General features: G+C 46.4%; 54 protein-coding genes and 1 pseudogene (1 of these 55 running past the window's edge). 29 read left to right on the top strand and 26 right to left on the bottom strand.

Going from position 1 to position 57,671, the window contains the following annotated elements; all coding sequences use genetic code 11:
* The 5 genes from ACWB0I_RS01685 to ACWB0I_RS01665 all read left to right on the top strand — a co-directional run.
* Positions 1-150 carry the end of a TonB-dependent receptor gene (locus ACWB0I_RS01685; RefSeq protein WP_479386297.1) on the top strand. 2,757 nt of this gene lie to the left of the window's left edge, so 150 of the gene's 2,907 nt are visible here — the last part of the coding sequence; the start codon falls outside the window, past its left edge; its stop codon occupies positions 148-150.
* Positions 151-361: 211 nt separating this feature from the next.
* Entirely contained in the window at positions 362-2,473 is a 2,112-nt protein-coding gene (locus ACWB0I_RS01680; protein WP_479386296.1) for a T9SS type A sorting domain-containing protein, read from the top strand.
* 18 nt (positions 2,474-2,491) lie between these two features.
* Positions 2,492-3,478 carry a PorV/PorQ family protein gene (locus ACWB0I_RS01675; protein ID WP_479386295.1) on the top strand — a complete coding sequence of 329 codons (987 nt, stop codon included), beginning with the start codon at positions 2,492-2,494 and terminating at the stop codon, positions 3,476-3,478.
* Between the two features lie 12 nt (positions 3,479-3,490).
* Complete coding sequence (locus tag ACWB0I_RS01670; protein WP_479386294.1) at positions 3,491-4,243, top strand: hypothetical protein; 753 nt, start codon at positions 3,491-3,493, stop codon at positions 4,241-4,243.
* Positions 4,244-4,261: 18 nt separating this feature from the next.
* Complete coding sequence (locus ACWB0I_RS01665; RefSeq protein WP_479386293.1) at positions 4,262-4,903, top strand: hypothetical protein; 642 nt, start codon at positions 4,262-4,264, stop codon at positions 4,901-4,903.
* A gap of 495 nt (positions 4,904-5,398) precedes the next feature.
* Here ACWB0I_RS01665 and ACWB0I_RS01660 read toward each other — a convergent pair whose 3' ends face one another.
* From ACWB0I_RS01660 to ACWB0I_RS01650, 3 genes are all read right to left on the bottom strand, one after another.
* Positions 5,399-6,184: an SDR family NAD(P)-dependent oxidoreductase gene (locus ACWB0I_RS01660; RefSeq protein WP_479386292.1), complete on the bottom strand. Its 786-nt coding sequence runs from the start codon at positions 6,182-6,184 to the stop codon at positions 5,399-5,401.
* A gap of 36 nt (positions 6,185-6,220) precedes the next feature.
* Positions 6,221-7,219 carry an MBL fold metallo-hydrolase gene (locus ACWB0I_RS01655; protein ID WP_479386291.1) on the bottom strand — a complete coding sequence of 333 codons (999 nt, stop codon included), beginning with the start codon at positions 7,217-7,219 and terminating at the stop codon, positions 6,221-6,223.
* A gap of 179 nt (positions 7,220-7,398) precedes the next feature.
* A complete protein-coding gene (locus ACWB0I_RS01650) occupies positions 7,399-7,971 on the bottom strand; it encodes a TetR/AcrR family transcriptional regulator (protein ID WP_479386290.1) in 573 nt (190 codons plus the stop codon).
* 569 nt (positions 7,972-8,540) lie between these two features.
* Between ACWB0I_RS01650 and ACWB0I_RS01645 the strand changes: the two genes are divergently transcribed.
* From ACWB0I_RS01645 to ACWB0I_RS01625, 5 genes are read left to right on the top strand one after another with little or no spacing between them, the layout of a single operon-like run.
* Positions 8,541-9,134, top strand: a complete 594-nt coding sequence (locus ACWB0I_RS01645) for a TetR/AcrR family transcriptional regulator (protein WP_479386289.1) — start codon at positions 8,541-8,543, stop codon at positions 9,132-9,134.
* Positions 9,135-9,142: 8 nt separating this feature from the next.
* Positions 9,143-10,600 (top strand): TolC family protein, encoded by a 1,458-nt coding sequence (locus tag ACWB0I_RS01640; RefSeq protein ID WP_479386288.1) that lies wholly within the window; start codon positions 9,143-9,145, stop codon positions 10,598-10,600.
* A gap of 15 nt (positions 10,601-10,615) precedes the next feature.
* On the top strand, positions 10,616-11,605 hold the full coding sequence (locus tag ACWB0I_RS01635; protein ID WP_479386287.1) for an HlyD family secretion protein: 990 nt from the start codon (positions 10,616-10,618) through the stop codon (positions 11,603-11,605).
* 16 nt (positions 11,606-11,621) lie between these two features.
* Positions 11,622-12,815, top strand: a complete 1,194-nt coding sequence (locus ACWB0I_RS01630) for an ABC transporter permease (protein ID WP_479386286.1) — start codon at positions 11,622-11,624, stop codon at positions 12,813-12,815.
* The gene (locus tag ACWB0I_RS01625; protein ID WP_479386285.1) at positions 12,812-13,999 is read left to right on the top strand and encodes an ABC transporter permease; all 1,188 of its coding nucleotides are present in this window, start codon (positions 12,812-12,814) and stop codon (positions 13,997-13,999) included. The genes ACWB0I_RS01630 and ACWB0I_RS01625 overlap by 4 nt, the downstream gene beginning before the upstream one ends.
* Before the next feature lie 159 nt (positions 14,000-14,158).
* Here the strand turns inward: ACWB0I_RS01625 and mutY are convergent, their stop codons facing one another.
* From mutY to ACWB0I_RS01590, 7 genes are all read right to left on the bottom strand, one after another.
* Positions 14,159-15,253 carry an A/G-specific adenine glycosylase gene (mutY, locus tag ACWB0I_RS01620; RefSeq protein WP_479386284.1) on the bottom strand — a complete coding sequence of 365 codons (1,095 nt, stop codon included), beginning with the start codon at positions 15,251-15,253 and terminating at the stop codon, positions 14,159-14,161.
* A gap of 621 nt (positions 15,254-15,874) precedes the next feature.
* Entirely contained in the window at positions 15,875-16,822 is a 948-nt protein-coding gene (locus tag ACWB0I_RS01615; protein WP_479386283.1) for an Ig-like domain-containing protein, read from the bottom strand.
* Between the two features lie 92 nt (positions 16,823-16,914).
* Positions 16,915-17,253: an AtuA-related protein gene (locus tag ACWB0I_RS01610; RefSeq protein WP_479386282.1), complete on the bottom strand. Its 339-nt coding sequence runs from the start codon at positions 17,251-17,253 to the stop codon at positions 16,915-16,917.
* A gap of 2 nt (positions 17,254-17,255) precedes the next feature.
* Positions 17,256-17,930, bottom strand: a complete 675-nt coding sequence (locus tag ACWB0I_RS01605; protein WP_479386281.1) for a DUF6090 family protein — start codon at positions 17,928-17,930, stop codon at positions 17,256-17,258.
* A gap of 25 nt (positions 17,931-17,955) precedes the next feature.
* The gene (locus ACWB0I_RS01600; protein WP_479386280.1) at positions 17,956-19,320 is read right to left on the bottom strand and encodes an acyclic terpene utilization AtuA family protein; all 1,365 of its coding nucleotides are present in this window, start codon (positions 19,318-19,320) and stop codon (positions 17,956-17,958) included.
* Between the two features lie 190 nt (positions 19,321-19,510).
* The gene (locus ACWB0I_RS01595; RefSeq protein ID WP_479386279.1) at positions 19,511-20,107 is read right to left on the bottom strand and encodes a hypothetical protein; all 597 of its coding nucleotides are present in this window, start codon (positions 20,105-20,107) and stop codon (positions 19,511-19,513) included.
* Positions 20,108-20,207: 100 nt separating this feature from the next.
* Positions 20,208-21,563 (bottom strand): T9SS type A sorting domain-containing protein, encoded by a 1,356-nt coding sequence (locus ACWB0I_RS01590; protein WP_479386278.1) that lies wholly within the window; start codon positions 21,561-21,563, stop codon positions 20,208-20,210.
* Between the two features lie 319 nt (positions 21,564-21,882).
* Here ACWB0I_RS01590 and ACWB0I_RS01585 point away from each other — a divergent pair, with 319 nt between their 5' ends.
* The 5 genes and pseudogenes from ACWB0I_RS01585 to ACWB0I_RS01565 all read left to right on the top strand — a co-directional run bounded on the left by ACWB0I_RS01585 (position 21,883) and on the right by ACWB0I_RS01565 (position 28,002).
* The gene (locus ACWB0I_RS01585; RefSeq protein WP_479386277.1) at positions 21,883-22,665 is read left to right on the top strand and encodes a redoxin domain-containing protein; all 783 of its coding nucleotides are present in this window, start codon (positions 21,883-21,885) and stop codon (positions 22,663-22,665) included.
* 12 nt (positions 22,666-22,677) lie between these two features.
* Positions 22,678-24,066 (top strand): Ig-like domain-containing protein, encoded by a 1,389-nt coding sequence (locus ACWB0I_RS01580; protein WP_479386276.1) that lies wholly within the window; start codon positions 22,678-22,680, stop codon positions 24,064-24,066.
* Between the two features lie 12 nt (positions 24,067-24,078).
* Positions 24,079-24,309 (top strand): annotated as a pseudogene (locus tag ACWB0I_RS01575) (redoxin domain-containing protein); the annotation flags it as partial.
* A 9-nt stretch (positions 24,310-24,318) separates the two neighbouring features.
* Positions 24,319-24,678, top strand: coding sequence for a T9SS type A sorting domain-containing protein (locus ACWB0I_RS01570; RefSeq protein WP_479386299.1), 360 nt, complete (start codon positions 24,319-24,321; stop codon positions 24,676-24,678).
* A gap of 237 nt (positions 24,679-24,915) precedes the next feature.
* Complete coding sequence (locus ACWB0I_RS01565; protein ID WP_479386275.1) at positions 24,916-28,002, top strand: FlgD immunoglobulin-like domain containing protein; 3,087 nt, start codon at positions 24,916-24,918, stop codon at positions 28,000-28,002.
* 333 nt (positions 28,003-28,335) lie between these two features.
* Here the strand turns inward: ACWB0I_RS01565 and amrS are convergent, their stop codons facing one another.
* A complete protein-coding gene (gene amrS, locus ACWB0I_RS01560) occupies positions 28,336-29,361 on the bottom strand; it encodes an AmmeMemoRadiSam system radical SAM enzyme (protein WP_479386274.1) in 1,026 nt (341 codons plus the stop codon).
* Between the two features lie 158 nt (positions 29,362-29,519).
* Between amrS and ACWB0I_RS01555 the strand changes: the two genes are divergently transcribed.
* Together ACWB0I_RS01555 and ACWB0I_RS01550 are read left to right on the top strand one after the other, a co-directional pair.
* Positions 29,520-29,744, top strand: coding sequence for a hypothetical protein (locus ACWB0I_RS01555; RefSeq protein WP_479386273.1), 225 nt, complete (start codon positions 29,520-29,522; stop codon positions 29,742-29,744).
* Complete coding sequence (locus ACWB0I_RS01550) at positions 29,745-30,941, top strand: ATP-binding response regulator (protein WP_479386272.1); 1,197 nt, start codon at positions 29,745-29,747, stop codon at positions 30,939-30,941.
* Here the strand turns inward: ACWB0I_RS01550 and ACWB0I_RS01545 are convergent.
* The 9 genes from ACWB0I_RS01545 to ACWB0I_RS01505 all read right to left on the bottom strand — a co-directional run bounded on the left by ACWB0I_RS01545 (position 30,938) and on the right by ACWB0I_RS01505 (position 38,799).
* Complete coding sequence (locus tag ACWB0I_RS01545; protein WP_479386271.1) at positions 30,938-31,837, bottom strand: PfkB family carbohydrate kinase; 900 nt, start codon at positions 31,835-31,837, stop codon at positions 30,938-30,940. The two genes, ACWB0I_RS01550 and ACWB0I_RS01545, sit on opposite strands and share 4 nt — an antisense overlap.
* Before the next feature lie 10 nt (positions 31,838-31,847).
* Entirely contained in the window at positions 31,848-33,482 is a 1,635-nt protein-coding gene (gene argS / locus ACWB0I_RS01540; protein WP_479386270.1) for an arginine--tRNA ligase, read from the bottom strand.
* Positions 33,479-33,832 (bottom strand): ribosome silencing factor, encoded by a 354-nt coding sequence (gene rsfS, locus ACWB0I_RS01535; RefSeq protein ID WP_479386269.1) that lies wholly within the window; start codon positions 33,830-33,832, stop codon positions 33,479-33,481. The genes argS and rsfS overlap by 4 nt, the downstream gene beginning before the upstream one ends.
* Positions 33,829-34,470, bottom strand: a complete 642-nt coding sequence (locus ACWB0I_RS01530) for a LytR C-terminal domain-containing protein (protein WP_479386268.1) — start codon at positions 34,468-34,470, stop codon at positions 33,829-33,831. The genes rsfS and ACWB0I_RS01530 overlap by 4 nt, the downstream gene beginning before the upstream one ends.
* Positions 34,471-34,696: 226 nt before the next feature.
* Entirely contained in the window at positions 34,697-35,164 is a 468-nt protein-coding gene (locus ACWB0I_RS01525; RefSeq protein ID WP_479386267.1) for a hypothetical protein, read from the bottom strand.
* 134 nt (positions 35,165-35,298) lie between these two features.
* Positions 35,299-36,141 carry a pantoate--beta-alanine ligase gene (gene panC, locus ACWB0I_RS01520; protein WP_479386266.1) on the bottom strand — a complete coding sequence of 281 codons (843 nt, stop codon included), beginning with the start codon at positions 36,139-36,141 and terminating at the stop codon, positions 35,299-35,301.
* Positions 36,128-36,943 carry a 3-methyl-2-oxobutanoate hydroxymethyltransferase gene (gene panB / locus ACWB0I_RS01515; RefSeq protein ID WP_479386265.1) on the bottom strand — a complete coding sequence of 272 codons (816 nt, stop codon included), beginning with the start codon at positions 36,941-36,943 and terminating at the stop codon, positions 36,128-36,130. Before panB ends, panC begins: the two co-directional genes overlap by 14 nt.
* 117 nt (positions 36,944-37,060) lie before the next feature.
* Positions 37,061-38,176, bottom strand: a complete 1,116-nt coding sequence (mnmA, locus tag ACWB0I_RS01510; protein WP_479386264.1) for a tRNA 2-thiouridine(34) synthase MnmA — start codon at positions 38,174-38,176, stop codon at positions 37,061-37,063.
* A gap of 197 nt (positions 38,177-38,373) precedes the next feature.
* Positions 38,374-38,799 (bottom strand): ATP-binding protein, encoded by a 426-nt coding sequence (locus tag ACWB0I_RS01505; protein ID WP_479386263.1) that lies wholly within the window; start codon positions 38,797-38,799, stop codon positions 38,374-38,376.
* A 123-nt stretch (positions 38,800-38,922) separates the two neighbouring features.
* Here ACWB0I_RS01505 and ACWB0I_RS01500 point away from each other — a divergent pair, with 123 nt between their 5' ends.
* Positions 38,923-39,321, top strand: coding sequence for a VanZ family protein (locus ACWB0I_RS01500; protein ID WP_479386262.1), 399 nt, complete (start codon positions 38,923-38,925; stop codon positions 39,319-39,321).
* A 752-nt stretch (positions 39,322-40,073) separates the two neighbouring features.
* On the opposite strand, the gene ACWB0I_RS01495 is transcribed toward ACWB0I_RS01500, so the two are convergent.
* A complete protein-coding gene (locus ACWB0I_RS01495) occupies positions 40,074-41,006 on the bottom strand; it encodes an endonuclease/exonuclease/phosphatase family protein (protein ID WP_479386261.1) in 933 nt (310 codons plus the stop codon).
* Between the two features lie 257 nt (positions 41,007-41,263).
* Here ACWB0I_RS01495 and ACWB0I_RS01490 point away from each other — a divergent pair, with 257 nt between their 5' ends.
* On the top strand, positions 41,264-41,434 hold the full coding sequence (locus tag ACWB0I_RS01490) for a hypothetical protein (protein WP_479386260.1): 171 nt from the start codon (positions 41,264-41,266) through the stop codon (positions 41,432-41,434).
* 4 nt (positions 41,435-41,438) lie between these two features.
* Here ACWB0I_RS01490 and ACWB0I_RS01485 read toward each other — a convergent pair whose 3' ends face one another.
* Positions 41,439-41,738, bottom strand: coding sequence for a hypothetical protein (locus ACWB0I_RS01485; protein WP_479386259.1), 300 nt, complete (start codon positions 41,736-41,738; stop codon positions 41,439-41,441).
* 273 nt (positions 41,739-42,011) lie between these two features.
* On the opposite strand from ACWB0I_RS01485, the gene ACWB0I_RS01480 reads away from it, so the two are divergent.
* The 7 genes from ACWB0I_RS01480 to ACWB0I_RS01450 all read left to right on the top strand — a co-directional run bounded on the left by ACWB0I_RS01480 (position 42,012) and on the right by ACWB0I_RS01450 (position 50,832).
* Positions 42,012-42,944 (top strand): S66 peptidase family protein, encoded by a 933-nt coding sequence (locus ACWB0I_RS01480; protein WP_479386258.1) that lies wholly within the window; start codon positions 42,012-42,014, stop codon positions 42,942-42,944.
* A 254-nt stretch (positions 42,945-43,198) separates the two neighbouring features.
* Entirely contained in the window at positions 43,199-44,233 is a 1,035-nt protein-coding gene (locus tag ACWB0I_RS01475) for a rod shape-determining protein (RefSeq protein WP_479386257.1), read from the top strand.
* 33 nt (positions 44,234-44,266) lie between these two features.
* Positions 44,267-45,076, top strand: coding sequence for a rod shape-determining protein MreC (gene mreC, locus ACWB0I_RS01470; RefSeq protein ID WP_479386256.1), 810 nt, complete (start codon positions 44,267-44,269; stop codon positions 45,074-45,076).
* Complete coding sequence (mreD, locus tag ACWB0I_RS01465) at positions 45,060-45,551, top strand: rod shape-determining protein MreD (RefSeq protein WP_479386255.1); 492 nt, start codon at positions 45,060-45,062, stop codon at positions 45,549-45,551. The genes mreC and mreD overlap by 17 nt, the downstream gene beginning before the upstream one ends.
* Positions 45,548-47,413, top strand: coding sequence for a penicillin-binding protein 2 (gene mrdA, locus ACWB0I_RS01460; protein WP_479386254.1), 1,866 nt, complete (start codon positions 45,548-45,550; stop codon positions 47,411-47,413). The genes mreD and mrdA overlap by 4 nt, the downstream gene beginning before the upstream one ends.
* Position 47,414: 1 nt before the next feature.
* Positions 47,415-48,638 carry a rod shape-determining protein RodA gene (gene rodA, locus ACWB0I_RS01455; RefSeq protein ID WP_479386253.1) on the top strand — a complete coding sequence of 408 codons (1,224 nt, stop codon included), beginning with the start codon at positions 47,415-47,417 and terminating at the stop codon, positions 48,636-48,638.
* Between the two features lie 364 nt (positions 48,639-49,002).
* The gene (locus ACWB0I_RS01450; RefSeq protein WP_479386252.1) at positions 49,003-50,832 is read left to right on the top strand and encodes a tetratricopeptide repeat protein; all 1,830 of its coding nucleotides are present in this window, start codon (positions 49,003-49,005) and stop codon (positions 50,830-50,832) included.
* 455 nt (positions 50,833-51,287) lie between these two features.
* Here ACWB0I_RS01450 and ACWB0I_RS01445 read toward each other — a convergent pair whose 3' ends face one another.
* From ACWB0I_RS01445 to ACWB0I_RS01430, 4 genes are read right to left on the bottom strand one after another with little or no spacing between them, the layout of a single operon-like run.
* Positions 51,288-51,521, bottom strand: a complete 234-nt coding sequence (locus ACWB0I_RS01445) for an Rdx family protein (protein ID WP_479386251.1) — start codon at positions 51,519-51,521, stop codon at positions 51,288-51,290.
* 8 nt (positions 51,522-51,529) lie between these two features.
* Positions 51,530-52,693: a chorismate synthase gene (aroC, locus tag ACWB0I_RS01440; RefSeq protein ID WP_479386250.1), complete on the bottom strand. Its 1,164-nt coding sequence runs from the start codon at positions 52,691-52,693 to the stop codon at positions 51,530-51,532.
* Positions 52,690-53,697 carry a DHH family phosphoesterase gene (locus tag ACWB0I_RS01435; protein WP_479386249.1) on the bottom strand — a complete coding sequence of 336 codons (1,008 nt, stop codon included), beginning with the start codon at positions 53,695-53,697 and terminating at the stop codon, positions 52,690-52,692. Before ACWB0I_RS01435 ends, aroC begins: the two co-directional genes overlap by 4 nt.
* A 20-nt stretch (positions 53,698-53,717) precedes the next feature.
* Positions 53,718-54,743 carry an isocitrate/isopropylmalate dehydrogenase family protein gene (locus tag ACWB0I_RS01430; RefSeq protein ID WP_479386248.1) on the bottom strand — a complete coding sequence of 342 codons (1,026 nt, stop codon included), beginning with the start codon at positions 54,741-54,743 and terminating at the stop codon, positions 53,718-53,720.
* A gap of 346 nt (positions 54,744-55,089) precedes the next feature.
* Here ACWB0I_RS01430 and metF point away from each other — a divergent pair, with 346 nt between their 5' ends.
* Genes metF through ACWB0I_RS01415 form a run of 3 tightly spaced genes read left to right on the top strand, consistent with a single transcriptional unit; the run spans position 55,090 to position 57,398 of the window.
* Entirely contained in the window at positions 55,090-56,043 is a 954-nt protein-coding gene (metF, locus tag ACWB0I_RS01425; RefSeq protein ID WP_479386247.1) for a methylenetetrahydrofolate reductase [NAD(P)H], read from the top strand.
* Between the two features lie 48 nt (positions 56,044-56,091).
* The gene (locus tag ACWB0I_RS01420) at positions 56,092-56,667 is read left to right on the top strand and encodes a lysophospholipid acyltransferase family protein (RefSeq protein ID WP_479386246.1); all 576 of its coding nucleotides are present in this window, start codon (positions 56,092-56,094) and stop codon (positions 56,665-56,667) included.
* A complete protein-coding gene (locus ACWB0I_RS01415; protein WP_479386245.1) occupies positions 56,664-57,398 on the top strand; it encodes a ZIP family metal transporter in 735 nt (244 codons plus the stop codon). Before ACWB0I_RS01420 ends, ACWB0I_RS01415 begins: the two co-directional genes overlap by 4 nt.
* The last annotated feature ends 273 nt before the right edge of the window (positions 57,399-57,671 follow it).

The following is a 57,671-nucleotide window of genomic DNA, read 5'->3' as shown; positions in this document are numbered from 1 at the left end:
CGCAATTGGGTGGAATACGGCATTACGCGCGATACGCCGCCTTCGGAGGACCCCAACGATCCGCAGGCGCGCATTTACAAGTTTCGCTACTACCAGACGTACCGTAATATGCCCACGGCGCTGTACTTAAGTCTGGGGGTGAGTTTTTGACATGAACGTATGGAGCGCTGTCATTTCGACGAGTCCCGAAAGTCGGGACAAGGAGAAATCTTCTTCTAACATGCAAAAGAAAGATTTCCCACCCCGATAAATCGGGATGAGAAATGACAGGTAATGGATGGCGCCCGGAATGACAGGGAGAGGGCGGGCGGCTGAGACGAAGAAGGCAAAACATTAAACCATTAATCAGGGTGAAAACACCATGAGGCTATGCTTAAACATTAAACTGATTTATGCCATTGTCGCCGTTCTTATGCTTGCAGCGTACGGCACGGCACAGGTAGAAGCCAACGCCATCTTTTTAAAGCGCGGCATGTTGTGGGAAACGGTTAACGTGGCCAAGATGGGACCCGTTTTTCAAAGCTGGCAGCACAAGGGCTATGGCATGGATTTTCCGGGCTTTGATCCGGAGTACGTTCCGCAACTGGTTGGCGGCCCCAACACGCACCATGCCGGCGGCGGCTTCTGGATGTCTGCCGTACGACCATCGGCGCCGGACACCGTGTGGGCCGTGCAGGACTGGGCCATGTTTGCCACATCCGTAGGCCTTTCTGAAACCAACAGTCCTTACTTGCTGAAAACGCATCGTTTGCGCTGGCCCAACGGCGAAAACTACGGCATGCAGGTCGATCCCTTTGAGGCCGAAGAAGTGGTGGAAACCGAATGGGAATTTAATCCTTCGTATCGTTTTCCTTACACCCCCGGCCGCTTTTTGCCGGTGCGCGTCAAACGCACCGTTCGCGCCTGGAGCAGTTCGGCGGTCGATGAAAAATACCTTATCATTGAATATGTGATCACCAATATTGCACGCGAAGCGCATATTTTTAACGAGCAAAATTGCACGCCGGAGGCCTATCGCATTCTCAAGGCAGATTCTGTTTTACAGGACGCCTATCTGCTGTTTACCTACGCCTTTTCCATCAACTACCGCGGCTGGTCCATTTTATTCCCGCAACTGGGCGACGGCGCACGCAACAATCGCTTTTTGTACGATCCCCGGCGGCTGATGCTTTACGGCTGGGCCGATGATTACACGGCGGCCGAAGGAAATCAAAAATTCGATCCGTATGTCTATGAAAGCGGCGGACCGCCGGGCGGTAAGGAGTGGCTGGCGCCCGCCTTTGCCGGCATCAAATTTTTACACATTTCGCGCAACGATCTTGGCCTGGAAAATTTTATCAATCCCAGCAGTGTGGGCTGGTCGGTCAGCGAACCGGCAAACTCCTATCCCTTTACCGGCCTGGAAACGCCAGAGCAGCGCTACGAAGCCATGAAAGACCTGAGCAAGACCTACAATCCGATCGTTTTTCCCCAGGGCCTTTCCGACTCGCGCTGGGGAAATGCCCGAATGTGGAGCATGGTTTCGCTGGGGCCGTGGACACTGGAACCGGGCGATTCCATTAAAATTGTCATGGCCCAAGTTGTGGGCAGCATTGATTTAAGCCGCATTACCGATCCGCAATTAAGCGAGCAGGAAATTGCCCAACAGGGACTGCTGGATCTGCAAAGAACAGCCGACCGGGCGCAGTTTAATTACGACCACGGTTACAACGTACCGGATCCGCCCCAACCGCCGGTTTCTTTTACCTTAACGCGTTTGCAGGAACAGACCGTGGGCAATGTGCTCACCTGGAGCAACGAGTCAGAAAGCATTCCCGATGCGGATTACGCCGGCGCCGAAGCCTTCGATCTTGCGGGCTATCGCATTTACCGCTCCGAGTACATGCCCTTCGGCCCCTGGAAATTACTGGCCGATATTCCCCGGGAGTCTCCAGCTCATTTCGACGAACAGACGCAAATCTATCAATATGTAGATACTCTGGTCAATGTGGGTTTTAGCTACTACTACGCCATTACCAGCTACGATACGGGGCATGTGGTTTGGCCTGTTGATCTTTCGGCCCGATTTGAAGAGACCGGTAGCAACCGTGTGCCGCCGCTGGAAAGTTCAAAATATCCCAACCACACCACCGAACCGTTTGCCGCTGCCTTTGCCCCGCAAAACGAAACGCTGGATGAGATTCTGGTGGTGCCCAATCCCTTTGTAACGCGTTCCGGATTTACCACGCCCGGCGCACAGGATCTGATCTCTTTTGTCAATATTCCCAGTCCCTGCACCATTCGCATTTACACCGTGCGGGGCGATCTGGTCAAAACCATCGAACACCGGGCAGATACGGGCATCGCCCAGTGGGATCAGATAACCGATTATGGCCAGTACGCCGAAAGCGGCATCTATCTTTTTCAGGTTACATCGCATGCCGGTCCAACCAAAAACAAAACGTACACCGGCAAGTTTTCAATTGTCCGTTAAAACATGGAATTAAATGCAATGATCAAACGGTTAATGAAATTGAACGGCGTTTTTCTGATCGCGGCCCTGTTGTTTACGGGCCTCTGGCCTGCAAGCGCCCGGGCCCAGTTCCGCAAGGCCGGAACCACCGGCTACGTCTTTCTGGAAATTCCGGCCACCGCCCGCAGCAGCGGCATGGGAGAAACATCCGTGGCGCTGACCGATGAAGCGGCGGCATCGTTATTGACCAATCCCTCTTTGCTGGCCTTTTCGGCCAGGGGCTTTCACCTCTACGCCTCATCGGCCAATTACCTGGCCGACATTCGACATCAAAGCGCTGCCATTGGCTTTTCGCAGGGCACGGCCGGCTTTTTAGGGATTAGCTTAAATTACATGGATTTCGGCCAAATGACGCACACCGTTAACGCCGATCCCGAAAATCCCGGTGGCAGCTACCTGATCCTGGGAAGCTACACCGCCGATGCGTACGCCCTTGGTTTGACCTTTAGCCGCAAATTAACGCAATCGTTCGCTTTTGGCATTAAAGGCAAATACGTCCGCGAGCGCATCGACGCTTACAACTCGGACAATGTACTTTTAGACATGGGCATGGTTTATCAGACGCGCTTCCGCACCTTTCGTCTGGGCGGCTATATTCAGAATTTTGGCGTGGACGCCCGCTACATTGGCGATTCGTTTAAAATGCCCATGATCTTTCGCCTGGGTTGCGCCATGGAAGTGTGGGGCAATCCAGGCTCTGCCGATCGACTGACGCTGGCGGTGGACGCCCTGCATCCCAGCGACTACAGCGAGCGTTTGCACGTGGGAGCGGAATGGCTGCTGCGCGGCGCCTTGCTTTTAAGAGGCGGGTACAAATTTAATTACGACGAAGAAGGCTTCACCGCCGGCGCCGGTTTCCGTCAAAAATGGAAACAGTACGATTTTACGCTGGACGTGGGTTACACGGATTTTGGACGGCTCGGCTCGGTTTTAAGATTCGGCCTGGCAATTTCAGCAAATAAGTAAGCGAGGTAAAAAATGATTCGTCCAGAACGTCTGAAACTATTTAAGATCGCTCTCTTCTTTTATCTGTTTGCTCTGTGGGGCGGAACCCAGCCCCTGGCTGCCGGCTTCCGTCTGCACTCCATTACGCCGCTGGCCTTTTTTAATGTGGGTTTTAATTTGAAAGAAGGGCAGGAACTAAAATCCATTGCGGGCCCGGGCGCCGGCGCCCACATTCGTTTTGCCGCGGGCGATCACTGGAATGTGACGCTGAGCGGCGGCTACCTCGATTTAAACATCGATCAGCCCGATCCCATCCCCCACTGGAACTGGGCCTTCTGGGATCGTTTTTACGGAAACTACATCCGCGATTTGCAACGAGACAGCAATTACGTGGCCGAGCTCACTTACCGGCAAAAGCTGTCTTTAATCCCCGCTGTGTTGCGCATCGGTTACCATCAGCCTGTCGGCAAACGTTTTGCCCTTGATGTGCAACTGGGCGGCGGACTCTATCTCTTTAAAAGAACGCTGGCGGTGCATGAAAAATGGACCAAACATTTTCCGGAAAAGAACTATTCGTTTACCTACGCCTTTGACAACCACGCTCCGCCCCATTCCGGAAATGTTCCGGTGGCCGTTCTGGGATTGGAAGCAATCTATCATTTAAAAAAATACCTCCATTTTAATTTTGGGCTGAATTACCACCACTTTTTCCAGAGCGAGAATAAAACTTACTTTCCCTTTGAACAACTTTTACAATTACAAATTGGTTTGCAATTTGTGCATTAAAAACAGGAATGGTTGGTCATGATGAAAAGCGCTGTAAAAAATATCGGATTTTATCATTTGCTTCTGGTCGTCTTTCTTTTATTATGTGGACAGGCATTGGCTCAAAACCACTTTGGCGTGGGCGTGGGCAGCGCTTACCTTCAACCGGTCGGCTCCCTGCAAAACTGGTTTAAAGGCACAGCAAAAGCCCCACAGATTTCGTTCATCTTTAATCGTACGGCTGATGCCCAATGGCAGTTATTTGCCACCGCCGCCCACTTCGATCAGCCCAATCAAGAAAAGCTGTTCTACAAAGATCTGCAACTGGAGTTAAAACTTTACGGGGCAGGCGTGGCTTACGTTTCTTACCTGAGCGCTCCGCGCTGGCGCTTGCAACCGTTCTGGACGGGCGCCGTTACCCTCTTCCGCTGGGAAGCGACGCGGGGCGCCTATCAAACCGAAGACCGGCTGGTTCCGCAGCGCTTTCAACAGGCCTGGAGTTTTTCCGCCGCGGGCGGACTGGGCATGGCTTTCCACCTTAGCGGCTCGTTGAAATGTAGGGCCAGCGCCGCTTATCAATTAGTAGTGGCCGAACTGTGGCCGGCCCTGGCCTTGCATCTGGAAAATGTCAGTGGTTTACAAATGGCCATTTTTACCTTAAATGCCCAGTGGTATTTTTAACAGCCTTTTTTTCTGGCCATAGATTAAAAAGATCAATAATTGAGCTAGCTCTAAAAAGGGCCATTTGTCATTTCGAATCCTGCCTCAGCGTGGGAGAAATCCATTTCACCTGCAGAGACGTAAGAGCAACGTAACTCAAGCTTCAGCTTGAGACCCTGGCTTCCGACTTTGACTGACGCTTCACTATTAGGCCCGAGAAAGTTTTCTTCGCTCTGCCTCGACCAGTCCGGGCATCGTTCGAAATGACAATCGTTGTAAGCCCGTATTGACGGCCATTCTGTCCCGATTCATCGGGAGGAAGAATCCATCACACTGACAGTCTGAATTTTCCCCCATCGGCTTTGCTGAAAAAGGGTATGGACAGTACAGTCCAGTACTCAGCAGATATTGCCCGGAAACGAAAATGAGCTCTTCGGTGCTCTCTTTAAAAAGCGTTTTCCACACTCCATTTGTAACCGACCTGCTGTCTGGCCTATTTCTTCAGCATGAGTGTAATCATTTCTCTTCCTGTAAATTTTTGATCTGCCGCAAAACCAGCCTATTGGGTAAAAAATGAATCAATTTTAATCCAATATTGGCCACAAAATCGAGTGCAGATTTTTTTACCAGTTGACCCGCCAGCATGGCCTGGTAACCATCTTCCGCGACCTCTCTGGCTGAAAATTTCACGTTTTTAAACAATTCCGTCCTTTCCAATCTGGCAGTCTTTTCAAACTCTGTTCTGGTGGCGCCGGGACACAGAGCGGTCACCGTAATGTTTGTATTCATTAATTCCCCGGCCAGACCCTGAGAAAAAGACAGCACATAAGCCTTTGTAGCGTAATAAACCGTCTGCAATGGTCCGCCAGGCACCATGGCTGCGCTGGAAGAGACATTTAAAATCTTCCCCGTATTTCGCCTGACCATATCGTTCAGGAACAAATAGGTCAGACGCGTAAGGGCCAAAATATTTACCTGAATCATGGATTCTATGTTTTCCCAGGCCATCTCTTCAAACCGGCCAAGGCCGCCAAACCCGGCATTGTTGATGAGATAATCAACAACAATACCTTTCTCCCGAACTATCTGATAAATTTCTTGCGCTGCATTAGGCTGACTCAAATCTTTAACAATGATTTCAACTGCGATTCCATGTTTTTCAACCAGCTCTTTTTTCAGCGCTGTCAGACGATCTTTTCGTCTGGCTACCAATGCCAGGTTTCCACCACGTTCTGCGTGAATCCTTGCCAACTCCAGTCCAATTCCCGAAGAGGCTCCTGTAATCAATGCCGTTTTCTGCATCGCTTATTCTCCTTTTCACATTAATACGTTAAAGCGCTATTTCTTTTGTTTGCTAAATTCCCACCAGGCTTCTTGCGGAATTTGATCCGGCAGCACCACATCCTGCCCTACCCGGGGTGTGGCCAGTTTGACGCCATTTTTTTGAGCAGCAATTACTATTTTTCGCATGGGTTCATCCCAGGGATGCAAAGCCAGATTAAAGGTACCCCAGTGAATGGGCTGTAAAATTTTTCCCCTTAAATCGAGATGGGCCTGAACGGTCTGTTCCGGCAACATGTGAATATCTGGCCAGTGGCGCGCATTGTAAGCGCCGCATTCCAGGAAGGTCAGATCAAATGGGCCGTATTGCCGACCAATAAGTTTGAATCCCTCAAAATAGCCGGAATCCCCGCCATAAAAAATTTTGTGTGCCGGCCCTACAACCACAAAAGAACCCCACAGCGTCTTATTGCGATCGAACAGACCACGTCCTGAAAAATGCTGAGTGGGTGTAAAAACGACTGACAATTGATCATCCAGAGCCCATTCATCCCACCAGTCCATCTCCCTGATTTTTTGCGCAGGCACCCCCCACTCCACCAAAAGAGCCTTAACGCCCAGGGGAACAAGGACCTTTTTTGTCTTATTGTGCAGCTTTTCAATGGAAAAACGATTTAAGTGATCATAATGATTGTGTGAGATCAATAATAAATCTATCTCAGGAAGGTCCTCAATAGCAAGGGGCACATCTCCATTGTAACGGGTAGGGCCAAAGAATGACACTCTTTTCTGGAATACCGGGTCCGTCGTAATGCGGTAGCCATCCAGATTGATCAGCAGACTGGAATGCCCTAACCAGGTGCTGCTCAGATGATTTTTTGCTGAACTCAGAAAATGCGTCAGGTCCACCTTTTGAACAGGGGGCGGTTCTTCTGGTGAACGCTGATCCCTGTTAAACAAAAATTCCCAGAGGATTTTCAAACCCTGACCAAAAGAAGGGGGGCTTACAGGTTGGTCATTCCTAAAACGTCCATTGTTTTTTATCGAGGTCTTCATTGGTCGCTCCACAGTTTGAAATGATGTTTCATCGGAAAAGGCTTTTTGAGTATTAAGCACAAAATTGAAAATCATAACATTCAAAAGCGTGCTGAGAAGGACAGAATTCATAAACTCTTTAAAGCGCATAAACGCTCCTTAAATGAATATTCATTTATTTTAAATCGAAAAATTTTTTGTCACAACTTAATGGCATCCCAGGCCATAGAAAAAGCCTGATCGATACTCTCTTCGCTCATCTGCCAGTCTGGACAAAGCCGCACATTCGACAAAGTGTAGATGGGATAAAAAAGAAATACCGCCAGTAAATTTGGATCCACATCCTTAATGATCTTTTGTTCAATGCCTTTTTGAACCAGTTCCATCAGGGGGCCAAAGGCCGCTTCAACCTCTTTGGAATTCACCTGACTCATGTAGGGTGAATTGGAAAACTGTTCGATAAATCGAAAATAATCCGGATGGGCCTTTGAAAAGTCGAACATTTCAAACCACATCTGACGAAAGGTGTCGCGCAGGGGCTTACTGGCATCCAGGCCGCACAGCATAGCCTGGCTCAGTTCCTTTTTAATACGCGTGTAGGTTGAAACCAGCAGATCGTCTTTGTTTTTGAAATAGATGTAAATGGTGGCCGGAGAAACCCTGGCTTCTCGGGCGATTTTGGCCACCGAACTGGAAACCAGACCAATTTCATTGACCAGTCTGATGGTTGCCCGGAAAATAGCTTCCTGTTTTGCTTCGTCTTTAATACGCATGACTCTAAAATAAATGATTGTTCATTAAATATCAACTTTTTTTATGATTACCAATCATGGCATTCCCACGTAAACAGGATTTCCGGCAAAACACAGGCCTGAAGCCTGCGTCTACCTGAATTTCTCCCTCGACCGATATTCGGAAAGGGAGGTTAGAGGTGAGAGCTAAACCCAAAAATCCCTTTCAGCAACAGAAACGCAAAGGCAACGTAACTCAAACTTCAGCTTGAGACGTTTGTAAGGGCGAAGCATTTTTTGCAAAGTTTTACCCAGGAGCCATTTTAACTTGTATTTAAAAAGGTGTCTCTAATTGGAACATCTTTTGAAAATGTTTCGCTTTTTACGCTTGACAGGTGATAAAGATTTTTCCGTTCTGTCTCGACGCAGTCGGCGCACCGGTCGCAATAACAATCAATGGACTGCAAAACAGGAAAAACCGCAACAAACGTTCCATCAAATCCGGCATCCACAAAAAAATTTGCAAAAGGCGCTTTTTTTTGTAACTTTGACTGACTGGTCAGTATCATAATATAAAACTGGTGAGTTTTATTAAAGACGAGGACATTATCATGATCGGTGAATTAACACCTCTACAAAAAGAACGACAGGACAAAATCCTGCAGGCCGCGGCACGTTATTTTGCCCGCGTCCATTTTCATGAAGCGGATATGGATTCCATTGCCCGCGATGCCGGAGTGGGCAAAGGCACCCTCTATCGCTATTTCAAAAACAAGGAAGACCTCTACCTCAAAACCATCCAATATTTGAGCATCCAGGCTTTTGAACATCTGCACGAAAAAGCCGGGCAGGCCTCTTCGTTTGAAGCCTACCTAAAAACCATCATCGACACGGCTATTGACTATTTTGTGCAGCGTCCCGATACCTTTTCCATGGTTCTGATGTCCAACCTGGCGCGCATTCCTTCCATTCTCCAAACCATGGAAGAAGCAACTGCCATCTACTTTGAGAGCTTTAAAAAGCGCATGGAAGAGGCCATTGTCCAAAAGGAGGTAAAGCCGCTGGATGCCAGAATCGTTTACAGCACCTTGTTTGCCATGATCATCAACGCCGTGCATTCCATTCTGCTGCGTGGCAGCGGTGATGGCAAAACGTTTAAGCAAACCATTAAAACCATTTTGTTACAGGGATTAATTCAACAGTGAGGTGGAAAATGAAACGGAAACTTCTAAATTACACGCTACTGTTTACACTTTTTCTGGGGATCCAGTTTAGTCAGGCACAGGTCTTAACCTTAAACGAAGCCATTGATCGGGCTTTGAAGAATAATGAACTCATCAAGCGTCAGGAAGAACGACTGAGGCAAAAAGAGCATGCCAACCTGGAAGCCTGGGGAAATTTTTTACCGCAGGTCCGTTTCGAAGCCGGGTACACGCACCTCAACCAACCGCTGGAAATTGATTTAAATTTTTTGCGGGAAGGACTTCTGCAGCTTGAAACCGGCAATCAGCTTAAAATGGCCAATTTGCAAAGCCTCATTTTAAATGGCCGGCCTTTAACCGATGCAGAGCTGGCCATTGTTCAGCAGCAGGCCTACTCTGCTCTGGACGGAGCTCTGCCTCCGTTTGCTCTGGGACTGAAAGATCAGGATTACAAGACCGCCACCTTGCTGGGCGTTCAACCCATCTTTTTAGGCGGAAAGCTGATGGCCGCCAAAAAATTTGCTTCAGCCGAATTGCAGGCCAGCAGAGAAGAGCTTTACAAAACCCAAAATGAGGTCATCCAACAGGTTGTTGAAAACTACCTGGCCGTGGTGTTGATGAATCAGGTGGTAAAAACACGCCAGAATGTTTTACAGGCCATGCTGCGCCATCAAAGTCAGGCAAAAAAACTGTTCGCACAGGGGCTAATTTCTAAAAGCGACGTTTTACGCGCACGGGTAGCGGTGGCCGAGGCCAGACGGCACCTCTTTGATGATCAGAACAAACTGGAACTGGCCCGCATCGCCCTGCGCCACAACATTGCCCTGAATGACGAAACACCCATCACAATAAACGACACTCTGGTTTACAAAGCGTTAAACGATTCGTTAGAAACCTTTTTGCAGCTGGCCCGGGCACAGCAACCTGTGTTACGGCTTCTCGATTCTAAAGAACAATCTGCGGCCCAGAAGTTTGCTGCAGAACGGGCCGAGTTTCTACCTCAATTGGTGGCTTTTGGTAAATACGAAATGTACCCCGAATACCTGTCCGTGCTCGAACCGCGCTGGGCCATCGGGCTACAATTGCAAGTCAATCTGTTCCACGGTTTTAAAGATTACAACAAGCTGCAAGAAGCCAGACACCTGAAAAGAGAGGTTCAATTCTTAAAAGCACATACCCAACGGCAGATCGATTTGTGGGTGCAAAAGACCTACCGGCAAATGCGTTCTGCGGAGACGCGTTATTTGCAATTAGCTTCGGATATTGCGCTGGCAAAAGAAAATTTGCGATCTCAGCAAAAACGCTTCCAGGCGGGACTTGGCACCTCTCTGGATGTAATCGACGCCCATTTGATTCTTGAAAAAGAGCAAATTGCCCGTCATCAATCTTTGTTCTATTACTACCAATCCATGGTTGAATTGTTTGCAGCAACTGGTAATCCTGAAAAAATTAAGGAAATCTGGAATTAAAGGAGGAATCACATCATGAAAAACGTAAAGCATAAATTACTATGGATTGTGCCCACAGCCGTTTTTTTGATTGCGCTTCTGTTCATTGGAATCAACGCCTTTGCGCACCACGAGCTTGTAGTTACAGGCATGGTCGAGGTTAAAGAAGTGGACGTAGCTTCCAAAATCCCCGGACGAATCGATTCACTGCTTGTTCATGAAGGAGAGCGAGTTAAAAAAGGGCAGCTCCTGGCCACTTTACAAAGTAAAGAAATCGACGCCAAGGTGGCCCAGGCCAAATCGGTCATGGAAGCAGCCCGGGCCCAGTACGAGATGGCGCTTAACGGCGCCCGGCCGGAAGAGAAAGAAGCCGTACAAAAGCTGTATTTACAGGCCAGGCACCAGTTTGAGTTTGCCCAAAAAACCTATGAACGCATGAAAAAAGTTTACAAAGATAGCGTGGTAGCCCAACAGACCATGGATGAGATCGAATTCAAATACAAAGCCGCAAAAGAACAGATGGAAGCCGCGCAGGCCAAATATCAGATGGTTCTCAAAGGCGCGAGACAGGAGCAAGTTAAAGCAGCCGAAGCCCTTTTTCATCAGGCAGAAGGCGCTTACCGAGAGGCCCTGGCCTACAAAGAAGAAACGCGTTTGCTCAGCCCGCTCGATGGACAGGTACAATCGTTAGTGGCAGACGCCGGAGAAATCATTGCCGCTGGCTACCCCATTGTGACTCTAATCGATCCTTCGGACAACTGGGTAGTCTTCCATCTGCGGGAAGATCAGCTTGCGGGTTTGAAAGAGGGACAAATTGTAAAAGGGTTTGTGCCGGCCTTAAAAGAAGAATTTGAATTCAAGATTACCTACCTGGCCGACATGGGCGATTTTGCCACCTGGCGGGCTACCAATCAGAAAGGTGATTTTGATTTAAAAACGTTTGAAGCGCATGCTCGTCCATTGAAAAGAGTAGATGGTTTGCGTGCAGGAATGACCGTTCAACTAAAGCTCGATGCGAACGATTGAACCTCTGGAGGGTACCATGTCATCGACTCTCATAAAGGCCATCATGCAACGCGAGTGGCAAAGAATAAAAACCAGGAAAACGCTCTGGGCTCTGATTCTGCTTATGCCCTTCGTCGTCTTTTTTAGTCTGGCGCCTATCTATCAGAAAGGGGCTGTAAGGGAGTTGCCGTTGGGCGTCATCGACAACGACCACTCCCAACTTTCGCGCATGATTACCCGCAGCCTGGAAAGCACGCCGACTTTTGCCCTGTACCGTTACTATGACGATTTATTAACCCTGGAAATTGATTTTAAACGGGGAAAAGTACAGGCTGCTATTGTCATCCCCGAGCATCTGGAAAAAAATCTAAAATCGGGCCAAAGCGCACACGTAGTATTTCTAAAGAATTCTGCCAACATTATTGTGGGTAATGTGGCCTACAAAGCGGCCTTGAGCACCCTGCAAACCCTATCCATTGGTCTGGAAATGAAAAAATTTGAGGCACAGGGCAACAGTCCTGCACAGGCTCTGGAAAGAGCGCATCCCATTGCCGTGGAAACGCTGCCCCTTTACAACCCGTTTTACAACTACGAAAGCTATTTAATTGGGGGCTTACTGCCCATCATGTTACAAATGGTGGTGTTGATCGCTGCAGTGCTGGTGTTCAGTTCCGAGTTAAAAGAAGGCACCCTGCACGAACTATGGCATCTATCGCAAGGGAAATTGCTAAATATCGTAACGGGTAAATCGTTACCTCATCTGTTCATACACCTGAGCAACGTGTTTTTATTGACAGGCATCGTGTTTGCGCTGTTTCAGATTCCGATTCACGGCTCACAGTTTCTGCTCATTGGCTATCTCTTCCTGTTTGTGGTGTCTGTCTTTTTTGTGGGCATGTTGATTTCCTGCCTGTTCCGAAATAATGTTCTGGCTACTGAGGCAGCTATTTTCATCAGTACGCCGGCGTTCATTTTTACAGGTTACACCTTCCCTCTGGAAGCCATGCCCTGGTTACATCGCTTTTACGCCCGACTTCTGCCATCCACCTATTTCATGACCGGCTATTTAAAAATCTTTAGCATGGGGCAGGGCTGGAAAGGGGTCATCCCTGAAGTGTTAGCTCTTCTTCTTTTCCTGCTCGTCGGCTTTTCGGGCACCCTGCTGCTGATGTCTTTGCGGAAAAGGCAGATCATGGAGAAAAAATTGACAAATCCGGAGGTTGTGCGATGAAAAAACTGGCCATTGCATTTTACAGGTTGGTTGGCCGCGAAATGGCCCTTCTTTTAAAAGATACTGACATCTTACTCATTGTGCTTTTTTCTCCACTTTTTTACGCCCTGTTTTACGGCACGGTTTATGTACACAAAGTAGAGACTGACATTCCGGTAATCGTCATTGATCAGGACAACAGCGCGCTTTCCAGGACACTGATTCGCAGTCTGGATGCCACGCAAACCCTGGCCGTGGTGCGTGTTGCGCAGGATGCGGCCCAGGCCAGAAAGGCCATCGGAACCTGGCAGGTTCAGGGGGCGATCTGGATTCCGGCCCATTTTTCCCGGGATTTAAAGAGCGGGCGGCAGGCGCACCTGAAAGTCTATTTAAACACCAGCCGCTTTTTGCCTTCCAATGACATCAATCGAGCTGTGCAGCAAACAGCTGCCACCCTGGCGGCCGGTGTGCGTTTGCGTCTTTTCCGCAGCAAAGGTTTGAATTTTGAACAGGCGGTGGCTCAGGTGCAACCTTTGCAGGTCGATGATCGCAATCTGTTTAACGTGCGACAAAGTTATGGCGATTTCCTGATTCCCGGGGTACTGGCCCTAATATTGCAGCAAACTCTGTTGTTTGGTTTGGCCATGTCTGTAGCCAGAGAATTTGAATGGAACACGTTTGAAGAGTGGAACAACAAAAGTCGAAGCAATCCGTTTTTGTTGCTGGGCGGTAAGGGATTTTTTTATTTCATCCTTTATCTGGCTTACAGCATCTTCTTTTTTAGTGTAATCGTTAATGTGTTACAGGTGCCTTTCCGTGGAAATTATTTGACGTTCCTGTTTTTAACCGTTTTGTTTTTACTGAATGTTACCTTGTGGGGCATGCTTCTTGGCACTTTTTTTAGAAGCAAGATTGTGGCTTTACAGACGCTGGTTTTTACCAGCTACCCACTGTTTTTGCTGTCCGGATTCAGCTGGCCGTTGCAGAGCATGCCAACCTGGTTACAGGGCCTTAGTCGTCTTCTTCCTTCCACGCACTACTTTTTGGCCATGCAGCGCGTAACAAGCATGGGAGCCGGGATTACCGACATTGTGCCGGAAATCATTTCTTTGTTGATTCTGTTCATTTTGAGTCTGGTTCTTGGGTTCTGGCGCTTTGCTACTTTACAAAAAAGATATTTTCCGTTGCATTCTACAGGAATTTAATTGTACAGGGCAAAGCAGCGCCTTTCTGGGCGATGGAAATCTTTTGATCAAAAGCGGACAGTTTTAATTTGATTGGTTGTACCCACCCTTACTGCCGGAAGGAAGAGAAAGCCTGGACGACCGTCCAGGCATGAGCGGGTACTCAAACCACCAGAAACATCACTTCCCTTTCTGCTCCGCCCACCATTTTTTGAACTGTCCGTGCTCTAAAATTTTTTTGTGAGCTCCATGGATGGCCAGCTTTTGCAGAGCAGGAACTTCAAACCATTCCGACTGAGTGTAACTTTCAAAATTGAATGGAATTTTTGTAGCACTTTGCAGTAAGATCGGTTGATATTCCAGGTAAATATGGCTGTAAATGTGTTTTAATAAGGGGAACGATTCATAGGAGCGGATTTGTAATTCTGGCAACAGTTTAGACAAAAAGGGATCTAAATTGGAAATTTTTAACTCCGAAAGGGTCGGCATGTCAAAAGCCGGGAATTCCCACATGCCTGCCAGCATTCCTTTGCCATGGCGTTTGGCTAAGAGCAGTGAGTTCCCATGACGTACGATTACAACGAGCTGAAATTTTCGGTGTTTTTTGGGCGCTGCCGATCTGAAAGGAATGTTCTGGACGGAATGAGAACGATAGGCTTGACACCAGGACTGAATTGGGCAATGCTGGCAAAGCGGAGCCGTTGGTTTACAAATTAGAGCGCCCAACTCCATCACCGCTTCATTGAACAAGCCAGGCTGCTCCGGCAAAAGTAATTCCTGGGCCTTTTGCTGAATCGCCTTCCTGGTGGCCGTTAGCCTCAAATCTTCTTTAATGGCAAACACACGGGCAATAACACGCATAACGTTGCCGTCCACCACTGCCAGGGGCTTATTGAAGGCAATGGAGAGAATGGCAGACGCTGTGTAAGGTCCTATGCCCGGTAAGGTAAGCGCTGTTTTAAGATCAGCAGGAAATTGCCCGTAAAAACGTTCGACAATTGTACGGGCCGCTTTTAACATGTTGCGGGCCCGCGAATAATATCCCAACCCGGCCCACAATTGCAAAACTTCATCTTCCTCAGCACGAGCTAAGTCAAAAATTGTAGGAAAACGTTGGTAGAATTTTTGAAAATAGGGCAGGACCTGTTTAACCTGGGTTTGCTGCAATAAAAATTCAGACAGAAAAACAGGATACCAATCGCTACGCTTCCGCCAGGGTAAATCTCTCTGGTATTTCCGGAACCAGTCTATCAGAGCCAGGGAAATGGTTTTCATGTTGTTTTTCAACTTCTTTTTTTATTTGACCAACGAAAAATAGGTAAAAAATAATTTCCATGAAATAACTAAGTCAGCAAAGCCACAACCTTTAAAAAACCGCAAGGAGCGTCCGTCATGCTGCCGGACAGGCTCGTCTGGCCGAGGCAGCCGGACAGGCAAAAAAAGCAATTTAAATTTAAAATTACGAATTACGAATTATTTTGTGAAAGGGCAAGTTGGGTCCAGGCGGTGAAGGCCTGTGCCGGCATGCCATTCTGAAATCCCGATTTATCGGGGACGAAGAATCCCTTCCAGTGGAATACACGCAAACACAACGTAACTCGAGCTTCAGCTCGAGACTTACACCGGAAGAATACCCAACCGTCATAAACAAGCGGGAATCCCTTCCATCATACCGGAAAGGATTTCTCCGCTTTGTCCCGCAACTATCGGGGCATCGGTTGAAATGACACATGGTGGGCTTCAGGCGTAGGGTGGAAACCTGTGGCTTGTTTACTGGTCTTTCAGCACAGGGCATTGAAAAAATCGTTATTCACATTTACCCTTTTCAAAACGCCCAATTACACAAAAAAAAGGGGCGTCACTGGCCCCTTTTTACATTCTTTTTAAATCAACATCTTATTGAGTAACCGTTACCACCAGCAGCCCGCTTGTCCCCAAATTACCAGCCTCATCGTACGCTTTTACATACAACGAGTGGCTCGTAGGTATGGAGTCTGCTACAGTGGTTGTATTCCAGGGAAAAACCCATGGTGAATCGGGATTGGTTGCAGAATTGGTCAGAATGCCATCCACAAAGAACTCAGCACGGGTTACCTTTACATTGTCCTGTAAATCCACCGAAACATTTACGGTACCCGTAACGGTCGCCCCGGCAATGGGGTAGAGGAACAGAGCCCGCGGAGCCACATTATCTGCGGTTGGGCCGGTGCGTGGATAAACAGTCACTGTAACCACCGGTGAAAAGGCCTTATTGTTCCCACCGTCAATGGCTTCCGCATAAATCGTATGGCTGGTAGAATCCGAATAACCGGTAGTATTCCAGTTGTAAATATAGGGATAATCTGAGGTGCTGTGTACATTTTGTCCGTCAATGTAAAAGCGCACTTCCTGCACCGAACGATCATCATCTGCATGAGCCACCACATTGACAATACCTTCCACGGTCTGACCGGACTGGGGATTCAAAATAACCACCGTAGGATCCACATTGTCTTTGCCATCGGCAATAATAAAGTTCACGGTCGGGGCAAAGCCAATATTGCCTTCCTTGTCCTTAGCGGCTGCTAACAGAACATGGGGTATTTTCTTCTCGTAACCCTGAATATTAAAAGCAATTTTGTAAGGAGCGTCGCTGGTGCTCCCAATCTCTTTGCCGTCCACGTAAATCCAGACCGATTGGACCTGGTCGTCATCCGAAGCTTCCACTGTGAATTGCACATTATCAGAAATAATGGCGCCTTCATAGGGAAAGATAACACGCACGACGGGGGGAATAATATCTTTAGGCTCCGGCAAAGAGCAAGCTAACAAAAACAGACCGATGAAAACAAGCAATTTCTTCATGCAGATCACTCCTGTATTTGCAATAAATGCGTTTAATCCTGATTGATTGTACTGTTTAATCGACCATTTCCAAGCGAAAATTAGTCTTAATTTTATGAGCTTTCAGAGAACAAATCGTCTGGCACCTCAATCTCCATGCGCAGCAATGCGGTGCTCATGGTTTTGCCCTGAGCATCGTGTTTCAGAGTGATAGTGCCCCCACCGCCCAACGCGTTGTGCAGTAAAAAATTAAGGGCTCCGATATTGGGCATTTCGAATCGTTCAACCGGCCCTTTCACCATCTCCCCAAAATGTTTCTTAACGCGCTCAACGGTTACTTCTCTTTTCAGAATTTCGTAATATTCCGGTTTTAAGGCAATGATACCAACATTGGCCGTATCGCCCTTATCTCCGGAACGACCATGTGCCAGTTTGATTAATTGGACCTTCATATCTACTCCTTTAACTCCTGATCAAGATTTTGTACAAGATCAATTGCCCGATTTCTAATGGACCGATAAAAAGCCTTCTGTTGTTTGAGCAAACTCCAGTAACCCAGAACCACATTTTGAAATTGGATCGATTTAAAATAAGCCTGGTCGAGCATTTCCCCTTTTTTCATATCGACCTTTTCGAGAAGTAATGGTACAATGAAACGGTTAAAATACTCCTCCAATTCCCGTTGCATGGTTTGCAATCCTCCAGCCCGGTGATAATAATCAAATAATTTTTTACGAAGCTGAAAATCGGAGATCAGCGTTACCTGCCCGGAACTCTGTAATGATTTAAAAGAGCTCTGACGTATTTCAAAGAGATTTAGATGCGTCAATGTTTGCAACAGGATTGCAAACGAGTCCTGTTCCATCTGGTGTGTAGAGAGGTAACCCACCAATTGTTCGAGCTTTTTCTTTTGATAATCTAAAATGGTGAGAAGTGAATCCAGCTTTCCCAAATCGGTTTTTAAATCGTTTTGCAGACCGCTCATGTACAAATGAGCTGCCTGTTCATTTTTGTAATTTTCGTAACTGCGGTTGACTACAAAAGCCAGCGTCACACCAATGACTACCACCAAAATCTCGATGAACTTTTCCATCCAGTTAATGGGGGGCTTACGTCTTTTTGCAACCATCTCTTCACCTTTTTCCCGGGCTTACTTACGCCACCGAAATGGTTAGCACTTTGGGAGCCACTTCTTCCTTTTTAAGTAACGCCGGCCAGTAGGCGATTACTTCGCGCACCCGTGGACGCCCGCCGCCAAAACCGGTAACCGTGGGGGGGCCGGTTAGCACCAGGGGCACAATTTCATTGGCAAAGGTTTCCATCTGTTTCTTGTTCTGTCCGCGCACACCAATCAAAAAGACCACTTCATTGGGGTCTTTTATGGGATGGGCAGTGGTGCCGTGACAGGCGTTGTAACCTAAAAATTCGGTATGAATTTCATCAAAACTCAATCCCAGGTATTCAATCCGTTTACGAATGATCTCATCGGCTTTGCGCGCTTTTTCCAGCGCTTCCGGCCAGGCATAGGTCAACTGCCCGATACAGGTGTAGCCATCAAAGTAAGAGATGGAAACCTTGTAAAACTCAGTAAAAGGCTGGCCTTTAACGCCGAAGACCTTCACGCGATTTTTCCCAACCTGCTGCAGCTGGATGGAGGTGAAATCGGCCACCACATCCGGAGTAATGTATTCTCTGGGATTACCCAATTCGTACACCAGCTGCTCTTTAACCGTCCGGTCATCCACCAGACCGCCCAGTGATTCGTGTTTGGTAATGATCAGCGTTCCGTCCGGGTAAGCCTCTACAATTGGGAATCCAATGCGTTCCATGTTGGGCACCTCTTTCCAGCCGGCCAAAAAATTGCCACCGCTGGCCTGTGCTCCACACTCGTTGATGTGACCGCCAACGATGCCGGCAGCCAGTTTGTCCCAATCATCCCATGTCCAGCCAAATTCGTAAATCATCGGCGCCAGAGTCAATCCGGTATCTGTTACGCGACCGGTAATAATGATCTGGGCGCCCTGTTCCAGCGCTTCCACAACCGGCCTGGCCCCAAAATAGACATTGGCGCTGCTGATCCGATCGCGAATTTTTTCTACCGATTCGCCCGTTTCCATATTACGCAACTCATTGCCGGAAGCCACCAGCGCGTCAATATGGTTCAGAATGTCATCTCCATAAATGGCTGCAATTCGTACGCCTTCCAGCCCCTTGCGCTCCGCGATTTCACGCACGGCTAACATGCAGGCCACCGGATTCACCCCTCCCGCATTGGTAATTAACTTAACCTTCTTCTCAACCAGTTCCGGAAGCAATATTTCCATTAAGCGAATAAAATCTTTGGCATAACCTAAATTGGGGTCCCGCGACTTTTGCTTTTGCATGATAGACATGGTGACTTCGGCCAGGTAATCCATCACCAGATAATCGATGGGGCCTTCCCGCACCTGATCAATCGGGGCATCAAAACGATCCCCCCAGTATCCCTGTCCACTGGCAATACGAATAAATTCTTTCATGCACCGCTCCTGCTATTTTAAAGTTTTTAAATTTAAAGGTAAAAACCATCTCAAATATTGTTCAGGAACACAGAATCAAAAAGTTTAAACAGCTGCTCCCCCAATTCATATCGGTTTTTTTATTTGCTTGTGAGACAAAATAAATTCCTTTACATGCGTTTAATTCGGGATTTTATTCCCTGGGCGTGGATTACTGAATTTTCTCCAGAATCAGCCAGATCATGGCATCGAACGGATATTTCCCTTTTAAATTCTTCACATCCTCCAGATCAATTTTAGCCACGTCCTTCACCAGAACTTTTTCAACCGAAATTCCGGACAATCGATATCCGCCCTTTTTAAACAGGGGGGCCACTTTTGCCCAAAAAGGATATTTGAACAACAGATCGGCTACCCAGGCATTGATCTGTTTGCTGGCGTTAACCAGTTTTGCACGATCGGCCTGCCATTGGGGGGATTCGGCCGTCTGACGGATTAAAAACGTTTCCAACCGGGGGTACTCCACCACACGTCCCAGGAACAGAGAAGAAAAACGTTGCGCTCGCAGGATGGAATCCCGCTCGGTCGTTAATTTTTCGATTAATTGAAAAAGCTGAGCTTCCGAAACGGTCTGGAGATGATTCGGGGTCAATGGTCTTACGCGAACGGTTAAGGTATTCCACCGCAAATCCCCTTCAACTTTTAATGTACCCTGTCGGGTATGAATTTGAACCAGATCCATTTCCTGAGACAGGGCCGTACCCGCTAAAAAACCGAGCAGGGCTATGCCGGCCAAAATCTTTTGCATTCCCGCTCCTTCCGGAATTGAGGTAATAAGTGTACTATTTTTTTCATTCAAATTCAAAAAAAGTAAATGGCAGTCCCAGCATTTCGAATGATTGAAGCGTCTATTTCAGCAGCACCATCTTTTTTGTTTCTGAAAAATTTCCGGCCCGCAAACGATACCAGTACACCCCGCCTGCTACCGGCTGTCCGGTCTGATTGGTTCCGTTCCAGCGCACAATGTGTTCACCTGCCAGCATGTATTTGTTTAGCAGCAGTTTGATGCGATTGCCCTGTACATCAAAAATTTCCAGAATGACCCATTCTGTTCGGGGAAGCTGGAATTTAATGGTCGTGGCCGGGTTAAAGGGATTTGGGTAGTTGGCCGCTAAACGAAATCGATCAGGCCCTTTTACCGGGTTGTCATCCATGCCTGGTGTGACCTCAGTATACAGAATAAAAGCGGTCTTGCTGGCCATGGCGCCGGCATGCCAACCCCATCCGCAAATGTATTTTCCATCGGTAGAAATCCCGGTAGCATAAGCCAACGAAGAGCCATCGCTAAGTAAATCAGCATAAATTTCATTCAGGTCGCGCATTTGTCCATTTCTATGCCAGATGAAAGCGCGCCAGTTAGACAGGGAATCTTCACTCCAGCCCACAACAATCTGGCCATCTGCCGAAACGTCGTAGGCTTCGCTGTATTTGCCGCCCAGGGTGCCTAAATCTTCCATGACCCCATCCTCCCAGCGGAAGGCATGGTAACGGGACGAGCTGAGGGCGGTATCGGCGTAGCCCACAATCACCCGGCCATCTGCAGAAATATTCAGGGCAGTACTATTTTTACCCCCCAGTGTGCCAATATCTTCCATAACCCCATTCTCCCAGCGAAAAGCTCGCCAGTCATTACTGGAGTTGCGGGACCAGCCTACCACAATACTTCCATCAGCCGAGGTAGCGTAGGCATTGCTGTGCTCTCCTCCCAGAGTGCCCAGAGGTTGCATTATTCCGTTTGCCCGGCGGAAAGCCACTGAATGGCCGTAACTGTCTTTGGCGTAGCCTACGACCACTGAGCCATCGTCCGAAAGGTCATAAGCCTCAGAGTGCTGGCCTCCCAGAGTGCCCAGGTTTTGCAATCCCGTTTCCAGTGACCAGCGGAATGCCCGATGATTGTTACTGCTATCAGTGGCGTACCCCACAATGAACCGGCCATCAGGGCTTATGCCATGGGCCGCGCTCCACACACCGCCGAAAGTGCCCAGATCTTCGGCAGTACCATTCAACCAGCGCACGGCATGATGCCCGCCACCGGCTGCTTCGGCCTCACCGACCACCACGACGCTGTCATCCGAAACGGCCATGGCCTGCGTTTCATAATTCAACAGGCCCCACAACCAGGTTAGAGTTTGACTTTTCAAGTAATCAGGATTTAAAATCACCATGGCGATGATCAATCCTGCAACTAACTTACTGGTTTTCATGATCTTCGCTCCTATTCAAATAGTGATACGGCAAAATTGCTTTTCGTTGTTTCAATGGTCGCGTACGTTTTTTAGACAAGACGATAACAGAAGCATTCACATTTTAGTGCAGATACCATCAAGAATGCATGGCAAACTACAAAAAAATAAGAAATAAATAGTTGGACAGTCAAATAAAAATGGAACGGCGTTCTCTTTAATACTGGTAGATACCTCATTTCTTTAATTTAAAATTTGTTGAAAATTTTACCCTTACGCCATGGTTTTGTTACAAATAAAATTTATCTTGGCCATAGCTATGATTTCATCAGGAGCGCCCATGTTCAAATTCATGTTACTGTTGTTTTGCGGGGGCATTGTTTTCCATTCTTCACTCGCTGCCCAGGTCCAAATCGGGGAGCAGGCCATTACCTTTCAATTGCCCGATACCTCGGGCCAAATCATTGACTTTGAAGATTTTCAGGGAAAGGTCATCATGCTTAATTTTTTTGCGACCTGGTGTGGGCCATGTCAGGTGGAGGCGCCCTTTCTGCAAGATTCGATCTGGAATGTGTACAAAGACAAAAACTTCGTATTGATCGCTCTGGATTTCCGGGAAAATCGCCGACTGATGAAACAGTTCATTAACCAATATGGGTTGACCTATCCCGTGTTGCTCGATTCTCTGGGACAGGTTTTTGATGCCTACGGGTTACGCCTCTTTCCAACCAGCATTTTCATTGACCAGCAAGGGAAAGTCGCCTATCTGAAGGAGGGATTCAATATTTCTGAATTCCAACACGTCATTGATAGCCTCTTGCAACCTTCTGCTCTTTCAGAACGCTTTGTTCCAAAGCCCATTTCATCGATTGAAATCATAGGCAACTACCCCAATCCTTTCAACGGCGCGACCAAAATCCTTTTTCGTCTGAACCAGGCCGCTCCAGTCTCATTAAGCCTGTTCGATGTCAATGGGCGCTTTATTGCAAAATATCAGGGCCATTTTAACAGGGGGACGAATCAATTTCGCCTGCGTCTGGATCCTCTGGGAAGTGGCACCTATTTTTATCAACTCCAGATGGCGGGCCAGAGGGCAACAGGCCGTCTCCTCTTTCAAAAATAGGAAGTGACTACCATGAAAAAATATCTGTTATGCTGGTTACTTAGCCTGAACTCCATGCTCTTTTCCATAGATGAATTTACTCCTCGTGGGGTCTACACCCCGCCCTTTTTTGCAGAACTTTTAGATGTTGAAGTTTATGATGAACACACGATTTACACTTTTGGTGTAGGTGGATTGGTGTTTCTGGATGTGGAAAACCTGAACCAACCTAAAATGATCGGCCATTTTGATCCCGGCGACATTTACAATCAAAGATTTTACAACGTTCAGGCCAGGGGTTCCCTGGCGATTGGAGCCGCCCGCCAGGCCGGTCTTTATGTTCTAAACATTGATCATTTGAATGCTCCCCAATTGATGCAAATTTACAATCCATCTACCTATTCCTACGAAAGCGTGGCCTTTAACGACTCGCTGGCTTACGCTGCCGTTCACGAAAAGGGCATTGAAGTTTTGAATATCAAAAATCCAAAAATTATTCAATCTGTGTATTTTGTGCCTGGCTTGACCAATTGCTGGGACGTTGTACTGAGCGGTAATCATCTCTTTGCGGCAGACGGCGGCGCTGGTCTAAAAATCTATTCTCTAAAAGATCCCCTACGTCCTGAGCTGATCGCTTCATTGCCCAGCGCCGGATCGGCAAAAGAAGTACTGGTGAAAGATCAATTGGCCTTTGTGGCGTTGGGCGCCAGTGGAATCGATATTGTTGATTTGTCCAACTTAACCGCTCCGCGGTCCTTAGCCCATTTTAAACATCAATTTGGCATTCTAAACCATCTAGCCATTCACAACACCATGCTGTTTGGCGCAACCTGGGAACTGGTGATGGCCATTGATGTTTCTGAGCCCGACAACCCACGATTGATCGCCACAGAAGACACGCCCACACGCGCCATGGGCCTGGCCGTTTTTCAAAATCAGGTATTTGTTTCGGACTGGAACTCCCTGCGCACCTACACTTTTCAAGATTTTGCACTGCCAGATATTCATGTTAAGCCCACCACCTTTGATTTTGGATTCAAAGGTTTGAACCAGCCCATCCCTCAAAAATTTAAAGTCTTTAACCTCGGTGAAAGCGCTCTGGAAATCACAAACATCGCTATTGATCATTTCGATTTCCAGGTAGAACCACGAATACTTACCATTGAAAGCCAAAAATCCGCTGAAATCCTTGTCACCTACACGCCAACGCATCAGGAAACATACCTGAGTGAATCATTAACTCTGAACTCAAACGATCCGGATGAGCCGACCAAACATGTCTCGCTTTTTGCCGGTCAAAATCGTTTGGCCGTCGGCGATTCTGCTCCTGATTTTCTCCTGCCCGATGTCAATAATCATTACCACCGGCTTTCTGATTACCGCGGGCAGATTGTGCTGCTGGCCTTTTTTGCCTCCTGGTGACCCGTCTGTGGTCCGGAGTTGTCGGACATAGATTTTACTTTCTGGCGCCATTATGACCGCGAAAAAGTACAGGTCCTGGGGATTAACAACGGCGAAGACCTCCAGACTACGCTTACTTTTATTAACACATTTGGATTGAGTTTTCCGGTATTAGAAGACCCCAATTCCAATGTTTACTGGAAATTTCAAATGCGCGGTTTAACTCCCTACCCGCGCGACATCATTATCGATGAAAAAGGCATTATTCGCTACATGCATTCAGAATATGATCCGCAATACATGCTCGAAACCATCGACTCTTTGTTGGTAACAGACCTAAATGCTTTCCAAACTGTTCAGGCCTCGCCCAGGGCTTTTCAGCTTTTCGTGTTCCCCAATCCATTTAATGGCCAGATGCACCTGCGCTTTCGCCTGCCCGACCGTCAGCCCGTTAAACTCCATATATTTACTTTGAACGGCCAACTCCTTTTCCATAGAGTGATCCAAAATCGGCAGCCTGGAGCGTGGGTTAAACAATCGTTCGATTTTACCCCATGGTCCAGCGGGATTTACCTGGTACGGCTGCACAGCCAAAGTCATTCGGAAACAAAAAAAGTGGTGCTGATTAAATAAGATGTTCTTCTTAAAACGTGTTTATGGTCCTCCCATTCGTGCCTTACTGCAGTCTTTACAATCCATGCCAGAAAATTTTTCTTTTTTCTTGCTTTAAAATCGATTAACTTAAAACAAGAAAGTGACCGAAACAGGAAGAGACCTGTTCAACACCCAGATGTGCTTTACCACGACAATTCGATTTTTCATTATTAATTGAACTCTGGTCTTATTAACAGGGATTGAGAGATGAAAAGCATGAGTAATCCAAAACAATGTTTGCCTCTGGTGCTAACTATTTTGCTAAGTATTTTTGCCATTCAGGGGCAGGCCAACACCCGCTTACCCGGTTTTGTGCAAAGCTCCTACTTTAACGAACAGGTCGTTACCTTCCGATGGCGGCCGCAAATCCGCGTCCAGATCAATGCCCCTTCTCCTGAGCGCTTTGATGGCACAAAACCCGTTGGGCTGGTTTTTTATGCCTTACCCAATGGCAACACCATTGAACAGACGGCCGGTAAACGCATCAGCCAGGGAGAAGATTGGCACTTTGATATTCAACACATCGCCGCTCAAACACGCTTTGTTCGCCAGCAGGTAACCGATTACAATCTAATTACCATTTATCTGGAAACAGAACAATTGAGCTGGCCAGCCTGGAAGGCACAACACGCCGACTACGCCTCTATCATCAAAAGATTGGTTGAACATATAAAGAGTTATTTTGCGGCTTACCAGCCATTTTTAATTCTGAGCGGTCATAGCGGTGGGGGACGTTTTGTTTTCTCTTTTCTGGATGCCCATGACCCAATCCCGCAAGATGTGCGTCGCATTTGTTTTCTGGAAAGCGATTACGGCTATGACGATGCGTACGGGGCCAAACTGGCGCAATGGTTAAAGGCAGACAGCAATCACTTTCTCAGTGTATTAGCTTACAATGACAGTGTGGCTTTGTACAACGGTCAGCCTGTTGTCTCACCTACGGGCGGAACCTGGTACCGCAGCCGGCTGATGCAACGCTATCTGGCACAACATTTTACCTTTACCACCAGAGAAGACGAGCAGTTTATTCAGCACAGCGCCCTTGGCGGTAGAGTGCAATTCTTCTTAAAAAAGAATCCTGAACGAAAAATTTTACATACCGTTCAGGTCGAACGCAATGGTTTTATCCACACCCTGCTCAGCGGCACCCCTCTGGAAGAGGCGAACTATCAGTATTTTGGGCAAAGAGCCTACTCAGAGTGGATTCAAGACAAGGCCATCGTCCCACCGCCTTTTCAGATTCCCATCCGTTCGCCTCAGGCCATGACCGGTTCACAATTTATGGAGTTTGTTAAGAACATGACCTTTGAAGAACGCGAGCAGGCCATTCTGAATGAGCTACTAACCGGAAATGTTCCCTATTTTTTACGCCAGGCCAAAACGCTCACGGCCACCTTTAATGACAGCCATGGACAGCCTCACCAGGTTGAGTACCAGGTCTTTCCGGATTATCTGTCCATTGGCGCTGACAGCGATTACTGTCGCATTCCCATGGGCCCTATAACCGCCCAAAAAGCCGCCGATTTTTACGGCACTACCATGCCCACGCGAAAACTGGTGGATCATATTTACCAGAATGCAGAGATTAAACTGGCGCCCGTCACCTACACACCCGTGGGCAATGCAAACGAAACAGTGCAAAAGTTTGTCGAACACAACGCCGCTATCGAAGCGCAGCTTAAAGCAGCCCATGCGCAGTTAGGACAGTTGATTGGAGGCATTAAAAAGGACGTGGTCATCAGCAATAAAATCACCGATCCCCTCAGGCCTAACCACGTGGTCATTTACGGCTGGCACCAGTTGAACGGAGAACCGATTCAACCCCTGACCAACATTCACATCAATACCTATGTCGATTACAGTCATGGCATTCGCTATCTGGCAGCACAGGTCATGGTTGATGGTGAGGCAAAAACGTTGCAGGAAATTTTGAAGGATGCCGTGCAATACAAGATTTTCAGCGATGAAGACGGGCCGATGCAACAGCCCTCCTATCTGTCTGACAGCACTCTCCCCGACCGGCCTAAATCTTTTGGCCTTAAGTGCCAGGCTGCGGGCCAGGTGCGCCTCTTTCTGCAACCCGCGGCTAAAGCCGATCAATACCGGCTGCTGGCCAGCCACGACGGCTTACATTTCGATTCCCTGACCACCTTTAGCGGTACCGAAATCACTTTGCAAAATTTGGCACCGGACAGCATATTGTATGTTAAATTGCAGTCTCAAAACAGCGCCGGCGCCTCTGCCCCCACCGAAGTGCTGGCGGTTCTGCCGCAAATGGCAGACACGGCGCGTATTCTGCTGGTGTACGGTTACGATCGGCCTTACTCGGGCAACAGCTACGACTTTATTCGTCAGCATGCTCAGGCGCTGTTTAATGCCGGTTACGAATTTGACTCCGTAACCAACGAGGCAATCACCAGCAGTTTAATCGATATACAGGACTACAGCGCAATCGACTACATTTTGGGCAATGAGTCAACCGCCGACGAAACTTTCTCTTCTGCTGAACAGACAGCTCTGGCTCAGTTTCTGAAAGCTGGCGGCCGCTTATTTGTCTCCGGCTCTGAAATCGCCTGGGATTTAGATTACAAAGGCAGCGCGGCAGACCGTGAATTTTTCCACGCCTATCTGAAAGCCACCTATGCTGCTGACGCGCCGGGCAATAAAGCCGGCGTTTACTACGCGGCACGCGGCACAGCAGACAACATCTTTGCCGATTTAACTCACATCTCATTCGACAACGGCACACACGGAACCATTAATGTTAAATACGCTGATGCCATTAATCCCACTGGTGGCAGCCAAAGCGCTTTGCAATATCTTAATGTTTCGCAATACAATATCGCCGGCATAACCTATCAGGGGGTCTTCAAAAATGGTAGCAAACCTGGCAAACTGGTCTATCTGGGCTTCCCTTTCGAAACTGTTTACCCCCAACAAACGCGGGATGAGTTGATGGACAGGGCCATGTCTTTTCTATTGGCCCGGCCCACCAATCTGGTCCAGAGCAGGGGCCCCCGGCCCCTACGTTACGCCTTAAGCCCAAACTTTCCCAACCCTTTTAATGCCAGCACGCGATTCACTTTTCAGATTCCGAAATCAGGTTGGGCGGAAGTGACTCTGTTTAATGCCAGGGGCCAGCTTGTCCGCACCTGGACCTTTAAAAGCCTATCTCCCGGAACTTACCAGATTGCCTGGGATGGTACGGATCAACACAATATTCCGGTGGCCTCAGGCAGCTATTTTTACCGTCTTAGAACCAGCCGCTTTGCCCAAACACGACGCATGGTCTTAATTCGCTAAGGCAGTAGAGCTTCAACCAAAAACATTTCCTCGGGAATTTAAAAACCACGGAGAGCACAGAGAAGCCTTTTTAAATTAAAAATTTCGAATTAGGAATTATTTTTTAAAGGGCAAATTGTACCTAAACAGTGAGGGCTCGTGCCGAGATGTCATTCTGATCCCGCTTCTGTCGTAACTCGAGCTTCAGCTCGAACCTGTGTAATAGCGAAGAAAGCATCAAGCGCAGGCATTAAGTCTGCGCCTACCGATCGGCTGAATTTCCCTGTCGCTTTCTGTGCAGAAGTTGTATTTAAAGCGCATCGCTTGTGCAAGAAAATATTATCGTGGTTATGGTTACCAGCGCCCGGCAATTTTCTCCGAGCACCGTTCACAACGGCCATCTCTAAGACCGGTAATCTTTACCTGGTACCAGTTGCGTTCGATCAATGTATGCCCACATTGGGGGCAATAGGTGGTTTGACCATCCGGATCGTGGACATTCCCGGTATAACAATATTTAATCCCGCTTTTTAACGCCACTGCCCTGGCCTGGCGCAGAGTGGAATAGGGCGTGGGCGGATGATCGGTCATTTTAAAATCAGGATGAAAGGCGGTAAAATGTAAAGGCACATCGTCGCCCAGAGTTTCCAGAATCCAGTCGCACATCCTCTTTATTTCATCCATCGAATCGTTTTGGCCAGGGATCAGCAAAGTCGTGATTTCGAACCAGACATCGGTGTCTTTCTTCAGCCACTCCAGTGTATCTAAAACCGGCTGTAAGTGAGCATTGGTCAGGCGATAATAGAAATCTTCGCTAAAGGCTTTTAAATCCACATTGGCTCCGTCAATGAATTCAAACACCTCTTCCCGCGCTTTCCGATCAATATAGCCATTGGTCACCATCACGGTTTTGATGCCCACTTCGTGAGCCAATCTGGAAATATCGATGACGTATTCACCAAAAATAACGGGATCATTGTAAGTGAAGGCGATCGAAGGGCAACGGTATTTTTGCGCTAAACGAACCACCTCTTCCGCCGACACGTTCAAAGCATTCAACTCATCCAGGCGCGCTTTACTCATGGTCCAGTTCTGGCAAAACTTGCAGCCCAGGTTGCAACCAGCCGTACCAAAACTTAATATGGTGGTTCCCGGGTAAAAATGATTCAGAGGTTTTTTTTCAATGGGATCGACAGCAAAACCGGTCGGGCGCCCATAGGCCGTGGTAATTAATTCGCCATTTACATTTTTACGTACAAAACAGAACCCAGCCTTTCCTTCGGGGATATTGCAATAGCGGGGGCACAGGGTGCAGAGCACACGTCCATTTTCGCCAGCCTGCCACCATTTTGCTTTTAAAGAGGTTACGGGCATTTCCATTTTTACCCCCTTCTTTGTTTTTTTAATATAATGCAAAAATTCAGACAGGGTTTCAAATAAAAATTATGGGCAGAATTATTCCAATTTCATCCCAAAAGATTCAACAAACCGTTTTTTATGCCGAAAACCATTACAGATAAGCAAATTTAAAGGCGGAAATGAAGGAAAACAAAAATATGTCTCAAACTATTTTACGGTATGAAGAACTTTTGGAACTTTTACGTACACGCCTGAGTGTACTCAATACATCTGTTTTTTTGCTGGAGGAAAACTTAAATATTAATGATCCGAAAACAAATGAGTATCTGAAAAAAATAAATAATGAACTGGAGCGCATCCGAAAACTAATCATTGAAATTCCTGAAAGTCTCAGGAGTAATTAAATGAATGAAGCAAAAGTAGAAGAGGCCAGGGCCAAAGCAAAACCAATGGAAAAATGGAAACCCAATATTCTGGTCATTGAAGATGAACCGGAAGTCCGTGAAAGTTACATCGATATGTTCGACTTTTTAGGCTACAAGGTGGATGTGGCAGAGAACGGAATGGCCGGCCTTGAAAAGCTCAAAAAGAAGTCCTACCACATTGTCTTCACCGATTTAAACATGCCTGTGATGGACGGTCTGCAAACCCTGCGCCTGATCCGCAAAAATTACCCGGATACAGAAGTCATCGTGATCACCGGTTTTGCCACCATCGAAAACGCCATCAAAGCCATGAAACAGGGCGCTTTTGACTACATTACCAAACCCGTCTCTTTTGAACACGTGCGCATTGTGCTTAACCGTTGCATTCAGAATATCAATGCCCGCAGAGAGAATCAGGAGTTAAAGGATTTAAACGCCAAGTTGCGGGAATTGAACGAAATAAAGAACAAGTTCATCACATTAACCAATCATGAATTAAGAACGCCCCTGGCTGTTTTAAAAGGATATTTTGACCTTTTATCCCTGGAACTTAATGAGAATCCCAATTCGGAGACCATTAAAGAGTACCTGTCCATCATTCAATCAACACTCAACGAGATGAGTGAAATGGTTGAAAACATGCATGATTTAACCCTGCTCAACAATTACACGCAATTGATAAATAAAAAAGAATTTAAAATCAACCAATTAGTCCTGCGTGTTTACAACAAGATGAAATCGCTCTTTGAACTGAGAAAGATTCAGTTTGCTTACCGCCTGGAAGACAAAGATCCCGCTGTTTTGATTGATCCTCAAAAAATGGAGAAGGCCATCAGCGAATTAGTGCAGAACGCCTTAAAATACACGCCGGAAGGTGGAAAAGTTTTGTTGCGCGTTAAAATGGACATCAACAAAAAACTGGTCTATTTATCCGTAGCCGATAACGGCATTGGTATCCCCCACGATAAACTGGGCCTAATCTTTGAGCCCTTTTACGAAGTGCAGGATGAGATGCATCACTCTACTTCCAAAACAGAGTTTATGGGCGGCGGCATTGGGGTCGGTCTGTCCATGGTCAAAGAGATTGTGGAAGCACATGATGCCGAATTGATTGTGGAAAGCATGCCAGGAAAAGGAAGTATTTTTACCATTCTGCTCAAAGCCGTACGTTTTTAGAAGGCCGTCATTTTTTTGAAAATTTTAACGCGTTCTTTTATCTCCTTCATCGAAAGCATTTCCAGACGTTTAAAGCTAAAATCTTCTACATTGAACGAAGCGATGGTGCTACCATAGACAATAGCCTTTTTTAGGGTAGGCAGATCGATTTGTCCCGTTCTGGCTAAATAGCCCATAAAACCGCCGGCAAAACTATCTCCCGCACCTGTGGGATCTACTACATTTTCTAAAGGAAAAGCCGGAACAAAGAAAAATTCATTATCATGAAAGAGCATGGCCCCGTGCTCCCCTTTTTTCACAATCACGCTTTTGGGGCCCATTTTAGGAATGGCTCTGGTGGCCTTGATCAGGCCCATTTCGCCGGTCAATTCTTTAGCTTCTTCATCATTCAGCACAATGATGTCGGCATGCCTCAGCACCTCTTCCAGTTCTTTTCGTTTTCCGCTAATCCAGAAATTCATGGTGTCCAGAACAATCAATCGCGGATTATTGATCTGCTTTAATACATCCAATTGCAATTCAGGATCAATATTGGCTAAAAAGACGAATTCGGCTTCTTTGTAGTGCTGGGGGATGACCGGCTGAAAACGTTCAAAAACATTTAAATAGGTAAATAGGGTCTCCCGTTTGTTCATATCATCAAAATATCTTCCACCCCAGCGGAATGTTTTGCCGCTTTCCATGTACAGACCATCGAGATTGACGCCTCTTTTTTTCAGGAAAGAGATTTTCGAAGCATCAAAATCAGAGCCCACCACTCCAACCACATTAACCGGAGTAAACAAACTGGCAGCAGCGCTGAAATAGAGCGCAGATCCGCCCAGAGAGTCTTCAACTTTGGTGGTAGGCGTTTCAATGGTGTCATAAGCAATGGATCCGACAACTAATAGGCTCATGAGATCTCCTTTACATATGTTCCGGCGCAGAAATGCCAAGGACATGCAATCCATTGGCAATTACCGTTCTCACCGCATCAATCAAGGCCAAACGGGCCCGACTTAACGCTAAATCGTCGCTGATCACGCGACATTCCGTGTAAAATTTATGGAACAAAGACGCCAGATCGAACAGGTAATTAACCACGCGGTGGGGCTCAAAACTCAAGGCGGCCATTTCAAGGGTTTGCGGAAATTGCACCAGGTGCTTAATCAAATTCAGTTCTTCTTTTGTCTCCAACAGTTGAAAATCAAAAGCACCTGTTCGCTCTATTTGGCGTTCATCGGCTAATTTCAAAATGCTGCAAATTCGGGCATGGGCATATTGAACATAAAAAACCGGATTCTCATCCGATTGTTTTTTAGCCAGCGACAGGTCAAAATTCAGGTGGGAGTTCATGCTGCGCATTAAAAAGAAATAGCGCGTCACGTCCACGCCTACTTCTTCCATCAGTTCGTCAAGGGTAATAAAATTGGCCTTGCGTGTCGACATTTTTACCTTTTCTTCGCCCTCGTACAAGGTAACAAACTGATGGATTAACACCTTAATTTTGTCGACCTCGTAGCCCAGGGCCTTTACCGCTGCCAGAACATCGGGATAGGTAGCGATATGGTCGGCGCCAAACACATCAATGATCAGATCGTAGCCCCGTTTTACCTTTTCCACATGGTAGGCAATGTCCGGCAGACGGTACGTAGGCTCGCCCGTGCTTTTAATGATGACCCGGTCTTTTTCAAATCCTAATTTGCTGGTCAAAAACCAGGTCGCCCCGTCTCTTTCAGCCACCAGTCCCTTCTGACGCAGGCGCTCAACCACTTCATCGATCTTGCCTTCTTCGTACAAAGATTTTTCATTAAAAAACACATCAAACTCAAAGCCAAGACGCTTAATGGTTTTTTTGATATCGGCAAAGATCATGCGTTCGGCATATTCCTTAAAAAAGGTCACATCGCTCTCTTCTTGCAAAGAGGCACCTTTTTCGGAAAAGATCTTTTGAGCGATTTCAATAATGTACTGTCCCTGATAATAATCTTCCGGAAATTCAACCGGTTGCCCGCAAAGCTCCAGGTAGCGTAAACGCACCGAATCTCCCAAGATGCGCATCTGGCGTCCGGCATTATTAAAGTAGTACTCCCGTGTAACATGATAGCCCATGCTTTCTAACAGGCGGGCAATGGTATCCCCCAGAACGGCCCCGCGGCCATGCCCGATGGTCAATGGACCGGTGGGATTGGCGCTGACAAATTCAATATTAGCTGTCTTGCCCTGCCCCAGAGTCGATTGTCCGAAAGAATCCTTTTTCTCTAAAATTTCCGCTAACTGCCGATACAAATTGACATTGGAAGTGAAAAAATTAATAAATCCTGGGCCGGCAATCTCGATTCTTGAAATATAATCGCTATCCTTTTTGATGAAATCCTTTATTTCCTGGGCGATTTGCCGGGGATTCTTTTTAAGGTGTCTGGCCAGTTGTAGGGCCAGGGTAGAAGCATAGTCGCCAAAGCTTTCTTCCCTGGGCCGTTCCAGGATGATTTCCACATCATTTATGTTGTGCGCCTTCAGGAAGCGTTGTAATTCCTGCTCAATAAATTCCTGTGTTGTCATACTTGCTCTTCCGTGACTAATTCCATTTTGGCGTCGGCGTACAGACGTTCAAGACCGTAAAATTCACGCGCTTCCGGATTGAAAATATGTACAACCACATCGACGTAGTCCAATAGCACCCAGCGCAAATATTCATATCCTTCTTTACTGTAAGCTTTAACGCCCTGTTTACGCAACTCATCTTCAATGTGATCACAAATGGCCTTGATTTGCAGGCCGGACTCCCCGCTCATAATGACAAAGTAATCTGTGTAGTCGGTGATCTCTTTTAAATCTATGACGGTAATTTGCTTAGCCTTTTTATCCAGTGCCAGATCCGTAATCTTTTTTACCAGTTCCTGCGCTGTCATTCACCCTTCCCTTTAAATATTTCTAACGACTTAAAATCCTTCCCAATCACAATGGTAATATCGGCAATCGGATTGGGATTGGCAATAAATTCCACCTGTTCTTCAGGAATGCCAATTTGTTGCGCCAATTTTCTGGCTTTCTCTCTGGTCTTTTCAGAATCGACCTGATTGATGATACGCGTCTTTTCAACCTCAAAAAAGGGCTTGCCTTTTTTTAAGTAATTTCCGGTATTGACCACATCGTATTTCAGGGACATTAATTTATCGGCCAGAATTTTGGCTATGCCCTGCTCGCCGCAACCGTTTAAAATTTCTACCTGAATATTGGGCAGAAAGGTCTCCGGCTGACGGCTCTTTTCCGGCACGGTTTCGGAGGGCAGTTGTGGTCTTTCTTCGCTCTTTTCGGGCATGGGCGTTTCTCTGGAAGTCAACTCCTTTAATGCGGGTAATTTTTCCTTGACCACAGGCAAAAGATAATTGTAACCCACATATAAAAAACCTACAACGACGATTAAAATAAACACAAATTTGAAAAATCCGCCAAAAGAATTTGATTTTTTAGGGAAATGGCGCCTTTTGGCCTGTAGCGATTTTTTAGTGTTCATCAATTGCGTATTAGTTCTTCTGCGATGTCTCAACGTATTTCCCTGCATTTATTTTATTCGTTTTATGAACGTGCGGAATTTAAAGAAAATACACCAACAATTCTAATCTTTTTTATGGCAGCCCCCAGATTTCAAAATATTCCGGCGCAAAAAGAGTTTGCCACAAGGCAGGTCGAAGGAGAATGGTTCCATAAAAAACTGGAATCAGGATGGATAAAATCTGGTTTGCCTCCTGTCTTTTTGAACACCTTTTTGTGGCTTAATAACCAAATTGGGAAAACTCTCCCAACACCGGACGGTAAAAAGGCGAGCTGTTAAATTCCAGCGAAATCTTACTGTTTTCCGAAATCTGATAGTGTAACTGAGCTCCGCCAAAAAACTGCGGTTTATTTAAAAAGAAGCCCTGACCAAACGTGTTGTAAGGGGATGACATGATGCCAATATTGGCCCGCAACCACAGTTTTTCGGATATCTGGTAATCAATCGTATTTAAATAACTGCTCAACATCATGCTTTGACCGGCCCAGCTACCAAAAGACATGGACACCGTGTGGTGCATTTGCAGTTTATTGGGATTTAAGATTCCTCCAAACAGAGCCGCTTGTGGATTGGTTAAAACAGATGCAATGTTCGGTTTGGTTGGCTGGTGTCGAAATTGAGCCCATAAGGGGAATGAAAAAATCAATACCATTAATAAAGAGCCAACAAAGAATCGTTTGTTAGTCATGGTCAACCCCCAATGTTATTTCCATTTCAAATCAGATAATTGAACTCTGATTTGCCGGATTTGTTTCCCTAAAAAATAAAAGTTCCATAAGCAAAAGGCAAGAAAAAATAAACTCTATCTGCTCGAGCAACGGTTTAACTCAGGATGGTGTTATCGATCAAACGGGCCGGTTCAAAATAGACAGCCAGGGCCAGTAAAACAGGACGTTCACCTGCTTTTGGCTGGCCGAGGGTTTCGGCATCCACAGCCTCAATGTAATCGATCCTCCCTGAAGATTCAGTGTTAATCATCTGGCGCATTTGCGCTTTGATGGCTTCCAGATTGTGGTTGCCTTTCCGAAAGGCTTCTTCCGCCCATTTTAAACTGCGGTAGAGTACGGTTGCTTCTTTCCTTTGCTGCGGGCTCAAATATTTGTTGCGCGAGCTCATGGCCAGACCGTCTTTTTCCCGCACAATCGGGGCCACAACGATCTCTACCGGAAAGTTCAGGTCTTCGGTCATGCGCCTGATGATAATGGCCTGTTGTGCGTCTTTTTGACCGAACACAGCCAGATCGGGCTGGACAATGTTAAATAGTTTGGCCACAATGGTGGTCACACCGCGAAAATGCGTGGGGCGCGACTGGCCACACAACACCTGGCTTAAATCTTCGGTGATCACATAGGTCTTGTGCAGCGGAGCATACATTTCGCGATCATCCGGATAGAACACAGCATCAACCCCTTCGGCCAGACAGAGCCGCTCGTCCCGCTCAAAATCGCGGGGATATTTTTCAAAATCCTCGTTGGGCCCAAATTGTGTGGGATTCACGTAAATGCTTACCACCACCCGACTGGCCCGTTTTTTAGCCTGGCGGATCAAGCTCAAATGACCTTCATGCAAAAAACCCATGGTCGGCACAAAGCCGATGGTTTCGCCCCGGGCTTTCATGGCCCTGGTCCAGGCCCGCATTTCCGGAATGGTCTTAATAACTTTCATGGTCATCCGGGAAATCTCTTTGTTTAACATCCTGTACGTAGTTAATAAAGGCCTCCAGCATTGTTTTGCCCAATTCGGCGTATCGGCGGACAAATTTAGGTTTGAATTTTTCGTAAAGCCCTAACATATCGTGGCTTACCAGAACCTGCCCATCGCAGAATTTTCCGGCTCCAATTCCAATGGTTGGAATGTTCAGGCTTTCGCTGATCTCCCGGGCCAGATTAGCAGGCATTTTTTCCAGAACGATGGAAAAGACGCCGGCTTTTTCCAGCAACACGGCGTCTTCTTTCAATGTTTCGGCCATTTTGGCTTCCTTGCCCTGAACCCCGTACCCGCCAAACAGATGAACCGATTGGGGCGTGAGGCCTAAATGTCCCATGACCGGAATGCCGATTTGGACAAGACGCTCAACCAGGGGCAGCACCGTTTTGCCCCCTTCAATTTTAACCGCCTCGGCGCCTCCTTTCTGCAAAAAGCGTCCGGCATTGCGCACGCCTTCCTCCAGGCTAACCTGGTAACTCAAAAAAGGCATGTCGGCCACCAGCAAAGCCCGATTCACCCCTCGGCGTACCGCTTTAACATAATGCAGCATCTCATCCATAGTCACTGACAGCGTATTTTCGTGCCCGGCCATAACCATGCCACCCGAATCTCCCACCAGAATAATATCAACGCCGCTCTGATCCAGAATTTCTGCCATCAAGGTATCATAAGCCGTTAGCATGGCAATGGGCTCGCCCTGTTCCTTCAGGCGTTTAATCACAGGAACGGTAATTCTCTTAACTTCTTTTTGCAATGACATGGCCCCCACCCTCAAATCCTTTTTACCATCAACGGTAAATTACAAAGTTCAAAAATCAGGGGCAAACAAATATCGAGAACATCACTACAGCGGGCTTCTTCCTTGCTGACCGCTGCCTCAGAGCTTGGCTTTGACAAACGATTCGATGATACCGCCGCCCAGAACTTTTTCACCATCGTAAAAAACGGCAGATTGGCCTGGAGTAACCGCCTTTTGCGGCTCATCAAAAACCACCTTTACCCGATCTTCATCAAGTGTGTAAATAGTCGCCGGAGCAGCCGGTGATTTGTAGCGTATTTTAACCTGCCCACGCAGCCCCCCATTGGCATTTTCTACGCTCACAAAATTCACGGATCTGGCAATAAACTCCCTGGAAAACAGGTACTTCTCTTCACCAATGACCACCCGATTATGTCTGGCGTCTGTTTCGATGACGTACATGGGCTTACCAAACCCCTGGCCCAATCCCCGGCGCTGCCCGATGGTAAAGAAGGGATAGCCCTTGTGCTGGCCCACCTTCTTGCCCTCGACCGTTACCAGTTCGCCGCCCTGTAGTTTTTCCTCCAGCCCGTTTACGGCCTGCGTTAAAAAGCGTCGGTAATCGTTGTCCGGCACAAAACAAATTTCCATGCTCTCCTTTTTGGCAGCCGTCTTCAAACTGTATTGTTCGGCCAGATCCCGCACCTGTGGCTTGGTCAATTCTCCAAGCGGAAACAGAGTTCTGGCCAGACTGGACTGCTTAATGCCCCACAAGGCGTAAGATTGATCCTTCTGCTTGTACTTACCCTGCCACAGCTCGTAACGACCTGTTTGTTCATTAAAGCGCACGCGGGCATAATGTCCGGTGGCAATGTAATCGGCGCCCAGCTGACTGGCGCGTTCGATTAAGGTCTGCCACTTGATCTTTGTATTGCAAAGCACGCAGGGATTGGGCGTTCGGCCTTCCAGATACTCGCTGATGAAATTGTCCACCACACTCTCATGAAATTCGCGGCTGAAATTGAGCACATAATGGGGAATACCCAGCTTAGCGCACACCTGGCGGGCATCATTGATGGAATCCAGTGAACAGCAACCGCTTTCATGGTTTACATTGCCGCCCACCAATTCATAATCCCAGAGCTTCATGGTGATGCCAATACAGTTGTAGCCCTGCTCCTTTAGCAACAAAGCGGCCACAGAGCTGTCAACCCCGCCGCTCATGGCAACCACAACCGTTTTATTTTGACTCATCTATCTAAAAACCTCATTTTTATCACAACTTTATTCATCTTGATGGAATCAATACCGGCCCATTAAAATAAAGAACTATTTAGGAGTCCACTCTAAAAAGATATGGCCGCCGAATTTCACTACCAGATCAGCAATGTATTCTGTTGAAAGTACAGGCCATCGATGCGTGAAATTCGCAGCATTTAAACGGGACTCATCTATTTTTTAAACTTTTTGAAGACGATCACTTCCGTGCCTTCCGGCGAAACCTTGTAACGTATTTTATCAACCAACTGTTCCACTAAAAAGAGACCTCGACCGCTGGTTTTTAAAATATTTTCATCTTCCAGAGGATTTTTGATTTTCTCGGGGCTAAAACCGCTCCCTTCATCGCGTACAGAAATCTGCAGGCCGTCGGAAACGGCCGTAAAGGTAATGGTAATATTTTTTGACGCATCGTTCTTGTTGCCGTGGTGCAAGGCATTATTAAACAGTTCTGTAATCGCAATGGACAGATCATCGCGGGCGTCCTGATCAAACGATAATTCTTTACTGATTTTGCAGGTCAGGCTTTCGGCCTCTGGTAAATATTTGATGTGGCTTGGAAAAACGATGCGATATTTTCCCTTTTTCAAAATTCCCATTCAAAATCCCTCTTTTCTAAAAAGACAATTTAGATACGACAGCCAAGGATGTCAAAAGAAATTGCTTTTTTGGAAAGGGCTTGTTAGGTTTTCTGCTTAGTTCACTACATGAGGTGGAAGCTTATGACCGGAGAACGTCTCAATGCCCATTTACCCTGGCTTTTGTTGATGATTTTGATTACCATCCAGTCTTCTTTAAGCGGCTTTACTCTACCGCCGCTAGGTCTTCAGATCGAAGATAAACTGGTTCATTTTTTGATCTTTGGTATTTTAGGCTGGCTGCTGATGCGTGGCATGACCCTGGAGCCCCATCCCTGGATCAAAAAAAGGCGCGTAAAAATAGCCCTCATAGCGGCCATTCTGTTTGCCATCAGCGACGAAGCACATCAGGCGTTGACCATGAACCGCGATGCCGATGCTTTAGACCTGCTGGCTGATATTCTGGGAATTGTTTATTTTGTTTTTCTTTTCCTTCGTAAACAGAAACCTTTAACCTCTAAGGAAACAGAGCGCAACCTTTAAAAACCGCAAAGGGCGCCCGTCTTACGGCCGGACAGGCAAAAGAACAATTTTAATTAAAAATTAGAAATTAAAAATTACGAATTACGAATTATTTTGTGAAAGGGCAAGTAGTGCCCTGAAAGGCGAAGGACCGTACCGAGGGTCATTCCGACCCCGCTTCAGCGGGGTCGGAATCCCTTTCACTGGCAAACAATTCCTAAGCAAACGTAACTCGAGCTTCAGCTCGAGACCTCAACTAGCAGACACAAGCGTGGAAAAGTGTATGGGTGTAAGAGTTAAGAGTGTAATAGAATACTTTTTTCAAAACATTTAATACTTTAGCCTGCGAAAATTCTTGTGCTGTGTGAGGAAGTAAAAAGGTTGAGTTGTTGAATTGTTTAATTGTTGAATGGCCTGTCCGGTGGCCAGACGGGCCTGTCCGGCTGTCCAGACCTGTCAGGCTGCGCCTTGCCAGACTGGCGGGCCAGTCCGGTTGTCCAGACGGGCCTGTACCCGAAAATCGGGATTTCCGCTTCGCTTCAACCGGCTGTAGCTGCCAGACAATTAAGAAAATTTCCCACACAGGTCTTCCCCCTCTCCCAGATTTTTTTCTGGGAGAGGGGGATCGAGGAGGTGAGGGCTAATTGGTGAAATGACTTCTGCTGTTGGAGGAGTAAAGTTAAGAGTATATGAGTGTAAGAGTTAAAGGTTTCCGGGGCAGTGGCCAGTCATTTTTTAAAGAAGTTTTTTGGTTACGGCTCTGCTGCCTTAGTCTAATTTGCGCTGAGCTTCAATGTAAATCCCTGAAAACGGGCCATGACAGGCCGATGGTCTGACACATTGTTCGGATATGAAAAATATTGCTGATCCAGATAGAGCACCTTACATTCTCCCTGTCCATATTCTGTTCTGGCATCGCTGGTAATCATAATATGATCGATCAAACTTTTAAAGGTATTGGAAATGTAAGAAAATTGATTGGTTAAACCCTGAGTTAAAAACAAAAAGGTTTGCGGATCGTTGAGCATGGGCAGAAAGACATTGCTGGTTTCAGGATCGGTTAACACATCATTCCAGTCACCAAGCACCACAAAATCAGGGTCAGCCCCGGCGTCGATTTCGTTGTGCACAAACTGGGCCAGGTCTTTTACAGCCTCTTTGCGCCGCGCCTCATTTTCACTTCCACCGCTGGCTTTAAGATGCAGAACAATGATATTAAAATTGAACTTTACCCCCTCTGAGTCTTTAATTTCCACGTAAGCCTCCAGCGGTGGACGTGGAAAGGCATAACCATCGTTCTCAAAAATATTTTTTACCGCAGAGACCGAAATAAAATCGGTTTTGTACAAAATTCCGGTCTTTTGATAATTGCCATTTCCGTAGGTGTCTGAAGAGAGCACCCCCTGCCAGCCGGAAAGTTGATCCAACAGCTCGTTAAAGGATCGGATGCTGGCAATTTCCTGAACCCCAATCAGATCAACATCCAGGTCTTTAATGATTTGAGCCACATCTTTCACGGTTTGCGTTCCGGCTTTGGGAAAATTTTCAATATTCCAGGTCACAATTTCAAATCGATCACTCTGCCCTACCCGCTCCACCAGCGCTGTACTGTCTGGTGAATTATTTTGCTGCCCATCATCCACAATCCGCCGATTACAGTTCCAGAAAATGAGCACTGTAAAGGTCAATAACAAAAAACCCTTCATAACGTTCCTTAAATTTTTGTGTTAAAAGTGAATTTACATATTATTCAACCACAAAAACAACTTTTCTCTTTTGTGAGCAAGGCCTCAAAAAGAGCCTTTTTTTAGAGATCGCCCTTTACTTTTCATGCCTTATTCCGAAGATAGGAGAAAGCAGGGGACGGTCAAAGGACTGCCCAAAACATTGGATTGGGAATGTTCTGTATCCCTGAAATTTAAAAGTTTTTCAAATCCAATTTGAAACTCAAAGGGAGGCATCGATGGTAGCCCAATTGAAAGTAAAAAAAGAACAACTTCCTCAGAGCGATAAAAAATTTATGGCCACACAGAAAACCGCCAAAAGCGAGCCAAAACCGGTAACGCAGCAACAACTAAGTATTGAAGAAGTGATTAAACAGGTAATCAATCACCATATTGGCATGATGTCCTGAACTCCTACTCGTAATAATAAACTTTACAACCGCAGCCATCCCACATATCTTCGTACACCTTCATGCGGCTCATAATGAAATCCCTGGCCTGAAGCTCCGTGTCAAAAGCGCGCAGCAAAAACTCACCTTTGTCCGATTTTTCCTGAACCAGGTAGGTTTCAGAGCACAAAAATAAACGAATTTTGTCCGAAACCATGGTGTCATGTTCTACGATAAGCCGGCAATGGGTTAACAATTCCTGTACATCTTGCGGCGTAACCACCACGTATTTAGCCTTTTTAGCTTTCCTTAAAAGCTGTTCCATGTTGCATCTCCGTTTTTTCTTTTTGCTTTAGATTGGATTTCATTGAACAGGTTACATATTTATTGAACATACCTTCTAACCGGCCAATTCATTGGCGGCTGGTGTCATTAACTTCTACCAGCAAAGTTCAAAGAAACATTCTTGTCGTGACCTTTTCCAGGAAATGGATTTAGTGAATGTGCCCAGCTGATAAAAAGCCCAACAGCTCCCCCAAAAAACAGTGGATTTAAATGAAAGTTGCTTTTATCTTAAAAAATAAAAAAAGGACTTGTAATGCCATCGCTTTTACCGGTTAAACAGAACGGCACCATTGGCGTGCTGGCTCCCGCCTTTCCGGCCAATCCGCAAAAAATTGAAGAGGGGATTCAGTATCTTATCTCCCGCGGCTTTAAGGTCAAACGCGGTCAGAGTCTTACAGCCCGCCATCTCTATTTTAGCGGAAGCGATGCCGTACGCGTGCAGGATCTGGAAATGTTTTTCTTTGATCCGCAAGTCGACATGATTGTTTGTGCGCGGGGCGGCTGGGGCTCTTTACGTTTGCTGGATCAACTGGATTACCAGCGCATAGCCCGAAACCCCAAACCTCTGATTGGCTATTCCGACATTACCACCCTGCAACTGGCCCTGTTGCAAAAAGCTGGATTGCCTTCGTTCTCCGGACCAATGGTTGCTGTAGAAATGGCCGGGAATATGGATCATTTTACTGAACGCCATTTCTGGCAACAAATTTTAAATCCCCATGCCGAGTACAAATTTGACTTCCATGCAGAAGCAGTTGAAATCTGGAGCCCGGGCCAGGCCAGCGGGCCGATCATTGGCGGCTGCCTTTCCATGATCGCCCATCAATTGGGTACACCATTCATGCCCAACCTGGAAGGCGCCATTCTCTTCTTAGAAGATGTGGGAGAAGCGCCATACAAAATCGATCGTTATCTGGCCCAGTTAAAGCAGGCCGGTTTATTTGATCAAATCGCCGGACTCATTCTCGGTCAGTTTCTGGATTGCGTGGATGAAAACGAAAGCAGAAAGCACATCCCTTTAGAGATCGTTCTGAAAGATTACTTTTCCAATCGGCCCTATCCGGTTATTTACAACTTTCCCTATGGGCATGGCTTCCGCAAATTTACAATGCCCATCGGTGTACAGGCCTGGCTGGATGGCAAACAAAAAACATTAAAACTACAAAACCCATTTTACAAAAGTTAAGAATTGACAAATTTTGTCGATAGCAGTCAATGATTAGTTTGCTTGTATTCAGTGTTTTTAGTAACTTTAATCTTTTTAAGAAATTAGTAATCTTGAAACCGGGGCTGGAACGACTGTAGTCTGTAGAGGATTGTTTATTCCTTAACGAAGTTTGGTCATTTTAGTCTCTATTTCGAATGGTGGGGGCCGGAAACGATCTCATTCCGGTCAGTTCAGTTTAAAGACGTCTGAAATAATGAAGCAGGGAGCTTCCAATGGGTTTTTCATTTTTTGACTTTTTTTCTACAGATATTGGAATAGATCTGGGGACAGCCAACACACTCATCTATGTTAAAGGCAAAGGCATTGTGGTCAACGAGCCATCGGTTATTGCCCTGGGCGAAGACAGCGATCATGTTGTTGCCGTGGGTAACGAAGCACGGCAAATGCTCGGACGCACCCACCAGGACATTGTGACCATCCGCCCTTTGAAAGATGGCGTGATAGCCGATTTTGAAGCCAATGAAATCATGATCCGCGAATTCATCAAAAAAGCCAATGTAAACCGTATGATGCTGGGCAAGATTCTGGTTTGTGTACCGTCCGGGATTACGGAAGTCGAAAAACGTGCGGTTCGCGACGCGGCGGAACGAGCCGGCGCCCGGCAGGTAGATCTGGTTGCCGAGGCCATGGCTTCGGCCATCGGCGTGGGCCTGGATATTGATGAACCGGTTGGCAACATGATTGTGGACATTGGAGGCGGGACCTCGGAAATCGCCGTCATCTCCCTGAGTGGTATTGTGACTCACACGTCCATTCGCATTGCTGGCGATGAAATGAACCAGGCCATCATTCAGCATTTCAAAAAGAATCACAACCTTTTAATCGGTGAAAAAACGGCGGAAGACATCAAATGTACCATCGGTTCCGCCGCACCATTAGAAGAAGAAGTAACCACGGAAGTCAAAGGCCGTGATTTAATCAACGGTATTCCTAAAACCATTGAGGTGAGTTCGGTTGAGATTCGCGAAGCCCTGAACGATGCCATCACCGCCATCATTGAAGCGGTCAAGCTTTCTCTGGAACGCACGCCCCCTGAACTGGCCTCCGACATTCTGGATCGTGGAATAATTCTGACTGGCGGTGGAGCCCTGCTAAAAAATCTGGACATCCGTCTGCGTGAAGAAACCTCGATGGCCATTCACGTGGCCGACGATCCGCTGACCTGTGTGGCCCGTGGTTGCGGGAAAATACTGGACGCTCCTGAACAATACGAAAAAGTGTTAATGCGTCAGAAACGTACGTTTTAAGGTGGGAATTTTTTAACCATTGATTGATTTTCTGTGAATATTTTTAGTGCATTTTTTATTCGGTACAGAGAAGGCCTGATTCTGTTTGTTTATCTGCTGCTCTCTTTCTTATTCATGACCACCAGCGACAAGGCAATGGTAAAGGGCCTGCGGCATTTTTCTCTGCAAACGGTTGGTCGACTGGAAGCAACGGTGGTTGTTTTTCGTGACTACTTTAACCTTTACGAAAAGAATCGTGAACTGCGCCGCCAGAATACCCTTCTCTCCTTTAAAAATTTCCAGCTGCAGGAAGCGCTTTTAGAAAATCTGCGCCTCAAGAAATTGCTAAACATCCGCTTTCAATTTAAGTATAACTTAATACCAGCCAAAGTTATTGGCTACAGCCCCCAGGAAATTGTGACCGGTTTTCGCATCATTGCTAACAATATTGCCCCCAAACACAAAGGAGCAGCCGTTATTACTGCCGAGGGCCTGGTAGGTCGCGTGGTGGAGGTCAGCAAACCGTTTGCGCTTTGTCAAATCCTGCTCGATCCCAATGCGCGGGTCAGCGTACGCATTCAGCGCAACAGAGAAGTGGGCGTTGTCAGCTGGGATGGTGAAAATGGCCTGCGCTTAAACTACATTCCCAACACCATTGAAGTGGTGGAAGGCGATATTTTATTTACTTCGGGTTTAAGCCAGATCTATCCTCCGGGGATCAAAGTAGGCGTAGTGGTCTCGGTTGAAAAACGGCCCAATGAGATGTTTCAGAATGTGCTGGTTCAACCCAGCGTAGACTTTAATGCGCTGGAAGAAGTTTTCATCATTGAAATGGAGCCCCATTTAGATGAACCAGGAAAATAAATACTTTTTAGTGCTGCTTCTTCTTTTTGGTCTGCCGGCCATATTGGCCCAGGCTTTAATTGTGCCCTTAATTCGCATTCATATCTGGCAGCCCGAATTGGTGTTGTGCATTGTGTTGTTGCTGGCCAAACGTTTTGGCGTTATTCGCGGTAGCACCGCCGGCTTTGTTTTGGGGTTGATTCAGGATGCGCTTACCGGCATGCCGGTTGGCATGTCTGCCTTTCCCAAAGCGCTGGTTGGTTATCTGGTAGGCAAATTCCATGGTCAGAACATCAAAGGCCTGTTCATGGATTTATGGTTTGTGCTGTTCATTCTCATTCATGAACTCATCTTCTACAGCCTTTTGGGCATCAGGGCTGAACTCAATTTGTCGGTCATGATTATTAATCGCGCTCTGCCAAACGCCATTTACACTCTGATCAGTTTAATTATTATCAATACCTTTTTAAAACGCTATCTGAGCGAAGAGCCATGAGGTATTTTACTACATCGCATCAACGGTCAAAAAGAGCTTTCATTTTTTCAACGGTACTCACCGCCGGATTTTTAGTGTTGCTGGCCGGTTTTTTCAATCTGCAGGTGCTGCATCGTCAATACTACCTGGATATTTCGCTACACAACCTCATCCGGCAAATCAAACTGAATCCGGTACGCGGATTAATTCTGGACCGAAACGGGAAAATTTTAGTTGACAACCGGCCCTCCTTTTCAGCGGCATTGATTAAAGCCCACACGCCACACAGTACCATCGAGTCGCTGGCCCGATATTTGAAGATAGACGTTAAAGACATTGAACGTAAATTAAAAAAGAGCCCGCGCTTTAAACCGACCATTATTCGCCGCGATATCGATGATTTCACCCGAATCTTATTGGAAGAAAATCAATATTTTTTACCGGGCTTTGATCTGATTCTCGATTTTAAGCGCTACTACCCACCGGGCATTAATTCGCCCCATATTTTCGGCTACATTGGCGAAGTTAATGAGCAGGAACAGAAGCGCGATGCCCGTTATGAACCGGGCGATATGATCGGCAAGACCGGCCTGGAACGCTATTACGATATTGAACTGAGAGGCGTTAAAGGCGTACGTTACGTGCGCGTGGATGCTTCGGGCAAGATTTTAGGCGATTACGACCCACAACTCAATGTACCGCCCATTCATGGCAGTGATCTCTACCTGACTCTCAATTATGATCTGCAAAAGTTTGCCGAAGATTTGATGGCCGACAAACGGGGCTCGCTGGTGGCCATCGACGTACGCAATGGGAGCATCCTGGCCCTGGTGAGTAAGCCAGATTACAACATTCGGGACCTGAGCGGTAAGATCGATGCCAGGGTATGGCGCGCACTCATCGAAAACGAAGCCCATCCTCTGTACAGTCGCTCCATACAAAGCGCTTACCCACCCGGTTCGACCTACAAAATTGTAGCAGCCATTGCCGCCCTGCAAGAGAGCATCATTACGCCCTCCTGGAAAGCGTATTGTCCCGGCTATTTTCGTCTGGGCCGCAAAATCATCCGCTGTTGGAATCCTAAGGGACACGGACAACTGGATTTGTACGGTGCAATTAAGAACAGTTGTAACGTGTACTTTTACCAGTTGGGATTAAAAATTGGCCTGGAAACCTGGTCCAAATACAGCAAGCTTCTGGGCTTCGGGCAAAAAACCAATATTGATCTGCCAAACGAAAATGCCGGGCTGGTGCCTACTGTAGAATATTTTAATCGAATCTACGGTAAAAATGGCTGGACCAAGGGTAATCTGGCTAATCTGGCCATCGGGCAGGGCGAGCTGTTGACCACTCCTTTACAGATTGCGCAGTTTGCAATGATTCTGGCCAATCGTGGCGTGTACCATCGCCCGCATTTAATCGATCACCTTTACAACTACCAGACACACAAGACCATTTACTTTCCCTCCCGTTCCAAAGTGGTACAGGGCATCTCAGCCGAGGTCTTTGATATTGTGCGCGAAGGGATGCATCGCGTCGTTAATGGCGGCACAGGCTGGCTGGGCAAAGTACCCGGCATCGACATGGCCGGCAAAACCGGCACATCCCAAAATCCCCACGGCGATCCCCATGCCTGGTTTATGGCCTTTGCGCCCTATTCCCATCCGGAAGTAGCCATCGCTGTCATTGTGGAAAACGGAGGGAGCGGCGGTGGAGTGGCAGCACCCATAGCCCGTAAATTTCTGGAAATGTACTTTTACAATAAACTTATTCCCAGGCCGGTGGTTAAAAAAGACACCTTAAATGTCGAGCAAGGCATTAATCCGCTACCCATTGATAGCCTGGCTCCCATTCCCATACTCAGAGTTCCGGAGATTCACTAACATGGCACTTTTAAACAAATTTTACAGGGAAATAGACTGGTTCATCCTGGGGCCCACTCTACTGTTAATGGTCATTGGTTTACTGACCATCTTTAGCGCCACCTACTATTCGGCTGAAAATCAGGGGTATTTTAGCAGACAGCTCATGTACGCTTTTCTGGGATTGGCCCTGATGCTTGTTATTAATTTTTTACCGTTTAAGCTAATCATGAAAAACAGCTATTTTCTGTACATTCTGGCTTTGCTCAGTTTGATTGCCGTTTTATTTGCCGGTGTGAAAGGCTTTGGAGCAGAACGCTGGCTTAAACTGGGCCCTGTGCGCCTGCAACCATCGGAGTTTGCAAAGATCGCTACCGTAATGGCTGTGGCCCGTTACCTTTCCACCAATAACCGCGTGGTGGATCAGTTTAGGCACTTATTGGTTGTCTTTGTGCTGGTGCTTTTGCCTTTTGCCCTGATTGTTAAACAACCCGACTTGGGTACTTCTCTGGTCTTCCTGGCCCTGATCGTACCCATGCTTTACATTGCAGGCGTTTCCTGGTTTGTACTGTTCGTCCTGCTGCCGCCGATGATTACCATGTTAGCGGCTTTCAATACGTACACCTTTGTTGGCTGGCTGGTTATTATCGCACTCATTCTGGCCTTTACCAGACGGAAATTCTATTTAAAAGCGCTGGTCATTGTTCAGAACCTGTTCATCGGTTACATTACACCTCTTTTGTGGGGTTCGCTGAAAGCCTACCAGCAAAAACGCATTTTAACCTTTTTAAAACCAGAGAATGACCCACAGGGCGCTGGTTATCAGATTATTCAAAGTAAAATCGCCATCGGTTCCGGGGGAATTTGGGGCAAAGGATTTTTACAGGGATCGCAGTCGCAGTTAAACTTTTTACCGGCGCACCACACCGATTTTATCTTTTCTGTTCTGGGAGAAGAATGGGGATTTTTCGGAATAGTGACGGTATTGTTGATCTATTTGTTTCTCTTCATTTATCTAATCTGGCTGACCAATTCCGTCAAATCCGATTACTCACGTCTTGTTTTAAGCGGCTTAACGACCATTCTGGCTTTTCACACCATCGTAAATATTGGAATGACCATTGGCTTTGCTCCGGTCACCGGTCTGCCCCTGCCTTTTCTGAGTTACGGAGGCTCGTTCTTATTGACCAGCTGTGCAGCCATTGGTCTGGCTTTAAATTTTTCGAGGAACAAATTTTCTGTTTAGCGCACAGAAATGTGCAATTTAAAGAATTATTTTTTATCTTTATTCATTAACAAAACGGCAAAACAAGACGAAACTGGTAAAAAATGGAAGGATGATTTTACCAGAAAATCGCACAGCGATTTATTAAAGGCCTGATAATTGCGCCTTTCCCTGTTTTGAGCTGACTTTTTTAACCGGTGAAGTGATTTTGTAAAAACAAAAGAGGGATGGAACCTTCTGCCAGGGCTAAAGTAGCAGGAAATATTTTAATCGACCATTTGAACTGGTAAAAAAGAATGAAATTGTAAAACTAAATTAAAAATGTTTTAAATCTGGTCGAAAACAATACATTGAAATAATAGAAAATCAGGAATGTACGGAGAAAATGCTGCGTAAATTAACATATGTCGGTTTAATCGTTTTTTTGTTTTTGAGCTCTGTTTTAGCTCAGGATAAGAGGAAAATAGCGCTACTACCTTTTTTTAACGAAAAACCAAACCAGAAATACAACTGGATGTCTTTTGGCCTGGAATATTATTTAAGGAACAAGTTGAGTGTACTGTCTGGTTTTTACCTGCCGGAAAAAAAGGTATTGCAAAAAGTGTTGGATGAAGTGGGCTTCGGCAAATCGCCGCTGGACGAACGCATGATTTACCACATTGGGCGCTATGCGCGGGTTGAAATGACAGTCTCAGGCTCTTTTTTTGTAGAAAACAACATTATTACTCTAAAGGTTCAATTTAGCAATGCCTTTAACGGCACAACTATTTTATCCAATCAGTTCAGGCAGCCGGTCAATAAATTTTTTGATCTTGGAAATCAGGTCATTAATCAGTTGATTTCCCTGACTGGTATCCCGGTAAGCAACACCGAGAAGCAGCTCTTGTCTTTCACGCTTACCAATTCTGTGCAGGCGTTTGAAGCTTTTATTAAGGCTTACATGGAAAATGACCAGCCCAACGCCCGCATCGAAAAAGTGACCGGGCTCTTTCGGCAGGCCATCCGAAAGGACCCCGATTTCTGGGAGGCGTATTACAACCTGGGTATTGTCTATTTTAATGCGGAAAAGTACAACAAAGCGCTAGAACAATTCAACAAAGTAATTAAAGCTTTGCCCAATTTTTCCAAGCCTTACTATGGCCGGGGCCTTATTTACTTAAAACAGGGAAAATATGACCTGGCATTAAAGGATTTTGAACGCGTAAAAGAGTTGAATCCCAATGATTACAAGGCCTATTACTACATCGGGCGCGTTTTACGTAAACAGAAACAATTTACCCAGGCCGAAAAATCATTGAAAAAAGCTACGGAAATCAACCCCGATTTTGCGCCTTCCTTTTTTGAATGGGGCAACGTGTATTACGACAAAAAGAATTTTCGCAAAGCCATTGAATATTACCGGCAGGCCGCTGAGTTAAATCCCAATAATTACGAATATCATCTGCGCCTGGGCGATTGCTATTACCGCTCGCAAATCTTTTACAGCGCTATAAATGAACTGAACAAATCCATCGAACTTCAGGAAGATAATCCTTATGCCTATTTTTTAAAAGGCTTAACCATTTACAAACAGGCGGTAATCGAAGAATTAATTTCCGCCTTCCTGGAATTGCTGGAAACCAAAAACAGCGAATCTGTAGAATTGATTTCGGTCAAACCAAAGCGCCATAATCGGAATGTATTAAAGATGGATCCCATCAAAAAGAAGCAGGTCTATCTGGATATGGCCATTGCTTTTACTAATGCCGTAAAATACAAACCGGATTTTAAAGAAGCTATTTTCAACCTGGCCCTGACCCATCACGAAATGAAAAACTACGATCTGGCAGAAAAATACTACATTCTCGTCCTTTCACTGGATGATTCGTTACTTCGTGTTTATCTAAAGCTGGCAGAATTGTACACGGAAACCGGAAAAAAAGACCTGGCTCTGGAGCAATATCGCAAAATATTTTACTTAGATCCGGCCTACATCGTAAAACACCCAACTCTGGGTCCGAAATTCCGTTATTTGAATATTCTGGAAAAGTTTAGAAATGAAGTGGAAGAGACCTTGCAAAACAATCCAAACGATGTGCAGGCCAATTTAACGCTGGCCAAACTGTTTGAAGCCCAGGGCAATTACGGAAAAGCGGCCAATCTGGCGCGCAGAGTGCTGGCTTTTAATCCGCAGAATAAAGAAGCCAAACAATTACTGAAATCCATTGATCAGTAAAGAGCATTCTAAGGCAGCATAGCCGCCACCAAAAACATTTCTGCGCTGGGATTAAAGCAACCACAGAGAGCTCAAAAAATCAATTTAAATTAAAAATTACGAATTATTTTGCGAAGGGGCCAATTGTGCCCAGGCGGTGAAGGCTTGTGCCGGCACGTCATTATGAGAATCCCTTCCATTGGAAAACACGCAAACGCAACGTAACTCGAGCTTCAGCTCGAGATGTCCAATAGTAGTCTGAACTCCCCCTCGCCCCGATTTTCTGGTACAGGCCCGTCTAGACAACCAGACAGGCCCGTCTGGACGGCTATCCAGCCGGACAGGCCATTCAACAATTAAACAATTCAACAACTCAACCTTTTTACCACCTCACACAGCACAAAAATTTTCGCACGCTTTTGCATTACATCTTCTGAAGGAAGTACGGGGGCTTTGTCGTCTTTAAACAAACGGGATCAATTCAATCTCTCTTTTAACAATTGAATAATTTCATCCGGCTCAGGAAAGCGCATGGTAGCTATTTTGGAATAAATTTGTTCGCCATCCAGAAAAATTTCAAAACGGCCGCCGCTGCTCTTTTGTAGCTCTATCTCTACGTTGTCCAATTTTTCTTTAATCCTGGCCGCCAAACTGGCAGCTCGGTCATAGTAGTTTCAAACAACGCAATATTCGATAATAACCTTCTTCATTACTACTCCTAAAGTTTGATTCGCTTTAAGTAATTTTGAAAAGTCTCTTCCATATCGCTTACCGTGTCATTTCCGAACTTTTCACAAAAGGCATTGGCCATCACATGGGCAGTCACGGCCTCGGCCACCACCGCGCAGGCCGGTACAGCGGTTACATCGCTACGCTCCTTGTGGGCCAGAAAAGGTTGTTTGGTTTTTAAATCTACCGAATTCAGGGGTTTCATTAAAGTGGGAATGGGTTTCATGAAAATCTGAGCCACCACATCCTGGCCGTTGCTCATGCCCCCTTCGATGCCGCCGGCATTATTGCGCTTGCGCACAATTTTGTTGTTTTGCAAAAAGATTTCATCATGAAATTGAGAGCCGGGCAAATCGGCGCCGCTAAATCCCAGCCCAATTTCCACGCCCTTTACGGCCTGAATGGACATCAGCGCGCCAGCCAATGCCCCATCCAGTTTGCGGTCCCAGTGGACGTGACTTCCCAGGCCAGGCGGAAGATTTCTGACAATAATCTGAATAATGCCTCCGGCCGTATCACCTTGCTGTTTTGTGTGACGAATGAATTCCATCATCTTTTCGGCAGCAGTCTCATCAAGGCAACGCACAGGCGAAGCATCGGCCAATTGATTAACATCCTCTGAGAGCAGTTTTTCTTTTATTTTAGAAAATTCGGCTTTAACCGGACCGATTTGCAGTACGTGTGAGAAGACCTGAATATTAAAATGGTTGAGCAACTCTTTGCAAAAGGCGCCGACAGCCACGCGCATGGCCGTTTCCCGTGCGCTGGATCGTTCCAGCACATTGCGCATGTCTTCAAAATCGTATTTCAAAGCGCCAGGCAAATCGGCATGCCCGGGACGCGGGCGCGTGATCACCTTTTCCTGCTTGCCCTGATCCTGGGCCATGATCTCCGTCCAGTTAGCCCAATCTTTGTTTCTTAACATAAAGGCAACTGGGCTGCCCAGAGTTTTGCCAAAGCGAATTCCAGACAAGACTTCAATTTTATCTTTTTCCATCTTCATGCGTCCGCCGCGTCCGTAGCCCTGCTGCCTGCGGAACAATTCATGGTTCACGCGCTGCAGGTCAACCGGCAAATTGGCCGGTAGTCCTTCAACAATGCCGGCCAGGGCCGGGCCGTGTGATTCTCCGGCTGTCAGATAGCGGATTTTCATGATTTCTCTCCAGGCCAGTCTTTTTGCAGGCTTTTAATTTTACTTAGCGTTTTAACCACTACTTCGTCCAGCGCCTGATCCGAAGAAAAGCCGGCCGCATGAAAATGGCCTCCACCGCCAAAGAGACGGGCCAGTTTACCGACATCAAAACCGTTTTTGGAACGCAGACCAACCATCACCTGGCCATCTTCTTTTTCTACAAACATGGCAAAAATCTGCGCAGTAGCGTCTCTACGGATGATGTCGATCAAGCCGTTTAACTCTTCCAGGCTCACATTAAATTTTTTGAGGGTAGCGTGGGGAACAACGGCCCAGTCAATGATGCCATCGGATTGTAAACCGGCCAGAACGTGGCCCCAGAATCGGAGTTGATTTTTGTTGCTGTACTCATAAACCTGACTGTACACGCGCGCCGGATCAATATTTTTTTGGGCCAGGTCAGCGGCAATTTTCAAGGTGCGCTCGCTGGTTCCTTCAAACCTGAACCCGCCGGAATCGCTCAGGATGCCAGTGTACAGCGCCAGAGCGATCTGTTCATCGATTTCAATGTGCTGATTCACAAAAAATTCGTAGATAATCTCACAGGTGGCAATGCGCTGCACATCAATGATTTTTAGGTCTATGTGCTCACACATATCCGGATGATGATCGATGCAAATCTTTTTAGCTTTAGTGTTTACTACTAAAGGATACCATTCATCCATGCGCTCCAGCGCGCTGATATCAAGAATTAAGATGACTTCGGCCTGTTCAATGGCCTGTTCCAACTGCGCTTTGGGATGGCTATTTATGGCTTTCTTTATCTGTAAAAATTCATAACGCCTGGGAAGAGGGCCGGGAATGATGGCCTTTACCTCCTTTTTGAGCGCCTTTAAATAGTGATAGAAAGCCATTACCGAGCCCAGGGCATCGCCATCTGTGTAGATGTGACTGATCAGCACAAATCGCTGATGTTGATCAATAATCTCTTTTAATCTTTGAAAAGCCAGATGATGCTTCTCCATTTGCACCAAATCCTGATTTTTTAACGTAACATTTTGATCTTTTCGATCAGCCCATTCACCAATTCATCGGTAGTAGCATGACCGCCAAGATCGGGCGTCAGATGTTTCTTTTCTGCTAAAAAGAGCACCAGGGCGGCCTGAATTTTATCCGCAGCTTTATTTTCTCCAAGGTGGCGCAACATCATATTTGCCGAAAGAATAGTGGCAATGGGATTTGCCACTCCTTTTCCTGCAATGTCCGGCGCGCTGCCATGGACCGATTCAAAAATGGCTACCTCGTCTCCGATATTGGCGCCGGGTACAACGCCCAGCCCGCCAACCAGACCAGCGGCCAGGTCAGAAATGATATCGCCATAGAGATTCCCTAAAACTACCACATCAAACTGTTCCGGTCGCATGACCATCTGCATGGCGCAATTGTCCACAATAATCTCTTTGTAAGCAATTTCCGGATAATCTTTAGCCACGCGTCGAACGCTATCTAAAAAGAGGCCGTCGCTTTTTTTCATAATATTGGCTTTGTGTACGGCGTGTACCATCTGGCGTTTATTTTGTCGGGCCCATTCAAAGGCAGCTCTGGCAATGCGCGTGGAAGCCTTTTCGGTGATAATTTTTAGACTTTGCGCTACACCAGGAGCAATTTCATACTCTAGACCGGCGTAAAGGTCTTCTGTGTTTTCGCGAAAAATGACCAGATCAATCGGTTTGTGCTGAAAAGTGATCCCCAGGGCTGAACGCACGGGACGTATGTTAGCATACAGATCCAGGGTCTTACGCAATTGAACATTGACCGATTTAAACCCTTCGCCAATGGGTGTAGTTAATGGGCCCTTTAAAGCCAACTTATTTCTTTTGACGGATTCTACGGTTTCATCGGGCAGCGTGGTGCCATATTTTTGCAGGGCGCCAGCGCCGGCATCAACGATTTCCCAGTCAATGACAACCCCGGCAGCAGCCAGAACTTTGCGAGCAGCCGAAGTTACTTCCGGGCCAATCCCATCTCCGGGAATTAAGGTAATTTTGTGGACTTTTTCTTTTTGAGCCATTTTACCATTCCTTTATTATGCCAATTTAATCTTAATTTAAACCATAAATAGATGCGTTTCATTCCCCGTGCCCCGAAGCTTAACCATTACTTAAAACAAATTTCGGGAGATGGGTACTCAGCACATTCACAATCATTAGAACCTGTTCAGATCAACCTGGAGTTACATACGTCAATGTTTAATTTGTTAAAGTTTATAAATGTATTTAAAATGAAGCAAATCTCCAAATTAATTTAGATAATATCGGTGTAATTGTGCTCATCTCCTAACTAAAATTAGACAAGGGAATAAAAAATAATTATATTTACTCCCACTTATAAATATTCATTTTAGGAATTAGTAAAACATGAAAGTGGTAGAGCATTTAGCCAAAGCTAATGAAACACTGATCAGCTTTGAGATTATTCCTCCGAAACGGGGGGGAGATATCCGCAGTTTGTTACAGGTTGTTGACGATATTTCGAAATTTAATCCGCCTTTTATTGATATTACCAGCCATGCTGCGGAAGTGACCTACGAAGAGACACCTCAGGGCATTAAACGCAAAGTAAAACGTAAGAGGCCGGGCACGCTGGGAATTTGTGCTTTAATTCAGAACAAATACAATATTGACGCCGTACCCCACGTATTGTGCAACGGTTTCACTCGCGAAGAAACCGAAGATTTTTTAATCGACTTGCAGTATCTGGAAATTGAGAATGTGCTGGCTTTACGCGGAGAGGAAAACAGCTATCAAAAGCCGCTGGTCAATGGGCGGAGCATCAACCGCTACGCTGTAGACCTGGTTCGGCAAATCAACAACATGAATCAGGGTATTTACCTGGAAGAAGAATTGATTGACGCCCGATCATCCAATTTTTGCATTGGCGTAGCCGCCTATCCGGAAAAACACATTAGCGCTCCCAATATTGAGTTTGACATCAAGCAATTAAAAAAGAAAGTTGATGCCGGGGCCGATTATGTGGTGACACAGATGTTTTATGATAATCAATATTATTTTCGTTTTCTGGAAAAATGTCGGGCGGCCGGTATTGACGCTCCGATCATTCCCGGGTTAAAAATTTTAACTTCCAAAAATCAATTAACCAGTATTCCGGCCAACTTCCATATCAGTCTGCCTCCCGAACTGACAGACGCAGTTTTAGAGGCCAATGAAAATGAGGAGGTTCTGGAAATTGGGGTGGAATGGGCTTACAAACAGGTCAGCGAACTGTTAGAAAAGAAAGTGCCGGCCATTCACTTTTACATCATGCAAAATTCAAGACCCATTCAGATGTTGATGAAAAAATTGGGTTTTTAAAACACAGATATGCAAAAACAAGCCAAACCTTCACTAATATTTAAGGTCGTGAAATTTTTAAGTCAGCGCATTTTAAAACTCATCGGCTGGCAGGCGGTTGGCAAAATTCCCACTGAAAAAAAATATGTAATGATCGGTTATCCACATACATCCAACTGGGATGCGGTTATCGGCCTGCTCATTTTCACTTCCATGGGGTTGCGTTTACATTGGCTGGCTAAAGAATCTCTGTTTAAATGGCCTCTGAGCTGGTTGTTACGTCTGAGTGGCGCTATACCGGTAAATCGCAGCCGATCCCAAAATTTTATCGAATATAGCCGCAATTTATTCGCTAACAGTGATCGTCTGATTTTGACTCTCTCTCCCGAGGGGACGCGTAGAAAGACTGAATATTGGCGCACCGGCTTTTATTACATGGCTTTGAACGCCGGAGTGCCCATTGCACTGGGCTTTTTAGATTTTGCAACTAAACAGGGCGGATTTGGTCCACTTATCTGGCCCAGTGGAGATATTGAAAAAGACATTAAAACAATCCGTCAATTCTATCGAAACATTCAGGGGAAATATCCTGAAAATATGTCCGAGATTAAAATAAAAGCGGACAGGAAAGGTAGAGACTCATGAGCAACCATCAAATTCTGGAATTGGTGATTTATTCTCTCAGCATTGTACTGACAGCCTGGATTGGGGGCATCATTCCTCTTTTCTTTAAAGAAAATCACCGCATTTTGCATTATTTTATCAGTCTCGGCGCCGGCGTACTTTTAGGAGCCGCCTTTTTACACATGATTCCCGAAGCTTCCGAAATGATAGGTGCGCACTTGGGGGGCTATGTGTTAGCCGGTTTTTTACTACTCTTTATTTTAGAAAAATTCATTATGACCCACCCCTGTCCCTCGGAGCATTGTGAATATCACCGGGTAGGACTCTCCGCCTTTCTGGGACTTTCTTTACACAGTTTGGTCACAGGCATTGCCCTGGGTACGGGCGTACTGGTGCCTCGCTTAGGTTTGATCGTGTTTCTAGCCATCATTTTGCACAAATTGCCGGCTGCCCTCTCGTTGACCAGCCTGTTTTTAAAAGAGAATTATTCTAATAAGAAATTATTTCTTTACCTTACTGCCTTTTCACTTATGGTGCCCCTGGGCGCTTTATTAACTTATCTGTTTTTACAGCAAACGTCGATTAAAACCATCGGCGCCTTAACGGCCTTTTCTGCCGGCACCTTTTTACATGTGGCGTCAGATGATCTGCTGCCCGAAGTACACCAGCACTCCCACGACCGCTTTTCCAGACTGGTCTCTTTTTTTGGCGGGTTGCTTATCATCTGGCTGGTTGCCGTGCTGGAGGGGTGAGTCTCTTCTGATTTTAGGAAGCAATGCCTTCAAAATGAATTGGCTTTACAGTGGGATAACCATTCTTATTCAACAGTAAACCCATCTTGAACAAAATCTAAGCAAAAATCCCTAAATTTTGTTCAAGATGGTCTAAGGGCAGATCGGCCCGGCGGATAACGATCAAGCTTCTGGCGAGGCTTTCTTCTTTTGTAAAATTTTCTCGCCCCAGGAAGCAATAACCGTTTGAATCTCTTCCAGATCGATGGGTTTGCTGACATAGTCGTCCATGCC

This window comes from Caldithrix sp., from assembly GCF_056497305.1.
Note: the sequence above shows the minus strand (reverse complement) of the source record. Positions and strands in the feature narration are given on the sequence as shown.

Excerpts from the sequence above, each read along its gene's own strand:
- ACWB0I_RS01630 (WP_479386286.1), top strand. The coding sequence starts at position 11,622 with ATGTCATCGACTCTCATAAAGGCCATCATGCAACGCGAGTGGCAAAGA.
- ACWB0I_RS01600 (WP_479386280.1), bottom strand. The coding sequence starts at position 19,320 with ATGAAAGAATTTATTCGTATTGCCAGTGGACAGGGATACTGGGGGGAT.
- mreD (WP_479386255.1), top strand. The coding sequence starts at position 45,060 with ATGAACCAGGAAAATAAATACTTTTTAGTGCTGCTTCTTCTTTTTGGT.
- ACWB0I_RS01500 (WP_479386262.1), top strand. The coding sequence starts at position 38,923 with ATGACCGGAGAACGTCTCAATGCCCATTTACCCTGGCTTTTGTTGATG.
- ACWB0I_RS01555 (WP_479386273.1), top strand. The coding sequence starts at position 29,520 with ATGAAGGAAAACAAAAATATGTCTCAAACTATTTTACGGTATGAAGAA.
- ACWB0I_RS01545 (WP_479386271.1), bottom strand. The coding sequence starts at position 31,837 with ATGAGCCTATTAGTTGTCGGATCCATTGCTTATGACACCATTGAAACG.
- mnmA (WP_479386264.1), bottom strand. The coding sequence starts at position 38,176 with ATGAGTCAAAATAAAACGGTTGTGGTTGCCATGAGCGGCGGGGTTGAC.
- ACWB0I_RS01430 (WP_479386248.1), bottom strand. The coding sequence starts at position 54,743 with ATGGCTCAAAAAGAAAAAGTCCACAAAATTACCTTAATTCCCGGAGAT.
- ACWB0I_RS01480 (WP_479386258.1), top strand. The coding sequence starts at position 42,012 with ATGCCATCGCTTTTACCGGTTAAACAGAACGGCACCATTGGCGTGCTG.
- ACWB0I_RS01595 (WP_479386279.1), bottom strand. The coding sequence starts at position 20,107 with ATGCAAAAGATTTTGGCCGGCATAGCCCTGCTCGGTTTTTTAGCGGGT.
- panB (WP_479386265.1), bottom strand. The coding sequence starts at position 36,943 with ATGTCATTGCAAAAAGAAGTTAAGAGAATTACCGTTCCTGTGATTAAA.
- ACWB0I_RS01610 (WP_479386282.1), bottom strand. The coding sequence starts at position 17,253 with ATGAAGGTCCAATTAATCAAACTGGCACATGGTCGTTCCGGAGATAAG.
- rodA (WP_479386253.1), top strand. The coding sequence starts at position 47,415 with ATGGCACTTTTAAACAAATTTTACAGGGAAATAGACTGGTTCATCCTG.
- ACWB0I_RS01675 (WP_479386295.1), top strand. The coding sequence starts at position 2,492 with ATGATCAAACGGTTAATGAAATTGAACGGCGTTTTTCTGATCGCGGCC.
- ACWB0I_RS01415 (WP_479386245.1), top strand. The coding sequence starts at position 56,664 with ATGAGCAACCATCAAATTCTGGAATTGGTGATTTATTCTCTCAGCATT.
- ACWB0I_RS01680 (WP_479386296.1), top strand. The coding sequence starts at position 362 with ATGAGGCTATGCTTAAACATTAAACTGATTTATGCCATTGTCGCCGTT.
- ACWB0I_RS01650 (WP_479386290.1), bottom strand. The coding sequence starts at position 7,971 with ATGCGTATTAAAGACGAAGCAAAACAGGAAGCTATTTTCCGGGCAACC.
- ACWB0I_RS01450 (WP_479386252.1), top strand. The coding sequence starts at position 49,003 with ATGCTGCGTAAATTAACATATGTCGGTTTAATCGTTTTTTTGTTTTTG.
- amrS (WP_479386274.1), bottom strand. The coding sequence starts at position 29,361 with ATGGAAATGCCCGTAACCTCTTTAAAAGCAAAATGGTGGCAGGCTGGC.
- ACWB0I_RS01615 (WP_479386283.1), bottom strand. The coding sequence starts at position 16,822 with ATGAAGAAATTGCTTGTTTTCATCGGTCTGTTTTTGTTAGCTTGCTCT.
- ACWB0I_RS01660 (WP_479386292.1), bottom strand. The coding sequence starts at position 6,184 with ATGCAGAAAACGGCATTGATTACAGGAGCCTCTTCGGGAATTGGACTG.
- ACWB0I_RS01525 (WP_479386267.1), bottom strand. The coding sequence starts at position 35,164 with ATGACTAACAAACGATTCTTTGTTGGCTCTTTATTAATGGTATTGATT.
- ACWB0I_RS01590 (WP_479386278.1), bottom strand. The coding sequence starts at position 21,563 with ATGAAAACCAGTAAGTTAGTTGCAGGATTGATCATCGCCATGGTGATT.
- ACWB0I_RS01625 (WP_479386285.1), top strand. The coding sequence starts at position 12,812 with ATGAAAAAACTGGCCATTGCATTTTACAGGTTGGTTGGCCGCGAAATG.
- ACWB0I_RS01570 (WP_479386299.1), top strand. The coding sequence starts at position 24,319 with ATGCATTCAGAATATGATCCGCAATACATGCTCGAAACCATCGACTCT.
- ACWB0I_RS01435 (WP_479386249.1), bottom strand. The coding sequence starts at position 53,697 with ATGGAGAAGCATCATCTGGCTTTTCAAAGATTAAAAGAGATTATTGAT.
- ACWB0I_RS01665 (WP_479386293.1), top strand. The coding sequence starts at position 4,262 with ATGATGAAAAGCGCTGTAAAAAATATCGGATTTTATCATTTGCTTCTG.
- ACWB0I_RS01550 (WP_479386272.1), top strand. The coding sequence starts at position 29,745 with ATGAATGAAGCAAAAGTAGAAGAGGCCAGGGCCAAAGCAAAACCAATG.
- panC (WP_479386266.1), bottom strand. The coding sequence starts at position 36,141 with ATGAAAGTTATTAAGACCATTCCGGAAATGCGGGCCTGGACCAGGGCC.
- ACWB0I_RS01505 (WP_479386263.1), bottom strand. The coding sequence starts at position 38,799 with ATGGGAATTTTGAAAAAGGGAAAATATCGCATCGTTTTTCCAAGCCAC.
- metF (WP_479386247.1), top strand. The coding sequence starts at position 55,090 with ATGAAAGTGGTAGAGCATTTAGCCAAAGCTAATGAAACACTGATCAGC.
- aroC (WP_479386250.1), bottom strand. The coding sequence starts at position 52,693 with ATGAAAATCCGCTATCTGACAGCCGGAGAATCACACGGCCCGGCCCTG.
- argS (WP_479386270.1), bottom strand. The coding sequence starts at position 33,482 with ATGACAACACAGGAATTTATTGAGCAGGAATTACAACGCTTCCTGAAG.
- ACWB0I_RS01635 (WP_479386287.1), top strand. The coding sequence starts at position 10,616 with ATGAAAAACGTAAAGCATAAATTACTATGGATTGTGCCCACAGCCGTT.
- ACWB0I_RS01565 (WP_479386275.1), top strand. The coding sequence starts at position 24,916 with ATGAGTAATCCAAAACAATGTTTGCCTCTGGTGCTAACTATTTTGCTA.
- ACWB0I_RS01490 (WP_479386260.1), top strand. The coding sequence starts at position 41,264 with ATGGTAGCCCAATTGAAAGTAAAAAAAGAACAACTTCCTCAGAGCGAT.
- ACWB0I_RS01580 (WP_479386276.1), top strand. The coding sequence starts at position 22,678 with ATGAAAAAATATCTGTTATGCTGGTTACTTAGCCTGAACTCCATGCTC.
- ACWB0I_RS01495 (WP_479386261.1), bottom strand. The coding sequence starts at position 41,006 with ATGAAGGGTTTTTTGTTATTGACCTTTACAGTGCTCATTTTCTGGAAC.
- rsfS (WP_479386269.1), bottom strand. The coding sequence starts at position 33,832 with ATGACAGCGCAGGAACTGGTAAAAAAGATTACGGATCTGGCACTGGAT.
- ACWB0I_RS01655 (WP_479386291.1), bottom strand. The coding sequence starts at position 7,219 with ATGAAGACCTCGATAAAAAACAATGGACGTTTTAGGAATGACCAACCT.
- ACWB0I_RS01585 (WP_479386277.1), top strand. The coding sequence starts at position 21,883 with ATGTTCAAATTCATGTTACTGTTGTTTTGCGGGGGCATTGTTTTCCAT.
- ACWB0I_RS01485 (WP_479386259.1), bottom strand. The coding sequence starts at position 41,738 with ATGGAACAGCTTTTAAGGAAAGCTAAAAAGGCTAAATACGTGGTGGTT.
- mrdA (WP_479386254.1), top strand. The coding sequence starts at position 45,548 with ATGAGGTATTTTACTACATCGCATCAACGGTCAAAAAGAGCTTTCATT.
- mutY (WP_479386284.1), bottom strand. The coding sequence starts at position 15,253 with ATGAAAACCATTTCCCTGGCTCTGATAGACTGGTTCCGGAAATACCAG.
- ACWB0I_RS01645 (WP_479386289.1), top strand. The coding sequence starts at position 8,541 with ATGATCGGTGAATTAACACCTCTACAAAAAGAACGACAGGACAAAATC.
- ACWB0I_RS01640 (WP_479386288.1), top strand. The coding sequence starts at position 9,143 with ATGAAACGGAAACTTCTAAATTACACGCTACTGTTTACACTTTTTCTG.
- ACWB0I_RS01475 (WP_479386257.1), top strand. The coding sequence starts at position 43,199 with ATGGGTTTTTCATTTTTTGACTTTTTTTCTACAGATATTGGAATAGAT.
- ACWB0I_RS01605 (WP_479386281.1), bottom strand. The coding sequence starts at position 17,930 with ATGGTTGCAAAAAGACGTAAGCCCCCCATTAACTGGATGGAAAAGTTC.
- ACWB0I_RS01670 (WP_479386294.1), top strand. The coding sequence starts at position 3,491 with ATGATTCGTCCAGAACGTCTGAAACTATTTAAGATCGCTCTCTTCTTT.